The sequence below is a fragment of the Streptomyces sp. NBC_00631 genome (assembly GCF_045206895.1).
GTDB lineage: Bacteria > Actinomycetota > Actinomycetes > Streptomycetales > Streptomycetaceae > Streptomyces.
Genome location: NZ_CP107734.1, coordinates 3,593,911 through 3,651,581, shown reverse-complemented (window position 1 = coordinate 3,651,581; position 57,671 = coordinate 3,593,911). Strand labels below are relative to the sequence as shown.

The 57,671-nt window shown below is 73.6% G+C and carries 40 protein-coding genes (2 of these 40 only partly in view); 16 read left to right on the top strand and 24 right to left on the bottom strand.

The genetic code is table 11. The features are described from left to right. From OHB00_RS16755 to OHB00_RS16740, 4 genes are all read left to right on the top strand, one after another. Nucleotides 1-1,434 carry the 3' portion of a DUF3488 and transglutaminase-like domain-containing protein gene (locus tag OHB00_RS16755; RefSeq protein WP_406435703.1) on the top strand. 804 nt of this gene lie to the left of the window's left edge, so only the last 1,434 of its 2,238 coding nucleotides appear in the window; its start codon lies beyond the left edge, outside the window; the stop codon is at nt 1,432-1,434. After that, complete coding sequence (locus OHB00_RS16750) at nt 1,431-5,651, top strand: hypothetical protein (RefSeq protein ID WP_406435702.1); 4,221 nt, start codon at nt 1,431-1,433, stop codon at nt 5,649-5,651. Before OHB00_RS16755 ends, OHB00_RS16750 begins: the two co-directional genes overlap by 4 nt. A 32-nt stretch (nt 5,652-5,683) precedes the next feature. Next, the gene (locus tag OHB00_RS16745; RefSeq protein ID WP_406435701.1) at nt 5,684-6,097 is read left to right on the top strand and encodes a hypothetical protein; all 414 of its coding nucleotides are present in this window, start codon (nt 5,684-5,686) and stop codon (nt 6,095-6,097) included. 63 nt (nt 6,098-6,160) lie between these two features. Beyond that, entirely contained in the window at nt 6,161-6,772 is a 612-nt protein-coding gene (locus OHB00_RS16740) for a DJ-1/PfpI family protein (protein WP_406435700.1), read from the top strand. 19 nt (nt 6,773-6,791) lie between these two features. Here the strand turns inward: OHB00_RS16740 and OHB00_RS16735 are convergent, their stop codons facing one another. Then, the gene (locus tag OHB00_RS16735; protein ID WP_406435699.1) at nt 6,792-8,531 is read right to left on the bottom strand and encodes a dolichyl-phosphate-mannose--protein mannosyltransferase; all 1,740 of its coding nucleotides are present in this window, start codon (nt 8,529-8,531) and stop codon (nt 6,792-6,794) included. A gap of 447 nt (nt 8,532-8,978) precedes the next feature. Here OHB00_RS16735 and OHB00_RS16730 point away from each other — a divergent pair, with 447 nt between their 5' ends. From OHB00_RS16730 to fxsT (OHB00_RS16720), 3 genes are read left to right on the top strand one after another with little or no spacing between them, the layout of a single operon-like run. After that, on the top strand, nt 8,979-10,442 hold the full coding sequence (locus OHB00_RS16730) for an effector-associated domain 2-containing protein (protein ID WP_406445820.1): 1,464 nt from the start codon (nt 8,979-8,981) through the stop codon (nt 10,440-10,442). Beyond that, a complete protein-coding gene (locus tag OHB00_RS16725; protein ID WP_406435698.1) occupies nt 10,439-11,539 on the top strand; it encodes a MoxR family ATPase in 1,101 nt (366 codons plus the stop codon). The genes OHB00_RS16730 and OHB00_RS16725 overlap by 4 nt, the downstream gene beginning before the upstream one ends. Beyond that, nucleotides 11,539-16,119, top strand: coding sequence for an FxSxx-COOH system tetratricopeptide repeat protein (gene fxsT / locus OHB00_RS16720; protein WP_406435697.1), 4,581 nt, complete (start codon nt 11,539-11,541; stop codon nt 16,117-16,119). Before OHB00_RS16725 ends, fxsT (OHB00_RS16720) begins: the two co-directional genes overlap by 1 nt. 85 nt (nt 16,120-16,204) lie before the next feature. On the opposite strand, the gene OHB00_RS16715 is transcribed toward fxsT (OHB00_RS16720), so the two are convergent. Further along, nucleotides 16,205-17,539: a cation:proton antiporter gene (locus OHB00_RS16715; RefSeq protein ID WP_406435696.1), complete on the bottom strand. Its 1,335-nt coding sequence runs from the start codon at nt 17,537-17,539 to the stop codon at nt 16,205-16,207. 329 nt (nt 17,540-17,868) lie between these two features. Here OHB00_RS16715 and OHB00_RS16710 point away from each other — a divergent pair, with 329 nt between their 5' ends. The 4 genes from OHB00_RS16710 to OHB00_RS16695 all read left to right on the top strand — a co-directional run bounded on the left by OHB00_RS16710 (nt 17,869) and on the right by OHB00_RS16695 (nt 22,066). Next, nucleotides 17,869-18,891, top strand: a complete 1,023-nt coding sequence (locus tag OHB00_RS16710; RefSeq protein WP_406435695.1) for a hypothetical protein — start codon at nt 17,869-17,871, stop codon at nt 18,889-18,891. Then, on the top strand, nt 18,888-19,988 hold the full coding sequence (locus tag OHB00_RS16705) for an effector-associated domain 2-containing protein (protein WP_406435693.1): 1,101 nt from the start codon (nt 18,888-18,890) through the stop codon (nt 19,986-19,988). Before OHB00_RS16710 ends, OHB00_RS16705 begins: the two co-directional genes overlap by 4 nt. A gap of 82 nt (nt 19,989-20,070) precedes the next feature. Beyond that, nucleotides 20,071-20,247, top strand: a complete 177-nt coding sequence (locus OHB00_RS16700; RefSeq protein ID WP_406435691.1) for a hypothetical protein — start codon at nt 20,071-20,073, stop codon at nt 20,245-20,247. Between the two features lie 22 nt (nt 20,248-20,269). Further along, a complete protein-coding gene (locus OHB00_RS16695; RefSeq protein WP_406435689.1) occupies nt 20,270-22,066 on the top strand; it encodes an HEXXH motif domain-containing protein in 1,797 nt (598 codons plus the stop codon). A 36-nt stretch (nt 22,067-22,102) separates the two neighbouring features. Here OHB00_RS16695 and OHB00_RS16690 read toward each other — a convergent pair whose 3' ends face one another. Beyond that, nucleotides 22,103-22,237, bottom strand: coding sequence for a hypothetical protein (locus OHB00_RS16690; protein ID WP_406435687.1), 135 nt, complete (start codon nt 22,235-22,237; stop codon nt 22,103-22,105). A gap of 679 nt (nt 22,238-22,916) precedes the next feature. On the opposite strand from OHB00_RS16690, the gene OHB00_RS16685 reads away from it, so the two are divergent. Continuing rightward, a complete protein-coding gene (locus OHB00_RS16685) occupies nt 22,917-23,795 on the top strand; it encodes an alpha/beta fold hydrolase (RefSeq protein WP_406435685.1) in 879 nt (292 codons plus the stop codon). Nucleotides 23,796-23,834: 39 nt separating this feature from the next. Here OHB00_RS16685 and fxsT (OHB00_RS16680) read toward each other — a convergent pair whose 3' ends face one another. From fxsT (OHB00_RS16680) to OHB00_RS16655, 6 genes are all read right to left on the bottom strand, one after another. Then, nucleotides 23,835-27,764: an FxSxx-COOH system tetratricopeptide repeat protein gene (fxsT, locus tag OHB00_RS16680; RefSeq protein WP_406435683.1), complete on the bottom strand. Its 3,930-nt coding sequence runs from the start codon at nt 27,762-27,764 to the stop codon at nt 23,835-23,837. Continuing rightward, nucleotides 27,761-28,657, bottom strand: a complete 897-nt coding sequence (fsxC, locus tag OHB00_RS16675; RefSeq protein WP_406435681.1) for an FxsC protein — start codon at nt 28,655-28,657, stop codon at nt 27,761-27,763. The genes fxsT (OHB00_RS16680) and fsxC overlap by 4 nt, the downstream gene beginning before the upstream one ends. Beyond that, nucleotides 28,567-29,049: a TIR-like protein FxsC gene (locus OHB00_RS16670; protein WP_406435679.1), complete on the bottom strand. Its 483-nt coding sequence runs from the start codon at nt 29,047-29,049 to the stop codon at nt 28,567-28,569. The genes fsxC and OHB00_RS16670 overlap by 91 nt, the downstream gene beginning before the upstream one ends. Nucleotides 29,050-29,174: 125 nt before the next feature. Next, nucleotides 29,175-29,963, bottom strand: coding sequence for an aminoglycoside N(3)-acetyltransferase (locus OHB00_RS16665; RefSeq protein WP_406435677.1), 789 nt, complete (start codon nt 29,961-29,963; stop codon nt 29,175-29,177). Then, nucleotides 29,960-32,326, bottom strand: coding sequence for an FxsB family cyclophane-forming radical SAM/SPASM peptide maturase (locus tag OHB00_RS16660; RefSeq protein ID WP_406435675.1), 2,367 nt, complete (start codon nt 32,324-32,326; stop codon nt 29,960-29,962). Before OHB00_RS16660 ends, OHB00_RS16665 begins: the two co-directional genes overlap by 4 nt. 143 nt (nt 32,327-32,469) lie before the next feature. Further along, on the bottom strand, nt 32,470-32,649 hold the full coding sequence (locus OHB00_RS16655) for a hypothetical protein (protein ID WP_406435673.1): 180 nt from the start codon (nt 32,647-32,649) through the stop codon (nt 32,470-32,472). Between the two features lie 257 nt (nt 32,650-32,906). On the opposite strand from OHB00_RS16655, the gene OHB00_RS16650 reads away from it, so the two are divergent. After that, complete coding sequence (locus OHB00_RS16650; protein WP_406435671.1) at nt 32,907-33,824, top strand: DUF4231 domain-containing protein; 918 nt, start codon at nt 32,907-32,909, stop codon at nt 33,822-33,824. Nucleotides 33,825-33,933: 109 nt separating this feature from the next. Here OHB00_RS16650 and OHB00_RS16645 read toward each other — a convergent pair whose 3' ends face one another. From OHB00_RS16645 to OHB00_RS16595, 11 genes are all read right to left on the bottom strand, one after another. Continuing rightward, complete coding sequence (locus tag OHB00_RS16645; protein ID WP_406445818.1) at nt 33,934-34,461, bottom strand: hypothetical protein; 528 nt, start codon at nt 34,459-34,461, stop codon at nt 33,934-33,936. Nucleotides 34,462-34,589: 128 nt separating this feature from the next. Further along, nucleotides 34,590-35,627 carry a rod shape-determining protein gene (locus tag OHB00_RS16640; protein WP_406435669.1) on the bottom strand — a complete coding sequence of 346 codons (1,038 nt, stop codon included), beginning with the start codon at nt 35,625-35,627 and terminating at the stop codon, nt 34,590-34,592. A gap of 138 nt (nt 35,628-35,765) precedes the next feature. Next, nucleotides 35,766-40,586, bottom strand: a complete 4,821-nt coding sequence (locus tag OHB00_RS16635) for an SAV_2336 N-terminal domain-related protein (RefSeq protein WP_406435667.1) — start codon at nt 40,584-40,586, stop codon at nt 35,766-35,768. Continuing rightward, nucleotides 40,576-41,601, bottom strand: a complete 1,026-nt coding sequence (locus OHB00_RS16630) for an AAA family ATPase (RefSeq protein WP_406435665.1) — start codon at nt 41,599-41,601, stop codon at nt 40,576-40,578. The genes OHB00_RS16635 and OHB00_RS16630 overlap by 11 nt, the downstream gene beginning before the upstream one ends. Before the next feature lie 29 nt (nt 41,602-41,630). Further along, complete coding sequence (locus tag OHB00_RS16625) at nt 41,631-43,295, bottom strand: trypsin-like peptidase domain-containing protein (protein WP_406435663.1); 1,665 nt, start codon at nt 43,293-43,295, stop codon at nt 41,631-41,633. Beyond that, a complete protein-coding gene (locus OHB00_RS16620) occupies nt 43,292-43,630 on the bottom strand; it encodes a CU044_2847 family protein (RefSeq protein ID WP_406435661.1) in 339 nt (112 codons plus the stop codon). Before OHB00_RS16620 ends, OHB00_RS16625 begins: the two co-directional genes overlap by 4 nt. A 266-nt stretch (nt 43,631-43,896) precedes the next feature. Next, nucleotides 43,897-45,306, bottom strand: a complete 1,410-nt coding sequence (locus OHB00_RS16615; RefSeq protein ID WP_406435659.1) for a carboxyl transferase domain-containing protein — start codon at nt 45,304-45,306, stop codon at nt 43,897-43,899. Then, nucleotides 45,299-46,741 carry an acyl-CoA synthetase gene (locus OHB00_RS16610; protein ID WP_406435657.1) on the bottom strand — a complete coding sequence of 481 codons (1,443 nt, stop codon included), beginning with the start codon at nt 46,739-46,741 and terminating at the stop codon, nt 45,299-45,301. Before OHB00_RS16610 ends, OHB00_RS16615 begins: the two co-directional genes overlap by 8 nt. Nucleotides 46,742-46,855: 114 nt before the next feature. After that, complete coding sequence (locus OHB00_RS16605; protein ID WP_406435655.1) at nt 46,856-47,065, bottom strand: hypothetical protein; 210 nt, start codon at nt 47,063-47,065, stop codon at nt 46,856-46,858. A 171-nt stretch (nt 47,066-47,236) separates the two neighbouring features. Beyond that, nucleotides 47,237-49,960 carry an ATP-binding protein gene (locus tag OHB00_RS16600; RefSeq protein WP_406435653.1) on the bottom strand — a complete coding sequence of 908 codons (2,724 nt, stop codon included), beginning with the start codon at nt 49,958-49,960 and terminating at the stop codon, nt 47,237-47,239. Between the two features lie 154 nt (nt 49,961-50,114). Beyond that, on the bottom strand, nt 50,115-51,215 hold the full coding sequence (locus OHB00_RS16595) for a MerR family transcriptional regulator (RefSeq protein ID WP_406435651.1): 1,101 nt from the start codon (nt 51,213-51,215) through the stop codon (nt 50,115-50,117). Nucleotides 51,216-51,359: 144 nt separating this feature from the next. Between OHB00_RS16595 and OHB00_RS16590 the strand changes: the two genes are divergently transcribed. Then, nucleotides 51,360-52,232: a RimK family alpha-L-glutamate ligase gene (locus tag OHB00_RS16590; protein WP_406435649.1), complete on the top strand. Its 873-nt coding sequence runs from the start codon at nt 51,360-51,362 to the stop codon at nt 52,230-52,232. Here the strand turns inward: OHB00_RS16590 and OHB00_RS16585 are convergent. Further along, nucleotides 52,213-52,776, bottom strand: coding sequence for a hypothetical protein (locus OHB00_RS16585; RefSeq protein ID WP_406445816.1), 564 nt, complete (start codon nt 52,774-52,776; stop codon nt 52,213-52,215). The genes OHB00_RS16590 and OHB00_RS16585 overlap by 20 nt on opposite strands. A gap of 166 nt (nt 52,777-52,942) precedes the next feature. Between OHB00_RS16585 and OHB00_RS16580 the strand changes: the two genes are divergently transcribed. Together OHB00_RS16580 and OHB00_RS16575 are read left to right on the top strand one after the other, a co-directional pair. Further along, entirely contained in the window at nt 52,943-53,716 is a 774-nt protein-coding gene (locus OHB00_RS16580; RefSeq protein ID WP_406435647.1) for an IclR family transcriptional regulator, read from the top strand. After that, entirely contained in the window at nt 53,713-54,561 is an 849-nt protein-coding gene (locus OHB00_RS16575; protein WP_406435645.1) for an SMP-30/gluconolactonase/LRE family protein, read from the top strand. The genes OHB00_RS16580 and OHB00_RS16575 overlap by 4 nt, the downstream gene beginning before the upstream one ends. A 328-nt stretch (nt 54,562-54,889) precedes the next feature. Here the strand turns inward: OHB00_RS16575 and OHB00_RS16570 are convergent, their stop codons facing one another. The 3 genes in view from OHB00_RS16570 to OHB00_RS16560 are tightly spaced (each overlapping or abutting the next) and all read right to left on the bottom strand, a layout consistent with a single transcriptional unit that may run on beyond the window. After that, the gene (locus tag OHB00_RS16570; protein ID WP_406435643.1) at nt 54,890-56,293 is read right to left on the bottom strand and encodes an FAD-dependent monooxygenase; all 1,404 of its coding nucleotides are present in this window, start codon (nt 56,291-56,293) and stop codon (nt 54,890-54,892) included. Beyond that, nucleotides 56,286-57,524: an MAB_1171c family putative transporter gene (locus OHB00_RS16565; protein ID WP_406435641.1), complete on the bottom strand. Its 1,239-nt coding sequence runs from the start codon at nt 57,522-57,524 to the stop codon at nt 56,286-56,288. Before OHB00_RS16565 ends, OHB00_RS16570 begins: the two co-directional genes overlap by 8 nt. Beyond that, nucleotides 57,521-57,671, bottom strand: partial view of a toxin-antitoxin system, toxin component family protein gene (locus OHB00_RS16560; protein WP_406435639.1) — the 3' end only. It continues 446 nt past the right edge of the window; 151 of the gene's 597 nt are visible here — the last part of the coding sequence; its start codon lies beyond the right edge, outside the window; it ends in the stop codon at nt 57,521-57,523. The genes OHB00_RS16565 and OHB00_RS16560 overlap by 4 nt, the downstream gene beginning before the upstream one ends.

The following is a 57,671-nucleotide window of genomic DNA, read 5'->3' as shown; positions in this document are numbered from 1 at the left end:
AGGTGGGTCCTCGCCGATCTCGATCGCTACGACGGAGTCGAGTGGCAGCCGTCGGGCGGCTTCGTCTCCTCGGCGTCCCTCGCCTACCTGTCGGGAACCGGGCGCGTCACGTCCGGCGTCGGCAGCACGGACGTACGCATCGAGGCGTTGACCGGGCCGTATCTGCCGCTGCCGCGAAACGCGGTGGCCGTCGAGGGAGTGCCGGTGACCGTGAGCAGGCATGACGGAACCGTCCTGGCCCAGCGCAGGCTCCGGCGGGGCAGCGGCTACCGGGCCACCGTGCCGCGCCGGCCGAACGTCACGAGGTACCTGAACGACACCCTGGTCCCTGACCGGTCCGATCCGACCACCCTGGCCCTCCCCGCGAACGCCCCCGCCGATCTGGCCGAACTCGTCAGCCGGAGCATCTCGGCGCTGCCCGCCTCCGCGACGCCCTACCAGCGGGCCGGGGCACTCGCCAGGCGCCTTGCCTCGCACTACGCCTACCGTCCGGCCGAAGCGCAGGACCAGACGCTCGGCGGGGCCGCTCGGCTGCTCGCGACCGGGCAGGGGCCGGCAGCGGCTTTCGCCACCGTCTTCGCGCTGGGAGCCAGGGAGATGGGCCTGCCCGCCCGGGTCGCCGTCGGATTCACCGCGGGTACCCGTGCGCCGGACGCCTCCCGCACCGTCACCGGAGCAGACGTCGACGTGTGGGGTGAGGTGCGGTTCACAGGCGTCGGCTGGCTGCCGTTCGACATCCTGCCCCGGCCGACGGCGGGGCCCGCGGCCGCCCTTCCTCTGCCCACGCTGCGACCGCCCAGCCCCACACCCACCCCGACGCCCACCTCCAGTCCGAGCCGGCTGCCGTCCGCCTCCGCCGTGCCCAGCCCGCCGCCGCCCACCCCGGCGGGCGCCACCGGAGGCGTCGGGCGCAGGACCGTCCCTTGGGGGATCCTGCTGACGGTCGCCGGCGTCATCGCTGCGGCCGCCGCGGCCTGGACCTGGGCGGCCGCCCCGCGCCTGCGTCGGCTCCGGGCCAAACGGCGCTCCACTCCGGTCGGCCGGGTCGAGGGTGCCTGGGAGGTGGCCACCGCACGGCTGGCCAGACAGCGGCTGATCTCCCGGCAGGCGCCCCGCAGACCTGAGGGCATCGCGGACGCGCTGCGCGCGGACGCGCGGGAGTCGCTGGCGCCGCAGCTCACGGCGCTGGGTGTACTGGCGACCCAGGCCCGCTACGGCGAACCCGACGCCGGCGAGGCACGGCACCACCCGCACTGGCCCCGGATGACCGACGCCGACGCCGACGGAGCCTGGCAACTGGAGGCAGAGATCGCCGATCGGGGTCGCACCCTGGTCCGGCGTGCCCGTGCCAGCGCGCTGCGACGCTCCCTGCACGCGGTACCGGCAGCGCGCACCCGCCCGTCCGACCGGCCACGGACAGGGGGGCACACGTGACAGACCCGATCGGCGTGCTCGCCGCGGGGCGGGCCCACGCCCTGCTGATCGGCTGCGGCACCTACGAAGCGGAAGGCTGGCCGGCGGTCAGGGCTGCCGGTCCGACCCTGGAGGGCCTGCGTTCGGTGCTGCTCCGCCGCTGCGGAATGGCCCCGGACGCCGTCACCGTGCTGCTGGACCCCGATGAGCCCAGGACCCTGCTCACGGCTGTGGACGACGCCGTCACGGACGCGAAAGGGGGCGTACTGCTGCTGTACTTCGTCGGTCATGCCGCGCCGGGCGACAACGGGCGGCTCCGGCTGATGACAAGGCGGTCGGCGCCTCCGCACACGTTCGGCCCGCTGGCGGGCTACTCGCAGGTCAGCTTCAGGGACGTCGTGGAGACGGTACGGCGGGGCGACCCGCGGCCGAGTTCGCTGATCGTGGTCCTCGACTGCTGCGAGGCCAACAGGGGTCATCAAGAGCTCGCCGGACTCGACTCGTACTACTTCCTCGCGGCCGCGGCCAGGGACCAGCGCGCGCTGGCACCACCGGACCAGGACCGCACCGTGTTCGGCGGCCGGGTCATCGACCTGCTGGAGCGTGGGGCCCCCGAGTTCGGCCCCACCGTCAGGCTCGACACCTTCAGCGAGGTGCTGCGCAGGACCACCCCCCTCGGGACTCCGACGCCCAGAGCCAACGGGACCGCGGGGGAGTTGTGCCTGGCCGCGAACCCCCACCCGGACGCGCTGGAACGGGAGAAGCTGCCGGCGGGCAGCAGTGCGGCGCCGAGTGGGGTGTGTCCCTATCCCGGTCTGGCGGCCTTCACGGAGCGGCAACGGGACTGGTTCCACGGCCGTGAGGACTGCGTCGACCAACTGGCCTTCAGACTCACCCCCCTCGGCACCCCCCGGCTGCCGCTGATCCTCAACGGCCCCTCGGGATCGGGGAAGTCGTCACTCGTCCGCGCCGGGCTGCTGCCCCGGCTGGCGGGTCTGCCCCCGGAGGGAGCGGCGACCTCGCGGGTGACCGCGGTACTGGAGCCCTCGGCGCCCCGCCCGCTGCACGCCCTCGCACGTCACCTGGCGGACCTGGGACAGGCCATGGACGTGGCCGACGTGGAGACGCGGCTGCGCTCGGGCGAGCGGGGCGTGCGATCGGTCGTCAGGGACGTGCTGACGGGCCGTGCCGATGCCGACGGAAGGCCGCCCGAACTGCTGGTGGTCGTCGACCAGTTCGAGAGGGCATTCGATCCGGATGTCGATCCCGGTGAGCGCGCGGCCTTCGTCACCGCGCTGTGTGCCCTGGCCCGAACGGAGATTCCGTCGCTGCGGCGTTCCGTCCATGGAGATCCCGCGGGGGAGCGGGTACGCGTACGGGTTCTGCTCGCCGTCCAGGCGGAGTTCGCGGCGGTTCTCTCGGAGTCCGACGACCGGCTGCGGCAGGCCCTGACGGTGAACCAGTACATCCTGCCGCTGTTCGGCGACTCCGACGTGAGGCAGGCGGTGGTCGGACCAGCCGGCATGGAGGGCATCGTCCCGGACACCGACTTCGTCGCCCGTATCTGCGCCGACTTCGCCGCCGCGGCACAGTCGCCGTACGGCGGCGGCACCGCCGGATTCACTCCGTCCCGACTGCTGCCCCACCTGGCGCAGTCGCTGAGGGCCACCTGGCACAGGTCGCCGGGCCGTCTGACGCTGGAGGCCTACCAGAGCTGCGGCGGGCTGACGGGCGTCATCGGCCAGACCGCCGAAGAGTGCTTCCACCGGATCGAGGAGCCCGCTCACGCGATCGCCCGGGTGCTGCTGCTCGACCTGGTGGACATCAGCGGGCAGCGGCCGTTCGGTCTGAGGACCGTTCCCAGGGAGGTTCTGCTCGACCGCGCCGCGAACTCAGTCGACCCGCCGGATCACGACCTGGCGGCCCGCACCCTGGAGACACTCGCGACACACCAGCTGGTGGTCGACGGCGCGTCCGGTGTGTCCCTGGCCCATCTGATCCTGCTGGCCGCCTGGCCCCGCATGACCCGATGGGTGCAGGAGGACCGGGAATGGCACATCGTCCGGGAACGCATCCAGAAACAGGCCCGGGACTGGCGCGGCGAGGGCTCGGACCACGGGAACCTCACACCGGACATCTTCTTGCCCGACGACTTCGCGGAAGCGGTCCGCAGACGGGACAGAAGCGGTCTGTCGCCGGGTGACTGGGAGTACCTCAACGCCACCATGGCCTGGTGGACGAGACAGGCGCGCCGCCGTCGCCGGTCCGAGGCCCTGCACCGGTTCAGCGCGACCGTCGCCGCCGTCGCGCTGCTGGCGTGCGGGGCGGGGCTGGCGTACGGACGTCATCAGAACGACTCGGCGCAGGGGGTCCGGTCCGCGCAGGCCGCAGGCCGACTGGCGTCGGCCGCGGACTCGGTGCAGAAGGACCATCCGGAGCTCGCCGCGAGGCTCGCCGTCGCCGCCTACCGTGCCTCACCCGGTCCGCAGGCCTGGGGTGCGCTGCTGCGCTCCGCGGCCGAGGCCCGCCCCACCGGTGTCTCCGACGGGCTCACCAGCCGGCTGTCCGGCAGCCAGGTCGTCATCAGCGACCGGCGGGTCGCGACCGCGGAGCCGGACGGGGGCGTCGCTGTCGGTGCCGTGGGTGACGGCCACCTGACCACGGTCCTGCCCGACAGCCGTGGATTCACCGCGGGCCTGGCCTTCAGCCACAGCGGTGACGTGCTCGCCGGCACGGACGGACAGGGGGTCGTCAGACTCTGGAACCTGAGGACTCCACAGGCTGCGCCACGCTCCTTCACCACCACCTCCCTGGGCACCGCGGATGCGGACACGTACGTGCTGACCTTCAGTGCGGACGACACCCTCCTCGCGGTCGCCGCCGATCACGGCGCGGACGCGGGCACCGCGACCACGGACGGCAGCGAAGTGTGGCGTACGGCCGGTGGTCCCCGGCCGGTCAGGCTGGCGCCGCTTCCCGGATCGTTCGCCCGCTTCACCGGAGAGGGTGCGACCCTGGCCGTCCGTGATCTGCGGGGTTCGTGGGCCCTGCACTCCGTCGACCCCTCTGGAGAAGCCGGAGCGGTTCACGGACCGGCCTCGAAGCTGCCGTTGGACCGGGCGTCCGCCCCGGTGAGTGTCTGCTTCAGCCCGCGAGGCGGCCTGTTCGCCCAGGTCGCCGACCGGACCCGGATCTGGGTCACCTCCGGCCGGACCACGACACAGACCGCCGGCTTCATCACCCGGGGAGTGTCCTGCGCCTTCTCGGCGGACGGCAGCATGCTGGCGGTCTTCGGCGCCACCACCGAACTCTGGGGACTCGACGCGCGGCACGGTGCGTCGCGCATCACCGTCATCGACACCCCGTCCGGCGAAGTGCACGGTTCCAGGACCGGCCAGTTCAGTGCCGACGGCCGTCTTCTCGCCGTCCGCGGCACCCCGCCCCACGTCTGGGACCTCACCGACCTGAGACAGCCGGGCCTGGTCGCGGAGCTCACGACGACACAGATGCCGGGTCCCGTCTCCGTCGACCCCTCTGGCGCCGTCGCCGCCGTCGGTACCGGCGACGGCAGTGTGGCCGTGTGGGACCTTCACGACCCCCGGCATCCAGGACGCCGGCCGGCCCTGCCCGCTCCGCCGGGAGCCCGGTCCGTCTCGACCCTGCGATTCGCCCCGGGCAGTGAGCGTCTCACCGTCACCTACACCCAAGGCGTACGCAGAACCTGGGATCTGACCGGAGGCGCCGCCAGCCCCGCACCCACTCCCACCACACCTCTCGACCCGGACGCCGTCTCCGCCTCCGGCACGCACCACCACCTGACCGTCACCAGCGACGGCCCGACCGTCACGCTCACCAGCGGTACGGACGACGACGCGGTCACCATCTCGGTGACTCCCGACTCCGGAGCGACGGTCACCGCCGTGGCCCTCGATCCCGGCGACACCGTCCTGGCCGTCGGCACCGAGCGCGGAGGTGTGACGCTCATCCTTCTCGACGGTCACACCACGCCCACGTCGGCGGTCGACCTGCCCGCACGAGCGGCCCCCATCACCGGGATCGGCTTCGGGCCGGGGGGCGTTCTCCTGACAGCGGCCGAGGACCACACGGTCCGGGTCTCCGATCTGGCGCCTGCCTCGCTCATCGACCGGATCTGCGCGGCCCCGCTGACTCCGCAGGTCGCGGCTCTGTGGCCGCGCTACGCCCCCGGAAACGCGGACTCGGCCTGCCCGGGCACCTGATCTCCCGCATCACCAGCCACTGGAGGACACACATGACATTTCTCGTCGAGCAACTCAACGACGACTCGGACGACTTGCGCGATCTGCGCCACGTGCTCGACCAGGAGTCCGTGGTCGGCAGGGTGGAGGAGGTCCGTGAGCCCGTCCCGGAGGGCGCGCTGGGCGGTGAACTCACGGGTCTGCTCGTCCATGTCGCCCCCGACCTCTGCACCATGCTGACCAGCGTCCTGGTCACCTGGCTCCACACCCGGCGGGGACGGCTGCGCCTCACGTTCAGGAAGCAGACCGACGGCTCGGCCGTGGTGACTCTCGACAGCAGGAGCCTGCCGGCGGACACCACCGCCGCGCTGCAGGCGTTCCTGACCACGGTGCAGACGGCCGCCGAGCCGTCCCGGCCCGCAGCCCTGACCGGGGAACCGGACCAGCAGCGCGGACTTCACTCCTGACCGCGCGTCACAAGTCCCCGGCGTCGTAGGGTGGGCAGCCGGTGCCGGAGCAGGGGAGGCGCGATGCAGGTAGCCGTGGTCACCTTCGACGGGTTCAACGAGCTCGACTCCTTCATCGCCGCCGCGCTGGTCAACCGGTGCCGCAAGGACGGGCTGGAGGCGTTCATCACGACGCCCGCCCCGGTCGTCACGTCCATGAACGGCGTCGAGGTGACCGGGCAGCGGCCGCTGGAGTTCGTGGCCGAGGCCGATGGCGTGCTGATCGGCAGCGGGGTGCGGACCCGGGACGTCGTCGCCGACGACCGGCTGGTCTCCCGGCTGCCCCTGGACCCCGGGCGTCAGCTGATCGGCTCGCAGTGCTCCGGCGCCCTCGTGCTGGCCAGGCTCGGCCTGCTGGACGGCCGGCCCGCGTGCACGGACCCGGTCAGCCGGCCCTTCGTCGAGGCCCGCGGCGTCACCGTGCTGGACGCGCCGTTCCACAGCGAGGGGAACATCGCCACGGCCGGCGGCTGCATGGCCTCCCAGTATCTCGGCGCCTGGGTGATCTCCCGGATCCTCGGCGAGGAGGCCGTGCGCGCTGTCGTCGGCTACACGGCCCCCGTCGGCGAGCAGCGGGAGACCGTCGACCGTGTCCTGCGTGCCGTCCGCACGGGTGAGGCCGCCGCACTGGGCTGAGCCCGGCCGCGGGTGGGACTCAGATCCAGGTGTCGAGCCACATCCTGGCGTGCCAGCCGCTGTAGGGGATCGTCTGCCCGGTGTAGATCGGGAAGAAGTAGACGAAGTTCCAGGCGATGAGGAGCACCAGCACCCCGGCGGCCACCGCGCCCCGCAGCCGGCGCCGCTGGGTCGCGCCCGGCGGACCGAGCACGGCCGCGATCATCATGGCCACGGCCAGGCACAGGTACGGCACGAAGACCACGGCGTAGAAGGAGAACACCGTGCGGTCCTGGTACAGGAACCAGGGGAGGTAGCCGGCCGCCACCCCGCAGAGGATCGCGCCGGCCCGCCAGTCCCGGCGCAGCGCCCACCGGTACAGCAGGTAGGCGAGGGCGAAGCAGGCCGACCACCACAGCATGGGGGTGCCCAGGGCGAGGACGGTGCGGGAGCAGGAGCCCGCTGTGGAGCAGCCGTCCTGGCCGGGCTGCGGGGAGTCGTAGGCGAACAGCACGGGACGGCCGAGGACCAGCCAGCTCCAGGGGTTCGACTGGTACTTGTGCGGCGTGTGCAGGCCGACGTTGAACTGGTACACCAGGTACTCGTAGTGCCAGAAGCTGCGCAGCGGGGCCGGTATCCACGACCAGGTGCCGCCGCGGCCGTCCGCCCAGTGCCGGCCCCAGCCGTCGTCGGACAGGAACCAGCCGGTCCAGGCCACCAGATACGTCAGGACCGCGGTCGGGACGAGGGCGAGGACCGACCGGCCGAGGTCCCGGCGCAGGACCGCCCGGTACGGGTGGCGGGCCCCGGCGACGCGGCGGGCGCCGACGTCCCACAGCAGTGTCAGGACCACGAAGAAGACCAGGACGTACAGGCCGTTCCACTTGGTCGAGGCCGCGAGGCCCAGGAGCACGCCGGCCGCGAGGCGCCAGGGCCGCCGGCCCGTGGTGGCCCGGTCGCCGGTGCCGGCGTCCGGGCGGACCCTGCCGTCCGCGTCGGCCGGCAGGGCCGCCGCGAGCCGGGCCCGGGCTTGGTCCCGGTCGATCAGCAGGCAGCCGAACGCGGCGAGCACGAAGAACATGACGACGAGGTCGAGCAGGGCGGTGCGGCTCATCACCAGGTGCAGGCCGTCGACCGCCATCAGCGCCCCGGCCAGACAGCCCAGGAACGTCGAACGGAACAGGCGGCGGCCGATGCGGCACAGCATGAACACCGACAGGGTGCCGAGGGCCGCCGTCATGAAACGCCAGCCGACCGGGTCGAGGCCGAACAGCCACTCCCCGACGGCGATGACCCACTTGCCCGTGGGCGGGTGCGCGACGAAGGAGCCGGTGTCCGAGAGCGAGATCACCTGGGGGTGCGCCAGGATCTGCGGATCGGCGATCTTGCGGTCCGGCCAGGTGCCCTCGTACCCGAGATGCAGCAGTGCCCAGGCGTCCTTGGCGTAGTACGTCTCGTCGAAGACGAGGTCCCGCGGCCGGCCGAGACGCCAGAAACGTAGGGCGCCGGCCAGGGCGGTGACGAGCAGCGGGCCCAGCCACTCCATCGCTTTCGCGAGGCCCTGTGCCCGGGCCGGGCCGAGGCCCAGCAGCCGCCAGACGCGGGTGGCGGGCTCGGGGAAGGGCGGGACCAGGCGCTCCTGGACACCGGTGTGCGTACCGGCGCGCGGGGCCCCGGCGTAACCGAACCGGCGCAGCCGGTCCTGCCACCCGGGGGACGCCGGCGCCGCCGGACGTATGCCGTCGAGGTCGTGGGACCGCGTCGCGCTGCTGTTCGTCACCGGACGACCTTAAGGGCTGTCCGGCGGATCATGCCGCAGACGGGGGGCGGGCACGCCCTCCCCCAGAGGGGGTCCCCCACCGGCGTTGCAGTCGGACGCTCCCCCACGCTCGAACAAGCTCGCGCGGGAGGGACTCCCATGCCCCCGCTCACCACGGCTGACAGTCACCGCTGCTCTCCTGCGACTTGATCCGCCGGACAGCCCCGGGCCGTGCCCGGAGCGGGCCGCGAAGCGGCGTCCGGACGGCGGATGCCGTGCCGGTGATTGGCCGTTCCGGGGTGGCCACGTGTAAGGCCTGGGCCATACCCTGGAGCCAGGGCTACAGCACCCGGACTGCCCTGCGACGGGAGGGAGTTGGGGGACACTGGAGCCGTGACGGGGGGACGCTTGTTCAGTGTGAGAAACGGCGGTCATGCGGCGGGATTCGAGCATGAGCTGGTAGAGCAGATGTGCGCGGTGTCGGGACTCGATGCACCGGGAGGGCGCGATCTCTTGATCGACATGCTGGCGGGCCGGTTACCCGAGTTGGCCAACCTCCGGCGACACGACCGGAAGCGGCACGACATAATGGAGATAGCCCGGGCCTGTTGGCAACGGCCCACCGGGCTTTCCGTGTTGGTGGACACCCTCCAGGTGTACGACCCCGGCTCCATTCCCGTACTGAGGATCGCGGAGCTCGTCTCGGCCTCCCCGGTTCTGGCGGTACTGCCCGAAGCCGAGTTCCGCCGAGCCCGCTCGCTGCTCGGCCGCTTCCCGCATCCCGATCCGCAGGGCCTGCTGCACGCGGCGGCCGGTGACCTTCCGCTCCCGGCCCACCCGGTCGCCACCCTCCAGGAGGCCTTCGACTTCCTCGCCGGGGCCAACGCCCGCCCCGACGGCCTGCTTCCCGTGCTGGCCCTGGTCGAGCACGCGATCGCGGCGGGCGCGGCGTCCGGCGTCGACCGGCATGTCATCGACGACCTGCGCGGCTGGAACGACGACCAGAGCAAGCGACTTGACCTGGCGAAACCCCTCGAAGCGCTCCGCTCACAGATCGCCCGCGGAGCGGCGGAACCGGCTCCCGCCTGTCTCGTTGTCCAGTTGAGTAAGCACGGGATGAGCTCGGACGAGTACCTGCTCTCCCACTGGCGTCAGCGGCGTCCGGGCTCATGGCGGCCGGAGCGAGGAGAGGACCAGATCGTGGCCCTGGGCGAAGTCGAGGCCGCGGTGGAGCAGTTGGTCGGCGACGTCGAGGAGGACTGGGGCGAGCGCCCCGGCAGACCGGTCCTCGAATTCGTGTTGCCGCTCCAGCTGCTGAACCAGCCCATGGAATGGCTGCCGATGGCCTCCCACTCCTCGTCCGCCACCGCGCTGTGCCTGGACTACCCGGTGGCGCTGCGGAGCCTGGAACGGATGCGGGCCCGGCGTTACCACCGGCGCTGGCGCAACCGCTGGCAGCAGATGACGGCCGGTTCCCGGATCGTCTGCCACTGGGACACCACGGGCGAGCGCGGCCACGACCCCGTGCGGTGGAACAGCATGCTCGCCGCCGACGAGCGACTGGTCTCGGTCGCGCTCAACGCGCCGCCGCTGCCCGGACCCGGCGGCCGCCAGGCCATGCTCGAAGCCGCGCTGCGGGCCGGCGTACCGCTGGCCGTCTGGGACCGCCGGCCCACGCCCCCGGGCGACTTGAAGAAACGGGTCGACAAGCTGCTGAAAGGAACGGCCGCCGAACTGCCGCAGCGCGTACGGCAGTTGAGGAACGAAGCGGCCACCGCCGCGGCGGGGCACCGGGACGCGCACACCGGACGTCACCTCGCGGTGCTCCTCGACGACCCGAACCGGATGGTGGACTGGTCCGCGGACCCGGGGGACCCGGCGTCGGAGCCCGGCAGCGTGCGCGGCGGTCACGACGACGAGGGGACCTCATGAACCGCGTCCAGCATCCGGTCGAGAACAGCCGCAACGGCGGTCCTGTCAACCGTAGTTGGTGGATCTACCGGGGCACCGGGCAGCCGCTGCCCGACATCCGCCTCGCCGACGTGCTGCCTCCGCCGCCCGGCTGGCGGGCCTTCGACGGCGGCCCGGTGCTGCCGCCCGTACCGGCAGAGAGCGCCGAGACCGACCGCCGGCTCGGCAGCGCGGGCCGCACCACCTCCCGGCAGAACCCGCACGACATCGACATGATCAACACGGCTCTGCTGCTGCGCAGGCCGCTGCTGGTGACCGGCCGGCCCGGCATCGGGAAGTCCACGCTGGCCTACCTGGTCGCCCGCGAACTGGGCCTGGGCCGCGTCCTGCACTGGGGGATCACCTCGCGCAGCACCCTGCGCTCCGGGCTGTACGAGTACGACGCCATCGGCCGCGCCCAGGCGTCCCTCGGGAGAGGCCCGGCAGACCTTCCCGACGGCGGATCCACCACCGAGGCGGCACCGGAGGGCGGCACCGGGGCCCGGATCGGGGACTTCGTACGGCTGGGCCCGCTGGGCACCGCCCTGCTCCCGTACGAGCTGCCCCGCGTCCTGCTCATCGACGAGCTGGACAAGAGCGACATCGACCTGCCCAGCGACCTCCTCCACGTGCTGGAGAACGGCTCGTACGACATCCCGGAACTGGTCCGCGCCCGCCATCACGAGAGCCGGGCGCGGGTGTTCACCGACGACCCGGACACCACGGTCACCGTGGCGGACGGCCGGGTCCGGTGCCGGGCCTTCCCGTTCGTCGTCATCACCAGCAACGGCGAACGGCAGTTCCCGCCGGCCTTCCTGCGCCGCTGCGTCCGGCTGGACGTCTCCCCGCCCCGCGAGGACCAGCTGGCCGCCATGATCGCCGCGCACTTCCGGGACCAGGAGGGCCGGTACGACGACATGATCCGGGCGTTCGTGGAGCGCAGCCGGCAGAACGGCGGGCTGGCGACCGACCAGTTGCTCAACGCGGTGTTCCTGCGGACGGCCGGGGTCCGGGAGGACGACGAGTCCTGGGCCGAGCTGCTGGAGGCCCTCTGGCGTGAACTGTCGGGGGCGCCCTGATGGGTGACGACTCGCGTGCCCGTCCGGAGGCCTTCGAAGTGGCGGAGGGCCTCTGGCTGCACGCGTACCAGACGCTGGCGGCGCGCCTGCCGGCGTCGGACCGCCCGCCGCAGCCCCGGCCGACCGGGCTGTCGGGGCTCTCCGGGCTGCCCGAACCCCCCGGCGGGCCGCCGGCGTCCGGCGGGACGGGCGGGGGCGCGCGGGGCGGGGCCGGTGGTGGCCGGTCAGCCGGGACCGGCAGCGGAACGACACGCGAGGACGCCGCCGACGGTGCGGTGCCGGAGCTGCCCGGCGACGCCCATGACATCCATGACACCGACGACGCCCGCCACACCGGTGACACGGGCGAGGTGGTGTTCCTGCCGTTCCTGCCCGCCGAACCGGGACAGGAGCGGGCGGCCCGGCACGTCCGGGCCGAAGCGGCCGGGCCGGTGGCGGCGCTGCCGGATCTGCGGGACGCGGCGGGGATCACCCGCGCGCTGCGCGCGCTGAAGCAGCTCACGCCCTCCGCGTTCGAGGTCGAGCTGGATGAGGAGACCACGGCCGAACGGGCCGCCGAGGACGGCCTGTGGATGCCCTATACCCGGCCGGCGGACGAGCGCCGCTTCGACCTGGTGCTGGTCGTGGACGACCACGCGACCATGGTGATCTGGGAGCAGACGGTCGCCGAGTTCGCCGCCGTGGCGGAGCGGCTCGGCGCCTTCCGTGACGTACGGGTGCGCCGGCTCGGCCTGCGCGAGACCCCGCGGGGGCCGGAGGCGGTGCTGCGCGGGCCGTACCCGGAGCACGACGTCCTCGGCGTCCCCGGCGAACTGGTGGACCGCACCGGCCGCCGGATCATCCTGGTGCTGACCGACGGCCTGGGACCGCTGTGGCGGACCGCGGCCGGCCGGCAGGCGCTGGAGCTGTGGGCGGCGGCCGGGCCGGTGGCCGTGGTGCACCTGCTGTCCCAGCGGGACTGGCACCGCACCGCGCTGGCGCCCCGGCAGGCACGGCTGCGCAGCCCCCGCGCGGGGGCCCGCACCACCGAACTGGCCGTGGACTTACCGGCCGAGTGGCGCGACCCCTTCGACCCGCCGCCCGGTGACTGGACGGCGGCGGTGCCGGTCCTTGAGCTGGACGCGCGCTGGCTGGGCCGCTGGGCCGCTCTGGTGGCCGGTGCGGAGTCCGACTGGGTGGAGGCCCCGGTGCTGCTGCTCGGGGCGCCCGACGCGCCCGAGGAGTCCGACGCACCCGACGGGTCCGAGGCGTCCGAGGCGTCCGAGGGGGACGCCGCCGAGTCGCCGCTCGCCACTCCGGTGCCCTCGGCGCCCTCGGCGCCCTCGGTGCAGGAGCGCATCCGGCGCTTCCGCAGCCATGCCACCCCCACCGCCTTCCGGCTGGCCACCCATCTGGCCGCCGCCATCCTGGAGCCCCGCCTGGTCCGGGACGTGCAGCGCAGACTGGTGCCCGAGGCGCAGCCCGCCCATCTCGCCGAGCTCTTCCTGAGCGGCCTGCTGGAGCAGCCCGCGTCCACCGCGCCGCACGGCGGCACCGCCCCCGCGCCGCTGGAGTTCGTCGACGGGGCGCGCGAGGCGCTGCTGGCGGGCGCGATGCGCGCGGACACCGCCCGGGTGGTGAGTTCGGTCTCCGAGCTCTACGGCGACCGGTTCGAGGCCGCCCGCGGGCTGCACGGTGCGCTGCTCGCCCCCGAGGCCGAGCCGGTTCCGCAAGTGACCGCGGACAACCTGCCGTTCGTGCGTGTCGAGCTGGCCGTGCTGCGCGCCCTCTCGGGGCCCTATCTGCTGCGAGCCCGCCGGCTCAGCGCGGCTCTGGAGAGGGCTCCGGCGGGTGCGTCTATCATCGAGAATTCGCGGCAAATAGGTCACGATGTCAGCAATAAACATGAAAATTCCGATTTGGACGGCCTGAATATGACCGACACCACTGCCAGTGAGCACCAGCGCGGAGACGGGGGTTCCGTCAGCGGGACTCCGGTGCAGCAGATTCCGGCCCCGAGTCCCGACGGTCAGCCGGGCGCCGGACTCTCATCACCTGGCAGGGTGGTCCCGGGTCCGGCCGAGCCGCAGTCGCGCCAGGTGCAGCAGCGTGCCGCCGTACCGGTGGTCTGGGGCAGCGTGCCACCGAACAACCCCAATTTCACCGGGCGCGAGGAACTCCTCGCTCAGGTGCACGACCAGTTGCTGACGGGGGACACCTCGGCGGTGCTGCCCCACACCCTGCACGGCATGGGCGGTGTCGGGAAATCCCAGATCGCCATCGAATACGTCTACCGGCATTCGTCCGAGTACGACGTGATCTGGTGGATCCCGTCCGAACAGCCGACGATGATCCTGACCGCGCTCACCGAACTCGCCCACCGGCTCGGCCTGAACGTGGGCACGGAAGCCAACCGGGCGGTCCCGGCGGTCCGCGAGGCCCTGCGCCGGGGCGAGCCGTTCGACCGCTGGCTGCTGGTGTTCGACAACGCCGAGAACGTCGAGGCCGTACGCCCCTACTTCCCGACCGGCGGCACCGGGAAGATCCTCATCACCTCCCGGAACCAGGAGTGGGACCGGGTGGCGAGGACCCTCTCCGTGGACGTCTTCACCCGGGAGGAGAGCAAGGCCCTGCTGCGCCGCCGGGCCCGCGACCTGTCCGACGCCGACGCCGACCTGCTCGCCGAGGAGCTGGGCGACCTGCCGCTCGCCATCGAGCAGGCCGCGGCCTGGCAGGCCGTCACCGGCATGGCGGTGGACGAGTACCTGGGGCTGATCCGGGAGAAGATCGCCGAGCTGATGCTGGAACTCGTCCCGTCGCCGGACTACCCCATGTCGGTGGCCGCCGCCTGGGACGTCTCGCTGCGCCAGCTCGAACAGCGCAACCCCGCGGCGCTCCAGCTCCTCCAGGTCTGCTCGTTCTTCGCCCCCGAGCCGATCTCGCGCTCCCTCTTCAACAACTCGCGGAGCACCATCGCCCCCGAGCTCGACGAGGCCCTGCGCCACCCGATCAGGCTGGGCCGGGCCATCCGGGAGATCAACGTCTACGCCCTGGCCCGCATCGAGCACCGGCACGACACCATCCAGTTGCACCGTCTGGTCCAGGCGGTCCTGGTCAACCGCATGTCCCCGCAGCAGCAGGCGGACATGCGGCACGGCGCACACCTGCTCCTCGCCGACGCCAACCCCAACAGCCCCGGTTCCCGGGAACTGTGGCCGCGCTACCAGCAGCTGCTGCCGCACATCGCGGTGTCGCGGGCCGTGGAGTGCGACTCGCCCTGGGTGCGCGGCCTGATCCGCGGCGTCGTGGAGTTCCTCTACTACTGGGGCGACCACGAAGGCGCGGTCTCCATGGCACGCGAGGCGCTGGACGTGTGGACCGCGAAGTTCGGCGGGGAGGACCAGCAGACGCTGGAAATGGCGAAGTGGCTGGCCTATCTCCTGCGCATGGTCGGAGAGTACGAGGAAGCCGCCGCCATGATGCAGCGCACCGCGGACACCTACATCCGGGTCGCGGGCGAGGACGACGAGGGCACCCTGGACGCCCTCATCCAGCTGACCAGCGGGCTGCGGCTGAGGGCCGAGATGGCACAGGGGCTGGAGATCAACCGTTCGGTCTACGACCGCTGCCTGCGGGCCTTCGGCGACGACGACCCCGCCACCCTTCGCGCGGCCCACAGCCTGGGCGTCGGGCTGCGGTTGATGGGCCTGTACAAGGAGGCCCGCGAGTACGACACGGAGACCGCCCGGCTGCGTGCCCTCGCGCTGGGCGAGAACCACCTCGACACCCTGAACACCCTCAGCAACCTCTCCATCGACATCCGCGAGACCGGTGACTACCCGGGCGCCGTCGTCCACCAGGAGGACGTCTACGCCCGCTACATCGCGACCTACGGCGAGGACAACCCCTCGACGGTGAGCTGCGCCCGTGTTCTCGCGGTGTGCCGTCGGCGCGCCGGGGACCACGAGGGGGCGGTGCAGCTCGGCGAGCTGGCGCTGTCGAAGTTCGAGAACCGCTACGGCGCCGACCATCCGGACGCCATCGCTTCCGCGGCCAACCTGGTCGTCGACCTCCGGCAGGACGGCCAGTTGACGCGGTCCAGGGAACTGGGCGAGGCGACGCTCCGGCGTTACATGGCCAAACTGGGCAGCGGCCACCCCTACACCCTGTCGGCCCGCACGAACCTGGCCATCACCCTGCGCCACCTCGGCGATCTCGACGCGGCCGGTGAACAGGTCGGCGTCGCGCTGCGGGGCATGCGCGAGTCGCTCGGTGACGAGCACGTCCTCACGGTCACGACGGCCCTCGGTATGGCCAATCACCACAGCGCCGGATCGCGCCACGAGGAGGCTCTGGAACTGGACCAGAAGTCCCTGGAGATCCTGACCCGCATCTTCGGCAAGGACCATCCGACCACCCTGGCCTGCGCCAACAACGTCGCGCTGGACCTGCGCGCGCTGGACCGCGTGGACGAGGCGACGGTGCTGCACACCGACACCCTGACCCGGTTCCGGCGGACGCTCGGCGAGAGCCACCCGGCGACCGTCGCCGCCGCCAGCAGCCGGCGGGCCGAGGCGGACATCGCCCCGGTGCCGTTCTAGGCGGCTCCAGGGCGCTCCGGGCCGTTCCGCCAGAGGCCGCCGACCGGGCTCAGGTCCCGGTCGGCGGCTTGAGGCAGCGGTGGTGCTACGACTGCGGTGTCGGCTCGGCGTCCACGGCCGGGGCCTGCCCGGTGTCCGGGGTCTGCCCGTCGCCGGTGGCCGTGCCGGTCCCGGCGCGTTCGGCGGGCGCGGCGCCGGCCGGGCGGTGCAGCGGGCCGATCAGCGGTCCGGCGGCGGCCGTGGTGAGCAGCGCCATCACGACCAGCAGCGCGTACAACCGGGGGCCGATCACTCCGGCCTGCAACCCCACGTTGAGCACGATGAGTTCGGTGAGCCCCCGGGTGTTGAGCAGCACGCCGATCAGCAGCGAGTCACGCCAGGGCATCCGGGCGGCACCCCGGGCCGACAGGGAGCCGGCGGCCACCTTGCCCACCACCGCGGCGGCGCATATCACCAGCAGGAGCAGCAGGTCCGAGCCGTGCAACCCGCCGAGCCGGACCGACATCCCGGAGATCGTGAAGAACACCGGCAGCAGCAGGCCGCCGGTCTCCTGGAGCGGGCGCACCACCTGGCTGTCGGGAGCGCCGTCGGACTGGCGGGGCATGATGATCCCGGCCAGCAGCGCGCCGAAGATCACGTGCAGTCCGAGCGCGCTGGTGGCCCAGGACGAGGCCAGCGCCAGAGCGGCGGCGACGGGGACGTGATTGGTCATCAGGGCACGGGGGCGGTGCATCCACCACTTCAGCGCCGGCCGCACGACGAGGAACATCGCCAGCACGTACGCCGCCAGCAGCGCCACCTTCTCGGCCCAGGCGCCCACCGAGCCGTTCTCGCCGCCGATCAGGGCGATCGCCAGCACCGGCCAGCTCAGCGCGTCGATGACACCGGCGGCCGCCATCGCGATCGTGGCGGGCCCGGTGCCGGCCAGCCCCTGGTCCCTGATGATGCTGGCCAGTACGGGGACCGCCGTGATGGACAGGGCGACGGCCATATAGAGGATGAATGTCGCGTCGACCGGATGCCCGCCGTTCGCGGAACGGAAACCTCCGGGATACAGCAGAACGATGCCGGCCCCGATCAGCATGGGAATCACGAACCCGCTCAGCGAGATGACGGTCACCGCGCCGCGATTGCGCAGCTGGCCGAGGTCGAGTTCATAGCCGACCGCGAAGAGGAAGAGCACCAGCGCGACCTGGGCCACGGAAGTCAGAATTGGCTTGATCTGGTCCGGGAAGAGGGTTTCGTACACCCCGCCTGGGGCCATGCCCAGCAGGCTGGGACCGAGGGCGATGCCGGCGACCAACTGCCCGATGACGGGAGGCTGGCGGAGTTTTCGGGCCGCCGCTCCCAGGGCCGAGGAGGCGGCGATCACCATCGCGAGAGCTGCGACGACGTGAGTAACAGCGGAGTCGATGCTCACCGGCATCCCCCTTCGGCAAGTGCCGCACCCTGTAGCGTAGTTCACACGCAGTGTAGCCGGTGTCGGGGCAACTGACCTATTCTTGGCGCGTTCGGAATATGCCGTTCGAGGGCGGGGGGTCGGCGGTGACGACGGTCTTATTCGTACACGGCACCGGCGTGCGTGAGCCGGGTTTCAGCGGAACCGTGGATGCCGTACGGCAAGGATTACGGCCGTTACGGCCCGAAGTCCGGATATCTTCCTGCTATTGGGGAGGAAGTGCCGGATCGGTACTGCATTCGAACGGTATTTCCGTGCCGGGGTACGGGACAGGGCGTGAATTACCACGGGTGGGCGCCCCCGGTGCGCCGGAGGAGTATCCCGACGAGGACGTCGAATTCTGGGGACTGCTTTATCTGGACCCGCTCCTCGAACTGCGCCTGCTCACCGCGGAAACCACCGGGAGAACCGAATCGGCACCGGGTACCCGACCGCCGGGCGAGGCCCTCTCCGCGGCGGCCCTGGCGCTCGCCCAGGACGACCGGCTGCGCGGGCCGCTGGGCGCGGCGGGCCTTCCGGCGGACTTCGCCGCCGCCGTGGCCGCCGTACTCACCGCCGACGACTGCCGCCGCTTCCTGCGCGCCCCGGCCGAGGGCGCGGGCCCGGCCGAACTGGCCCGGGCCTTCGTGGCCGAGGCGGTGCGCCGCCGGACCGAACGGCAGGAACCGGCGCCGGCCCTCGACGGCACCGCCCGGGACGCGGCGGTCGCCCGGATCGCCGCCCTGCTCCCCGGCCCCGCCGCGACCGGGGACGAGCCCGGCACCCACCGCGGCCCGGTGACCCGGCGGATCAAGCGGCTGACGGGACGGCTGGCCCTCGGCCTGGCCTCCGCCCAGGCGGTGAAGCGGCGGTCGGCGCTCACCGACGCGGCCCATCCGGCCGCCGGGGACGTGCTGCTCTACCTGGCGCGCGGCGGCCCGATCCGCGAGGCCGTCGCGGCGGCCGTGGCGGCGGCGGAGCCGCCGGTCGTGCTCCTCGCCCACAGCCTCGGCGGGATAGCCGCGCTGGACCTGCTGGTGCTGCGGCCGCTGCCGCAGGTCGCACTGCTGGTGACCGTCGGCTCACAGGCCCCGTTCCTGTACGAACTGGGCGCCCTGCCCAGCCTGGAGCACGGCAGCCCGCTGCCCGCGCACGTACCTCGCTGGCTCAACGTCTACGACCGGCGGGACCTGCTCAGCTACCTCGGCGCCGGGGTCTTCCCCGGCCGGGTCGTGGACATCGCCCTGGACAGCCGCCAGCCCTTCCCGCTCTCCCACAGCGCCTACTGGAGCAACCCCGAGCTGTACCGCGTCCTGGCCGAGGAGCTGCCGTGACCGCCGTGCGCCCGGACCGGACCCACGCCGTCGTCGTCGGCGTGGAACGCTATGCCGCCGGCCCGTCCTGGGACCTGCCGGGCCCGGCCGCCGACGCCCGCCGCTTCACCGCCTGGCTGCGCCGCCGAGGAGTCCCCGCGGCCCACATCTCCCTGCTGCTGGACGCCCTGCCCGGAACCGGCGGGCCCGAGGTGGACGCGACCGCCGGTCCCGCCGGACGTGAGGCGGTGCAGGAGGTGCTGACCCGCCGGCTGCCCGCGCTGGAGGGCGACCTGCTGTTCGTCGTATGGGGCGGCCACGGGGTCACCGACCCGCAGGGGCACCGCAGGCTCTTCTACGCCGACGCCACGGCCGACGACAAACGCAACCTCGACCTGGACGCCTGGCTGACCACCCTCACCACCGACGCCCTGCCCGGCTTCCGGCGCCAGATCTGGCTGGTGGACTCCTGCCAGACCTTCGTCGAGGACCTGGGCTTCGCGCGCTCCCTCCCCGGCGAACTCCCGTCCCGCGGCGACCGGTTGCCGGGCCGGGAGCAGTTCGTGCTGCTGGCCTCCGGGCCGGGACAGCGAGCGGTCAACGACCCGGTGCGGCGGACCGGGGCGTTCTCCCGGGCCGTGCTGGCCACGCTGGAGGCCTCGGACGACGAGAACTGGCCACCCGACATGAACGCGGTGGCCCGGACCGTCATCGGGCGCTTCACCGAGGGGGGACAGCGGCCCACCTCGCTCTGGTACCGGTCCGAGGCCGGCGACGTACGCCATTACGACTTCCCCGCCGCCCGGCGCCGGGAGGAACCGGTGCCGGACGCGGCCCTGTCCGAACTCGTCACGCTGCTGGCCGGGTGGCCCGCCCTGGCCGACCGCGACCAGCGGCAACTCGTCATCGGCATGCTGCCCGTCGACCTGGCCGGTGCCATCCCCCGGCTGGGCGCGGCCCGGGCCGACATCATCAGCATCGTGCGCACCTGCCGTCTGCACCCGGGAGGCCTGGCCGCCCTGGTCGAGGCGCTCGGGGCGCTCGACCCGGGCTCGCTGGCGCAGGGCGAGCTGAAGGACTGGGCGGCCCGCCGGCTGCCGCCCGGGTCAGCGGGGTGACCGGCCTGATCACGGTCTTCCCGGCACCTGGTCGATGCGTCATCATGAAACCAACGGGAGGACGTTCTCAGGGGGATGGAGCATGAACACGTCCGCGGACTCCGTGCGATCCGAACTGCCCGATGTGAGCGACACCGCGCTCCTCGACCTTCGGTCGCGACATCCGGACGTCTACGCGCGTGCACTGGACCGGCTGCTGCGCCAGGTCGAACGGCTCCGGATCAACTTCGGAGACGGAGCGCCCGGACGGGCTGACTGACGGTCCCTACGGAAGGAGACACGTGCAGGCCGACGGAGGCTCCGCATCCGCCCATGCCGATCACCACGTGATTCCCTCGGCGTATTTCGACGATCTGGCGGCGGGCCGGGGCGGTCCGGAAGCGGTTCGTTTCCTGTGGACCACCGAGTACAGCAGGCGGCTCCTGCTGTTGAGGGCCCTGCTCGACACCATCGCCGAGACCTCCGGCGCGCTGGGCCCGCTGCCACCCGTCGACACCGCGTGGGACACCCTGACGGCGGCTCAGCAGCGGTCCCCGGAGGACTTCGGGGAGTTGCTGCTGCACCCGCAGGTCGGCATCTGGCTGGGACACAGCCTGCGCCGGCTCAGGCACCGGGCCTGGGGCGACGGGCCGCTCTGGACCGACCTCGGCCATCTGCACGCGGTGTGCGCGGTCGCCGCGCTGCGCGCCGGGCTGCCGCTGCGCACCACCGTGCCGCTGCGGGACGGCACCGCGATGTTCCCGGCCCTCGGGCTGGCCCGCCTGCCGGACCGCCCGCGGTGGGGGACGGCGGAGGTGGTCGTGGCGGCGGGGCGGCTGCAGGTCGACCCGTACGGCATCGGCGTGGGCCCGCCCGAGCCGCCCGGGACCCCCGACGGTGACGCCCCCGGGTGGCAGGGGCTGCGCAGCCTGCGGGCGGACGCGGCGGGCCGGCCGGTGAGCGTCTGGCTGGACGACATCGACCCCTACCGGGACCTGAGTGAACCGCTGCCCCCGCACCGTCTCGACAAGGACGGACTCGCCCACTGGCGGGAGCGGTTCGGCCGCGCGCTGGACCTGCTCGCGGGCAGCGACCCGGGCACGGCCGCCGCCATGGCCGAGGGGCTGCGCACCATCACGGAGGTACGGGGTGCTCCGCCCTGGACGGTCCTCAGCGCCTCCTCCGGCGACGCCTTCGGTGGCCTGCTCTCCTCGCTGCCCCCGGATCCGGTCAGCTTCGCGGTCACCCTGGTCCACGAGTTCCAGCACACCAAACTGGGCGCCCTGCTCCACCTGCTGACACTGGAGCGGGACGACGGGACCGAGCGGCACTACGCCCCCTGGCGCAACGACCCGCGCCCGCTGAGCGGCCTGCTGCAGGGCGCCTACGCCTTCCTGGGCATCACCGACTTCTGGTGCAGGTACCTGGACCACGTGCCGCCGGACGGGCGTCCGCTGGCGCAGTTCGAGTTCGCGCTGCGCAGGCGGCAGACCCAGGACGCGATCCGCACCCTGCTCGCCGATCCCGCCCTGACCGCGCACGGCCGCCGTTTCCTGCGGGGCATGGCCGCGCGGCTGCCGGCCTGGTGGTCGGACGGCCGGATCCGGCCGGACATCGCCGCCCTGGCCGAGTTCGTGGCCACCGACCACCGCACCGGCTGGCGGGTCCGCCATCTGAGCCCCGCCCCGGACGACGTCCGGGCCCTGGCCCGGGCCTTCACCGCCGGTGCCGCGGCCGACGGGCGCATCGCCGAGTCCACCGTCGTCCCCGATCTCGCCGCGCCCTGGTCCCAGGCCCGTACCGGACTCGTCCGGCAGGGCCTCGCCGTACCGTCCGACGGTGACTGGCCCGCACCGTCCGCCGCCGACCGCGCGCTGGTCGCCGGGGACCCCGCCGCCTCCGAGGCCTACGCCCGCCTGCTGGCAGGTGACCCCGAGGACGCCGAGGCGTGGACCGGCCTGGTCCTCGCCCTCGGCGATCGCCCGCTGCTGCGCCGCCCCGAACTGCCCCGCGCGGTGCACCGCGAGCTCCGCATGACCGGCACGGGCGCCGACCCGCGCGACGTCGCCCGCTGGCTGGCCGCCGGCACCGGCACCTGAGAAGCGGCCGGCGGGCGGGCTGCGGCGGGCGGGTGATCAGCAGGTGGCGGCCGTCGTCGAGGCCGGCCGGCTCGCCGACGCCACGGCGGTGACGCCCGCGGCGACCGCCGGCGCACCGGCGGCTCCGAAGGCCACGACCCGCGCGGCCCGGCGGTTCCTGTGCTCGCTCATATCCGGACGGATGTCCTTCCGTGAGAGGCGGAGAAGTCGTCTGTCATGGGCACCGGAACCTGGGGGCGCCGCCTGTGATGCACGTGTCACAAGGCCGTGGTTTCGCGGGGCGCCGAGGCCCGTGTCCGGCCCCCGTCCACCCCGGCCCCGTCAACTTTGCTGCCCCGCACCAGGCTTGGACCCGCCATGTGCGGGGCAGAGCCCTCCTACCGGACAGCAGGTACCGGTCAGGGCTCGGCAAGAGGAGGGCGTCATGGACGGTCGGATCCGCGTGCGCGTTGTTCGTCGGCCCGCTCCCCGCGGGCAGGAGATCGACCGCAGGACGCCTTCCGGGCGCATCCTGCCGTACTAGCCGCACCAGGTGACCGGATCGCGGTACGGAGCAGGGTGCGCGGACGGTACACACCGGCCGCGGCTGTCCCGCGATCCGCTGCGAGGCGCGCGGGCGCCCTCCCGTCGGTCCGGCACCTCGCCGCCGAGGTAGCCCGGCTCGTCCTGCCCGCCCCGCGCCCGGGAGATCCGACGCCGGTCGGGACCGGGTGCACATGCACCTGGTGGGTGGCCTCAAGTCGGGCTGGAATCAAGCCGGTTGACCTGCCCGTTCGTTTCGCCGCCGGGATCTGCGGGCAATTGCCGGGCAACGCGGGCCCGGCCAAGGCCGCGGGAGGGGGACACGGCGGTGCCTGATCTGGTGCGGACGACGGGCGGGCGGCGGCTGCGGGTGGAGGTGTCCGGGGATCCCAGGGGGCGGCCGGTGTTCCTGCTGCACGGTATGCCCGGCAGCCGGGTGGGGCCGCGGCCCCGGCCGATGTTCCTGTACCAGCACGGCGCCCGGCTCATCAGCTTCGACCGGCCGGGGTACGGCGGCTCGGACCGCCGGCCGGGGCGGCGGGTCGTGGATGCCGTGGAGGATGTGGCGGCTGTGGCCGACGCCCTCGGACTGGGCCGGTTCGCGGTGGCCGGCCGCTCCGGCGGCGGACCGCACGCCCTCGCCTGCGCCGCGCTGCTGCCGGGCCGGGTGACCCGGGCGGCCGCCCTGGTGGGGCTCGCGCCGCGGGACGCCGAGGGGCTCGACTGGTTCGCCGGGATGGCCCCGTTCAACGTCCTGGAGTTCCACACCGCCTTCACCGACCCGGAGCGGTACGCGGCCCGGATCATCCCGCGCTCGGCCGTCATCCGCAGCAACCCGGCGCGGCTGCTGGAGGACCTGCGCGCGGACCTGACCGAGGAGGACCGGCTGATCGTCTCCGACGCCAGCATCCGGTCGATGCTGCTGCGCACCTATCACGAGGCGCTGCGCACCTCGCCGTACGGCTGGATCGACGACGCGTTCGCGCTGACCAGCCCGTGGGGCTTCGATCCGGCGCACATCGGGGTGCCGGTGCTGCTGTGGCACGGCGCCAAGGACGTCTTCTCGCCCGCCTCCCACTTCTCCTGGCTGGCCGCGCGCATTCCGCGCGCCAAGGCCGTCCTGGAGCCGAAGGCGGCGCACTTCGCGTCGCTGCGCGCCCTGCCCGACGTACTGGACTGGCTGCTGGCGGGGACCCCCAGAGGATGACACGGCGTGGGCCGGCGCCGTGCCGTCCGCCAGGGGTGTTCACACGGCCAGCGGCTCCAGGTCCCGGTACACCCGCCGTTCCTCCAGGGCGAAGCGGGTGATGCCGTTGCTCTCGCCGAGTTTCTCGCGCAGCTCCTGCAGCCTTCCGACGGCTTCCTCGCGCAGCGTCCGGGCCTCGTCCACGCGGCCGAGGGCGCTCAGGGTGAGGGCGCCGTTGCTGACGACGGCCAGGGCCTCTGGATGGTCGTTGCCGAGGTCGGCGCGGAGTGCGTCGATGCTGAGCCGCTCCCGCTCCCAGGCCTCCTCCAGCCGGCCGCTCTGGGCGAGCACGATGGCGTAGTTGGCGGAGCAGAACTGGGTGTGCGGGTGGTGGGCGCCCAGGACCTCGGTCATGCGCTCCAGCACCTTCTGGAACACCTGCTCGGCCTGCTCCACGTCACCGCAGCCCCAGTGGAAGACGGCGAGGTTGTTCATCGCGGTCTGCGTGTACGGGTGGGCCTCGCCCGGCTTCTTCACGTACTCGGTGAGCACCTTCTGGGCGACGTCGCGCGCGGCCTCCGGATCCTCGGCCGCGAACAGGTCGGCGGCGAGGTTGAGTTCGCAGGCGAGCGAGTCCGGGGTGGGCGCGGTGTACTGCGACCGGTACTGCTCCAGCGTCGCGGACGTCAGTAGCCGCGCGTCCTCCAGCTCGCCCGCCCGGCGCAGCGACACCGCGAGCGACTTCGCGCACCGCAACGTGCCCGGGAACTCCTTGCCCAGCACGCGCTTGTGCTGGTCGTACGCCCGTGACAGCACGGTCACCGACGCCCGGTACTCGCCGACCTCGCGCAGGTCGCGGCCGAGGTTCTCCGCGGACGACAGCGTGTAGATGTGATCGACGCCGTGCACCTGCGTGCGGCGGGCGAGGGTGACCTCGTCGATCTGCAGGGCGTCCTTGTACCTGCCGACCATGCGCAGTGCCAGGGCGAGGTTGTTGGCCGCGTTCAGGGTGCGCGGGTGGGCCTCGTAGAAGAGGTCGCTGAAGCCGTCGTGCGCCTCCTTCGCCAGCTCCACCGCCTTGGTGTACTCGCCGAGTGCCGCGAGGTCGCTGGAGAGGCCCGAGGTGGTGATGAACGTGTGCGGGTGCCGGTCGCCGAGCCGCCGGCGCTGCCGCCGCAGCACGTCGTCGTCCATCTCCCGTGCCTCGACGTACAGCCCCTGGGAGCGCAGCACGTTGGCGAGCTGGCAGCGCAGGTACAGGTACTGCTCGTCGTCCTCGCCGAGGGGTTCCTTCCAGTGGGCGAGGAGTTCCTCGGCGAGGCGCTGCGCCCGCGGGAACTCGCCGCGCTTCCACAGGTAGCGGACGCGGTCGATGAGCAGCCGGCGCGGCTCCGCCTCGGTGCAGTTGCGGATGTCGGAGGCGGTCAGATGCGGCCAGATGATGTCGAACTGCGCCCAGTTCTCCCGGTTGTCGGTGGGTTCGTCGCCCTTGGGGCGGGCGCCTCTGAGGATCTCGTGCACGGTGTGACGGGCCTTGCGCCGTTCCTCCTCCGGCATCTGGGAGCGGATCACCGCCTGCACGAGGCGGTGCACCTGGATCGAGCGGTTGATCTGGTCGACCTTGGCGAGTGCGAGCTTGCCGATCTCCCGCACCAGCTGGCCGATCAGCATGCTCTCCGTCAGGCGGAGGGCGGCGAGCATCTCGTCGCTGTCGTAGAGCAGCTCCGAGGAGATCGGCTCGGCGGCGAGGAACGCGCACAGCTGCAGCAGCCGGACCGAGGCGGGCGAACGTTCCCGCAGCCGCTCGATGGAGATGTTCCAGGTGGCGGCCACCGTCTCGGGGTAGTCGGAGGGCTGGTTGAGCCCCATCACCGCCGCGGTCTCCTCGGTGAGGCGGCGCAGGTACTCGGCCGTGGGCATGGCGGTCTCGGCCAGCCAGGCGCCGGCCTGCTCCACCGCGAGCGGCAGGTCGCCCACGGCCTCCGCGACCTGGTCGGCCTCCGCGGGGGTGAGGCCCGGGGCGCGCCGGGACAGGTGCTCGACACTCTCCTGCCGCTGGAAGACGTCGACCGGGAGGGTCTGCCCCTTGTCCGACCACGCCTGGTTGCGCGAGGTGACCAGGATGTGGCCGCCGCCGGTGGTGGGCATGTAACCGGCGAGATCCTCCGGGCCGTCGGCGTTGTCGAAGACGAGGATCCACCGCTTGGTGGGGTTGCCCCGGGAGAGCATGCGCACGGTTTCCTTGCTGGCCAGCGCCATGTCCTCGCCGCCGGGCGCGCCGATGCGGGAGCCGAGTTCGGCGAGCGAGGCCACCACGTTGTCGACGTTCTCGGACGGCACCCACCACACCAGGTCGTAGTCGGCGCTGAACCGGTGCACGTACTCCAGGGCGATCTGCGTCTTGCCGACCCCGCCCATCCCGAACAGCGCCTGGTGCTGGGGCAGTACGGCGGTCATGCCGCTGCGCAGCTGCTCGCGCACCTTTTCGAGGATGTAACCCCGGCCGGTGAAGGTGCTGTTGCGCTGCGGCACGTTCCAGTGGTCCGGCACATGGCCGGGGAACCGGGGCGCCGCCGGTCCGCCCTTCGGCAGTTGCGCGGGCAGTTCGAGCGCGCCCAGCAGTGCGGCTTCGCATCCGGGTTCGTCGAGGCCGTGCAGGTCGACCAGGTCGGTCTGGTGCTGGTACGACTCCGGTGGCTGGACGTCGTCGACCCGCACCGGTATCAGTGATCCCGGGAGCGCGTCGCCGCCGGCCGCCGGGCCCGGCAGGTCCTCGGTGTACCGCGAGTCGTACAGCGCCTTGGACCACAGCGCCACGGCGCGGGCGCCGGGGGCGGGGCTGCCCAGCGGCCCGGTGGCCAGGTCGTGCAGGGTGACGGTGCACCCGGCCCGCTTCAGCAGCGACTCGGCCCAGTCGGCCCACATCCGGTTCTCCGCCGCGTAGGCGATCTCCACCCGCAGCGCGGAGGCCTGCGGCCGCCGCCGGACGAACGCTTCCCGGCAGCGCAGCCGCACCGGATCCGGGATCGGCGGCAGCGCGGTGACCTCGTTGTCGGTCACGAACGCGGTGAGCCGCTCGAACGCGGCCAGCAGCGACTTCGGGTCGCCCTTCTTGTCGCCGACGACGGCGAGTGTCTCCTCGTACGCGTAATAGGGCTTGTACGGTATTTCGACGCTGCCCCAGTAGGCGGTGACCTCGTCGGCGCTCAGCCGCTCCCCGTCGGGGCCCTTCGGCAGTCCGGCGAACTTCGTCCGGGCCACCGCGCGGCCCGCCTCGACCTTGTCCTTCTCGCCGTCGTCGACGCGCATCGGCACGGGCAGTACCCGGATCCGCCGCTTGCGGTGTTCGTCGCTGACGCTGTAGGCCACCTCGGCGGCGCCGTCCAGGGCCTGGTCGCTGAAGGTGAAGCAGTCGACGAGGAGGTCGGGCATCTGGAGGGTGCAGATGTCCGCGGTGTCCGACCGCCCGGTGCGCGAGTCGATCAGCACGTAGTCGTACGACCGCTTCATGCTGTCGCGCAGCGCCTCCAGGAACATGCCGCCGCCGAGGCGGTCGTAGAAGTTGTCCCACTCCAGGGAGGACGCCGTGCCCGAGTAGGCGCGGAACTGCTTTCCCGCGGAGAGGAAGTCGAGCGAGCCGCCGTCCTCGAAGGCGAGCCCCTGCCGTTCGGGGGAGAGCGAGACGGCGTGCTGCTCGACGTCCGCGAACTCCAGGTGCCAGGGGCCCGTGCGGGTGATGCCGTCCGTCGCCGCCCAGGCGTAGTCCTGGAGGATGTTGAGGACGCCCCCGGTGGCGGCGAGCACGTTGGGATCCAGGAACGGGTGGAAGAAACGATCCAGCCCCGGGGCTTCCAGGTCCCAGTCCACGGCGAGGACACGTTTGCCGTTGGCGGCGAGGATCCACGCCGTGTTGGCGAGCGCCATCGTCCGTCCGGTGCCGCCCTTGTACGAGTAGAAGGTGATGATGCGTCCGTCACCTGCGGCCGTCATGCCTCTCCTCCGGGGTCGTCTCCCGCGTCCGGGTCGGACGGTGGGTAGGGGTCCGCCAGACGGGGTCTGGGGACGTGCGGGCCCGGCGGCAGTCGGACCTCCGCGTTCTTCAGGAACTGCCGGGTCGTGTAGGCCACGACCTCGGGCAGCACCCTGGTGAAGGACTTGAGGGTGGGTACGCCGTTGACGGCGATCCGGGTGTCGCTGCGCCGGGCGCGCTCCAGGATCGTCGGCATCACCCGCTCCAGCTCCTCGGCCAGCCGGCGTCCCTGTTCCCCGTGGTTCTGCAGGTCCGCCCGGCAGCGCGGCACGATCGCGCTCACCCAGGGGCGGGCGTACGCGTCGAACGTCTTCAGCCTGCTCCGGCGCTCCTCGTCGCTCAGCGCCCACTGGTCCACCAGCAGGATGCCGGGCTGCCGCTCCCCGGATCCGTGCGGCTCCTCGGCGGGGCTCTCGTCGTCGAAGGCGGCGACGGTCACCCGGTAGTCCAGCGACCGGATCAGCTCCTCGGCGTGCGCGGACAGCGCCCGGGTCGACTCCGTCTGGTACGGGTTCCAGTCCAGCGCGTCGTCCCCGTACGGCCGGGAGTCGCGGTGTTCCGGTACGGAGTCCTCGGTGGGGGCGGCCACGGTCAGCCGGATGTGCCGGGGTCCGGTGCCGCGCGGTTTGAAGGCGCTCGGCGTGCTCTCGTAGTCCCGGGGGCGGCCGGGCGGCAGCCCGGACTCGCGGGCCGCCTGCACGATGCGCTCGGCGAGCCCGAACACGGTCTCGTCGTACTCGTCGCGCAGCCGGCTGAGCTTGATCAGCCCGTAGATCCCGTTGCTGAGGTACCGCCCGCTCGACGACACGTTCTCGACGTGGATGTGCCGTACCGAGTCCGGCAGTTCACGCATGTCGACGCGTTCCACAGGGCGGGCACGATGGCCGAGGCGGTGGCCGTGCCGGTGGTCCTGGCGTTCAGCATCCGTTCGTGGAACGCGTACCACTCGCGGCCGCACATCTCGCTGGAGAAGTAGCGCGGCGAGAACAGCGGCACGAACACCCGGCAGGCGGCGAGGTTCTCGCTCAGCTTCTCGGGCCAGCCCTCCCCGGAGCGCATCTCCCGGTCCATGAACCCGGCCGGGCAGCCCGCGGGCAGGTCGGTGAGGGCCATGATGTGGCTGCACAGGTCGTTGAACAGGACCCGCACCCAGTGGTCCGGGTCGCCGCTGTCCGGGCTCCACTGCGGGGTGTGGGCGTACGACAGGAAGAAATAGGGCCGGTTGTCCGGAACCCGATCCTGCACCCGTTCCCCCATGTCCGCACGTCCCCCTGCCCGTCGGCAGGCCGCTGGATGGCCCCCGTCGCCGGTGCGTGCCTCCGCCGGACTCAACAATGTGCCCGACGGACCCCGTATCCGGTTCACTCCTTTCAGGCCAAAGCCCGGCGATATCCAGACATCTGCCCCTTGGCGTGGCCCACCACGTCCCGCATGCCGCAGAGCACGACCGCCCGCGAGGCCCACTCGCCCTCGGCGAGCATGCGGCGCGGCAGCCCGGCGCCGATGGCCCCGAAGTCGCTGTCGTCCAGGGAGAGATCGCGGTACTCGACCCAGTGCCCCTTGTCGCCGACCACGCACCGGTACGTACGCCGGGCCGGTCTGGGGCGCGTGAGGTACTCGGCGTAGTGGAACGCGCTGCACACCTCGAACCCGACCCGCAGCAGCAGGATCTGGGCGTCGGCGGCGTACAGCCGCCGCATCGGGGAGAGCCTGCCGAGATGGCTGCGGCGCGCGTGCCACCGGAGCAACTGCCGTGCCCGTGGCCCGAGTCCGGCCAGGGAGGTCTGCGGGTGCGTACTGCGTACGGCCCCGTGCGTCGACCACACGCACTCGGCGAGCGCCCCCATCGTCGGGCACCCGGTGGCGTCCGGGTCGAACGGTGGCATCGTCCTGCGGTACTCGTCGGCCTCCGCCTCGCTCAGGTCCGCGACGGCCTCCCGATAGGCCCGGGAGGTGTCGGAGTTCTCGGGCGTGAACGTGGGCACGACCAGGGTGCCCTCGGGGCCCAGCGCGTCCCGCAGCGCGTCCCGGACCAGCTCCGGGGCGACCCCGGTGCCGCTCAGCGAGGCGTGCACCATCAGCACCCCGCCCCGCCGGACGCCCAACGAGCGCAGTAAGCCGCCCAGTTCCGCTTCCGCCGACTGCGCCACCTCGGTCATGATCCCTCGCAGGCACTCGACCACTGCGACCACATGCGGGCCACCAGCACGGCCCCGGTCGAGGTCAGTTCGGACTCCGGCAGCAGGGTGAGCGCGGCGAGCGCGGGTGCCGCCTCCTCGTGGCTCCGCCGGCCCAGCGCCTCGTCCGCCCGGTCCAGCAGGGCTCCGGCGGGGCTGCCCGGCCGGTGCAGGTCGGCCGTCTCGCGCAGGGCGGTGAGGCGGGCCCGGCGGCCGATGCGCGGCAGTTCCCGGGCGAACTCCTCGGGGCTCACGTCGACCGCCACACCCAGCGCCCCGAACCCGTGGGCACCGAGCGCGAGGCCGCTGCCCGCCGCCAGCGGGGTGAGGACGGTGGGGTGGAACGCGTCCGGGTCGGAGTGCCGGGCCGGTGCGTCCTTCGCGAGCAGTTCGTGGGCCCGGGCCATCCGCTCCGCGAACTCGCCGCACTCCAGGGGCGGGGCGACGGGGAAGGGATAGCAGTCGCGGTACGGGTCGGCGTCGTCGACCAGCGGGCCGTCCTGAACCGGCAGCCGGTCGACCGGGCGCCAGCGCGCGGAGACGGGGACCTCGTCCAGACGCACCCAGCCCGGCCCGACCCCGCGGCCCTCGCCCGCCGGAGATGCACCGGGTGCTGCCTGGCCCTCGCGCCCCGGGGAGGCGTCCGGTGCTGCCTGGCCCTCGCGCCCTGGGGAGGCGTCCGGTGCTGCCTGACCCTCGCGCCCCGGGGAGGCGTTCGGTGCCGCCTGGCCCTCGCGCACGGGGGAGGCGTCCCGTGCTGCCTCGCCCTCGCGTGCCGGGGAGGCGTTCGGGGCCATGGTGACCTCGCGCACCCGGAAGGCGTTCGGGGCCACGGTGACCTCGATGCGGCCGGGGGCGTCCAGGCGGTAGGTGCCCCAGGTGGGCAGGTGCAGCCGGGTGCCGGGCTGGTCCCACGACAGCGTGGCCGATACCCCCGCCCGCAGGGCCGCGGCGGCGGCCAGTGCCATGAACCGGCCCGTGTCGGCGGGGCCGCGCAGGGAGCGCTGGAGGCCGGTGCGCACGTAGGGATGCGCGAGCACCGCGTCCAGTTGCGGGGCGGTCCCGGGGTCGGCGTCCAGGGCCAGCAGCAGCCGCCAGGCGTCCGCCCAGTCCGGTGCGGACGCCAGGTGCTCCTGGGCCCGGCGTACCAGCACCCGGTCCAACTCCAGTTGCGCCCAGGTGAGCTGGGGCATGCCCAGCACCGCGGGCGAGAAGGAGCGGTCGGTCACCCGGTCGGTGATGCCCTCGACGAGAGAGCGCAGGTCGTCGCAGAAGACGCTGGGGTTGCCGAAGCCGTTCTCCGAGCTGTACCGGTGCCCGTACAGGCCCCCGCCGCAGGACCGCACCACCTCGCAGCTGCGGCAGGTGTCGCTGAGCCCCTCGACACCCGTCTGCCGGGCCTGGACCCCGGGGTGCGTGGCGAACTCCGCGAAACCGTGCCGGAAGACGTCGTACCCCGTCTCGGGAGCACCCGCGTAGGCGGTCTTGAGCCAGTCGGCCTGCTCGAAGGTGCCGTCCGTCTCGATCACGGCGAGTTCGCTGGGCGCCAGCCCGAGCGCCTCGGTCAGGGGCGGCCCGCCGCGCAGCGTGCTGAGCACCGAGTCGAAGGTCCGCACCGGCATCGGGCGGCCCTGCCGCTCCCAGCGGTCGAAGACCGCGAGCAGCCAGTCGGCGTACGGGGTGGTGGCCCGGGCCGGGTTGGGCGGTGGACTGTCCCAGGTGGAGTGCGGAAGCAGGTAGTCGATCCGCGGCGGGGCCAGCTCGGCGAGCGCGTCGTGCACGGCTACGGGATCGTTCGCCACGTCCACGGTGCACAGCACTCCGCTGAACAGGTGACGGTACTCGGGTTCCTGGAGCAGCCGGATGCCGCGGACCACCCGGTCGTAGCTGCTGCGGCCCCTGCGGTCCAGCCGGTGCCGGTCGTTGGCCGCACGGTCGCCGTCGAGCGACACGCTGACCCGGACCCCGAACTCCCGGCAGACGTCCAGGTGCCGCCGGTTCAGGGTGACGGCGTTGGTGTGCATGCGCAGGTCGAGCGCGGTGAGCGGGGAGAGGGCGCGGGTGAGCTCCGCGCAGATGTCCCGCAGCCGGGCCGGGCCGACCAGCAGCGGCTCACCGCCGTGCAGGATGACCGAGACGGACTCCAGGGCCCGTGCGGCGGCGTACTCGGCCAGCCGGGCGGCGACGGCGCGCACGGTCTCCGGGCGGATGAAGGTCGGGCGGGACCGCCAGCTCTGGTCGGCGTGCTGGTACACGTAACAGTGGTCACAAAGCAGATCGCACCTACTGTGGATCTTGAGGACCAGCTGTCTCAGGGGTGGGTCGTCGGGCGACTGGCTCGTCACTGAGGCAGTCAATCAGAGTTCCCGTGCCCGAGGCGCCCCAAACCACGCAACCGGTGGGCGCATTGACGCCCGTCGGGTCACTGACGTGGGCACGGGCGGCAGGCTGGCCGCGGGGCGCACCCACGTCCGTGTGACGTCCTCGGTCAGACCGCCGAGTTGAAGTCGACCGACTGCCCCGCGGGACGGTCGGCGGCATCGGTCACGCGACCCGCGGTGCGCGCCGTGGCGGCCTTGCACGGGTCGATGTCCGTCAGGCGGGTGTGGGGGGCGGACGGCCTGACCGCGCGGTGGGCGTGCCCGTTGGGCATCGTGCTGGGCATCATGATCGTTTCGTCGCTCCGGTTCGCGTGAGGGGAACGGTCCTGGACACGGGTGTCCCGTCGTCGTGGTCGACCCTGGTGGCCCAAGGGATGACGAACCGTCGAGCGAGTCTGGTCCCGATGGTGCGGACCCTATACCAGGAATGCCCTGCGCACGTCTTGTGCCAGGACCGGCTTTCCGTCCTCATAGATTTCTCAAGCCAGTTTTTCGGGGGCGCGCGAAAGCCTTCGGGGGCGCGCAGGGCATTCGGGGGGCGTTCATGGGGGCCGCTACCACTCCGGTACCGGGCATCACGCTGGGCGGACAGGATCTGCCGCCGTTGTTCCAGGTGAGTGACGAGTGGGCGTTACGCCATCAGAGTGACTCGTTCCGGGCGGTGCGTACGCATCTGCTCCTGCTGCTTCTGGCCACCGCGGCCGCCGTGCTGACCGAGCAGGCGTCAGGTCATGTGATGACGGTGCTGGCCGCCGTGCTGTACGGGCTGACGATAGCCCTCGGCCTGAGCACCTCGCGCCGTCGTTCCCGCGCCCACTGGCAGGCCCACCGGGCCGCCGCCGAGCTGCTGAAGTCGCTGGCCTGGCAGTACATGGTGCACGGCGGCCCCTTCCACTCCCGGGTCGCCGACCCTGACGCGGTGTTCGCCGAGCGCCTCGAAGAACGCCTGCGCGAGCTGCGCACCTGCGGCTGGGAGGACTCGCGCAGCGACCCCGGCGAACGGGGCAAGGGCCAGATCACCCCGCGGATGCGCGCCGAGCGGGCCAAGTCCTACGCGGCCCGCCGGGACCTCTACCTGCGCGACCGGCTCCTGGAACAGGCGGTCTGGTACAAGAACCGGGCCGCCCGCGCGCACCGCGCCGCCGCCCGCTGGTCCTCCGTCACCGCGGCACTGACCCTGCTCGCCCTCGCCGCCGCCCTGCTGCGGACCGTGGGCCTGCTCGGCGGCGCCGACCTCGCGGGCCTGCTCAGCGCGGCCGCCGCGGCGGGCGTCGCCTGGCAGGAGGTACGCCGGCACGGCCCGCTGACGTACGCGCACTCCCTCATCGAACAGGATCTGGAGACCACCCGGATCGCCATGACCACGACGGTGACGGAGGCGGGCTGGGCCGAGGCGGTGGGGGAGGCGGAGCGCCTGATGTCCCCGGCGCACACGGAGTGGCTGGTGCGTTTCGGCTCCTGATGGCCCGTCATGGCCCGCAATGGCTCGTCATCACTCGTCCTGGCCCGTCACGGCCCCTCGTGGCCCCGCCACGACCGGTGGCCGGGTGCCGCTCCCGCCCGGCCGGGTGTCACTCCCGCCGTACCCCCGCCTGCCACAGCACCGTCACCGGCACCCCGCTGCGCCGGGCGTAGGCCACCACGTCACCGGTGCCGCCCATGCCGCGCGCCGGACGACCGTCCCACACGGCGATCAGGTGGTCGCAGTGATCCACGATCCAGCAGCCCGCCGCGAAGTAGGCCTGCTCGTGCGTCGGCTGGCGGGGCAGGTCGACGCGGGTCGTACAGGACCCCAGGATCCTGCGGTACGTGCTCCGGGCCTCCTCGTCGCCCAGGTGGGCCTCGTAGTCCATACCGGGGATCACGGCCGTCACCGGGACGCCGTGGGCCAGCGCGATGTCCGCGAACAGCTGGTCGGCGCCGGCCGCGAGGCAGCTGAGGGCCTCCAGCTCCACGTCGGTGCGGCTGAACCGGTCCCGCAGGGCGGAGCGGACGTACGGCAGGACGGCCGGGGGGATCGCACGGTGCCCGGTCACACCGACCCGGGTGACGGCGACGCGGGGGACCGCTGCCGCCTCGGCGAGGTGGTCGGTGAACACGGTGATGTCGGCTGTCACGGAACGTCCCCTCCCGTCACCTTCGGTGAGTCCACCCTAATCCAGGGGCGCCAAGGAGCGCAGGGGGCGCATCGACTCACACCGCTGCCCGGCCGGCGGGGGAGAGGGGTTCAGGCGGCCAGCGGATCCAGGACCAGCGGCTCGATCCGGCCCTCCAGCATCGCCCCGATGCCCTGCACGGCGCACACGTCAGGCCGCTCCGCGATGTGCACCGGCATACCGGTGGCCTCCCGCAGCAGCTGGTCGAAGCCGGGGAGCAGCGCCGACCCGCCGACCATCATGATCCCGCGGTCGGCGAGATCGGCGACCAGGTCGGGCGGGCAGTCCCGCAGCACCTTGCCGATCCCGTCGAGGACCGACATGAGGGGCGTCTGGATGGCGTCCCGTACGGCGGCGGTGTCGACGCGCACGCTGCGGGCGAGCCCGGTGGCCACGTCCCGCCCGTGGATCTCGGTGGAGGCGGGGCCGTGCGGGGTGAGGCCGTTGCCGTCCAGGGCCAGCTGGAGGGGCCGTACCGCCTGGTTCGGCAGCATCAGTTCGTGCTCGTGCCGCAGGTGCTGCACGATCGCGTGGTCCACGGCCTCCCCGCCGACGGGCAGCCGCTCGGCGCACACGATCGACCCCAGCGACAACACGGCGACCTGGGTGGCGGCGGCGCCGCAGACGAGGATCATGCTCGCTTCCGGCCGTTCCACCGGCAGCCCGCACCCCACCGCCGCGGCGATCAGCGTGTCGACCAGCTCCACCCGCCGCGCCCCCAGCCCCACCAGCGTCTCGATGGTCGCCCGCTGGGCCAGCGGGTCGGCGTCGTGCGGGGTGCAGGCCGCCGCCCGCAGCCGGGGCTTGCGGCGCAGCGAACGGCGGATCTTGTCGCCGAGCAGATGGCGCAGCATGCGCTGGGCCACCTCGATGTCGACGATGGTCCCACCGGAGATGGGCCGCACGACACGGATGTAGTCGGGCGTACGGCCCGTCATCTTCTCCGCGAACTCGCCGACCGCGATCAGGGCGCCGGTACGGGTGTTCACGGCGGCGACGGAAGGCTGGTCGACGACCAGGCCCATGCCCTTCACATACACCCGGGTGCGGGCGGCCCCCAGATCGACGGCGAAATGGCAGCGGCGCAACTGCTCCAGACTGACGGTCACGGCAGATCCTCCCGAGTGCGCGGGCCGTGCGGGGTGACACCGCCGGTCGGCGGCCTGCTTCGCATCCTCCGGGGGATCGCAGCGGCGCGCCTGCGGGGAGGGTCCGGGCGGGGCGCGGCTGAATGGGGGGTTTCCCGGCTACAGGGTTCGGGCGGCTTCCAGGAGGGGGCGCAGGCCGGGTTCGCCGCCGACGTGGAAGAAGGGGATGTCGGCCTGCCGGGCCGCCGCCCGCTCGGCCTCGGTGGCGCCGACCATCAGGCACTTCGAGGGGCGGACACCGAGGTGCCGCAGGGCCTGCGACACGACGTGCGGGTCGGGCATCAGCGGCGAGCGCAGCCCGTCGCGCCCGTGGACGCCTCCGTGCAGACAGTCCAGCAGTCCACGCCGGCGCAGATAAGCGGTGGCCGTGTACGGATCGCAGTCGGTGACGACCGCCAGCTCCAGGCCCATGTCGGCGAGGGTACGGATCACGAGGTCGGCGTCGGCGACGGGCACGGACCGCTCGGCCGCCTGCGACTCCAGGGCCGTCAGGTGCGCGCGCAACTCCGGGGAGACGCCCCGCGGGTCCAGCACCGGGGGACGGCCGAGCGGATCCGGACCGAGCAGCCGGGCCAGGAGCGGGATCTGCTGGTTCATGCTGTCCGGGTGGAGCCGGACCAGCGTGCCGTCGAAGCCGAACACGACCGCGTCCGCCCGGCGCAGGCGGGCGTTGAGGTCGACCCGCTCCGGACGGGCCGGCGGCACGGGGTGGGCGTCGTGGGTCGGCGTGAGGGTGAGGTCCCAGCGGACGCCGATGCCCGGCGGGGTCCGCCGGTCGCCTGGTCCGTCGGCGAGTTCGGCGCTCGCCTGGCGGAGGTAGGTCCGCGGGTAGTGGTCCGACAGATAGCGCAGGCGCGCCCGCAGCAGCTCCGCGATGACCCTGCGCGCGGACGGGGCGGTGTTGTGCGCCACCGCCCGGAGGGGGTCGGTGATGTGCCAGCGGGCTTCGCCGACGGCGCGGAAGGTCGCGTCGGACTCGTCGAGCTTCAGCCGTTGTTCGGTGAGGTCGACCTCGCGGTAGTGCGTGGCCGCGGGGAAGGCGACGAGGTCGAGTTCGCCGCCGTCGCGGCTCTGGTAGACGACGGTTCTGGTCTGCCGGACCGGCTTCGGAAACGGGCTTCCGTCCGGCAGCGGGTAGGGCCCGTGCACGGGTGTCGGCTTGCGTGTGCCGTCGTACAGCGGACGGCTCAGCACGCACAGCCGGTACCAGCCCTCCTCGGTCCCGCGGCGCAGCGGCAGCAGCAGCGGGGCGGCGCCGGAGCCGTCCTCCAGTTCGTCCCGGAGCAGCTGCGGTACGGCGATGATGCCCCGCCGCTCTTCGGCCGCGTCCAGTGTGCGGCGGACCGTGGACAGGGCCGGGGCCACGGTACGGCCGTCGTCCAGGACACAGGAGAAGATCACCAGGCATCGGGGACCGCCCAGCCGCAGCACCTCGTCCTCGAACCGCGCGAGGGTGACGAGGACCAGGGCCAGCCCGCTGACCTCCGGCTCCGTCAGCACCGAGCAGCCATGGCCCTGGGGGGTCAGCACGTACTCGTCGGCGCGCAGTGCGGCGTCCGCCACCAGCCGGGTGACCACGCGGCCGAGCGCCGCCACGTCGTCCGGGCTCTGCGGGGCGTCGGCGAACTCGAAGACGGCCAGGGTGCGGTAGGTGGGCGGCGGCGGACCCGCGGTGGGGGCGGCCTCCGAAAGATCGCCGGGATCGTGCCCGTCCTCGGGCTCCTCCCAGGGCGGCTCCTCCTCGCCCAGCGGATCCTCCACCGCGAACAGGCTCTCGGGCACGACGTTCTGCGGCAGCGGCGTCTCCCAGCCGGCGGTCGCCGCCTCCTCCTCGATCGCGAAGATCGACGGCAGCGACTCCTCGGTGGGGAAGGAGCCCACCGGTTCGTCCGGAGCCCGGGTCTCCGGGGCCGGCGCCTCGTACTCGCCGCCGTCGCCCGGCTCGTAGAACTCGGCGCGCAACTCGTGTCCTATGGCAGTGAGTTCGGGATCGGTGCCGCCGGCGAGCTCGTACTCCTCGTAGACGTCGAGCGCTTCGTCGGTACGGTCCTGCCGCTGGAGCGCGATGAGCAGCAGGCGGCGGAAGTCCTCGCGGGAGGGGTGCGCCCGGAGGAGTTCGCCGAGTTCGGCGCCGGCCCGTTCGTACTCGCCCAGGTCCAGGTCGAGTTCGGCGCGTTTGCGGTGCAGGGCGAGGCGGAGCTGGAGGAGGCGGGCGCGGGCGGTGCGGGCCGCGGGCCCGGGGATGCCGGGCAGGGCCTCCGGGCCCTGCCACAGCCGCAGCGCCTGGTCGATCATGCCCCGGGCGTCCGCGAGCCGGCCCTCGGCCGCCAGTTCCGTGGCCCGGTGTTCCAGCCCCTCGCACTGGAGCAGGTCGACGTAGTCGTCGCCGACGTGCAGCGCATAGCCGTCGGGGTGGCGCGCCAGCACCGCCCCCGGGCCGAGCGCCTCGCGCAGCCGGGAGACGGTCAGGGCGAGCTCGGCCGTCGCGCCGCGCGGCTCCTCGCCCGCGTTCCAGAGCCCTCTGGCGAGTTCGTCCCGGGGCACCACGCGGCCGTGCTTGAGCAGCAGCATGGCGAGCACCGCGCCCGCGAGCGGCTCGACGTCCCGGCGGTCGTGCGGAAGTCCCAGGATCGGCTCGGACAGCAGGTGGTAGAAGCGGGTCCGGTACGAGTCGCTCGCGGCATGCCGCAGCCGGGTGTCCGTGAGCAGTTCCAGCCCCTGCCGCTGGTGGCGCGGCGACTTCGACGCCAGCATGCCCAGGGCGTCCGCGTACACCCCCTGCACAGAGGGCGGAAGGTGCGCGAGCTCCGACGGCGCCACCGACGGCGTCGGCTGCCGGCCCGGTGAGGCCAGCCGCAGCAGCAGGGTCCGCAACGCCCGCAGGTCCTGCCCCTGCCCGACCGGCCCCGAGGCCCTGCCCGGCTCGAACCGGGTGAGCCTGACGGTCCCGTCGGGCAGCAGGATCACGCCCGGCAGGCCGATCGAGCCGTGGCACAGGCCGGCCGCGTGCAGGGCCTCGACGGCGTGGGCCAGTTGGGCGCCGACCGACACGAGAAGCGGCGCGGACAGGCTGTCTCCGTCGGTCGGCGCGAGCTTGCTCAGGGCGACTCCGTCCAGCCACTCCGTGACGACATAGGGCGACCCGTCGTCGAACCCGAAGTCGAGCACGGTGGCCACGTTGGGATGCGCCAGCGACCGCAGGCGTCCGGCGTCACCGAGGAACCTCTCCCGCCGCCCCCGCTCCCGGAACGGCTCGTGCAGCCTGACCGTCACCGTCCGGTCCGTCTCGACGTCCTCGGCCAGCCACGTCGAGCCGCCCGGCGCGAGCCGCCGCACCAGCCGGTACCGCCCGTCGACCCCACGCGCCCCATGGACCGCCCCGGCCGCGGCCCCACCCCCCGCCAGTCGCCGTACGCTCTCCGCCCGTACCGTCGCGAACGCCTCGCCCTCGCCCGCCGCGGAGGTTCCCCCCGCCATCGGGGCCACCGCCCGGAACTCCCCGGCCGCCGCCCCCGCCCGTTCCTCGATCAGTCCGCCGACCCGGGCCAGCAGTTCGCTCGTACCGCTGCGCGCCGCCCGCGGCAGGCTGCGCAGCAGCAGCTCCCGCGCGCCCGGCCGGAACGCGTACGACCCCGGCGGCCCCGGCACCGCCGTCAGCACCCCGCTCAGGATCACCTCCGCCAGATGCTGCGGCCGCGGATCCGGCTCCACCGCCCGCTGCACCAGCCGCATGACCGGCAGATCGGGCCGGCCCACCGCGAGATGCCCCGCGAGCCGGAACGCCTCGGGGGACGCGGTCGCCCGGAACCGCAGGACCAGTTCCTCGGCGGACAGGCGGGACACGTCGGTACGGGAGTCGCCCCCGGCCCCTTCGGCCAACCGCGCCGCCGCGCCAGGGAACCGGGCGCCGCCCGCCGACGCCACCAGCCCCGCCCAGTTCGCCAGCCACCGCGGGCCGGCCTCAAGGACCGGCAGCACCGGCGTTCCCTCCGGGACCTCCCCCTCGTACGGCGTGAAGGTGAGCGCCGAGGCCGGTGCCGCCGGGAACGGCGCCGACAGCAGTCCGGGCGTGGCCGGCAACGCCGTGTCGCGCCACAGGTGTTCGGGCAGCGGCTGGAGCACCGCCAGCGGCATCCGGCGTGCCCACCGCCGCAGCGTGCCGTACCACCGTGCCCCCGCCTCGCCCGGCCGCCACTGCGGGCCCATGCAGTCGCTGATCACCAGCGTGACCGTGCGCCCCTCGCCGGGCAGCCCGTCGCCGCCCACCGCCCCGTCCGCGCCCGCCCGGTACCCGGCCACCGTCCGGAACACCCCTGACTGGGCCAGCGCCGTGTGCAGTTCGCGGAGCAGCGGGTGCCACACCGGCATCGTCGGACCGTCGTCGTACACCAGGTTCAGCCGCAGCCAGCGCTCCCGCGCGGGGCGCAGGACCGGGAGCCACCACTCGGGTGCCGCGCCGAGGCGGGCGATGCGGTCGGCGGTGGCGCTTTCGTCGAGCAGGTGGCCGGACGGGGCGTCGGTACGGCGTTTGAGGGGGCGCAGGGAGCGTTGCAGTGCCAGCGGGTGGCGCAGCATGGGCGGCGCGGGCGCCAGGAGGGAGGCGTACGGGCCGGGGGCCGGATCCGGGGAGGGCAGGTGCAGCGGGGCGCGGGCGGGCTCCTCCGCGCTCCCCGCGGTCGGCGGCCCCGCCGGATCGGGGCTCGGCACAGGCGGCGGGGCGGGCGGGTCCGGGGACGGCGGTTCCACCGGTACGGGCGCCTCCGCCGGCGGAGCCGCCCGCTCCTCTTCCTCCTCCTGGCCCATCCGCCCTGCCAGCCAGAGCAGTTCGGCCAGTTCCCGGGGCGTCGGACGCACGCCGTCCCCCGCCTGCGCCAGCAGGTCGGCGAGGCGGGCGAGCGGAACCAGGTGATCAGAAGGCATCGGTCCGGGTGGCCTCGCCGAGGTACGGCATCAGCTGTTCCGCCAGTTCGTCCAGCGACTCGGCGCTCAGGTCGGAGGACCGGGCCAGGTAGATCGCGTTCAGGAGCTGGTCGGTGGCGAGGTCGCCGCCGCCGACCCGGGACAGGAACCGGGTGATCAGCGACTCGGCGTAGGCGTCCGGTTCGCCGAGGTGGGCGCGGACGATGCCGGCGAGCTGCCGGTCGTCGGGCTGGCGCAGCCGGAGCGCGACACAGCGGCGCAGGAAGGCCGGCGGGAACTCGCGTTCGCCGTTGCTGGTGAGGACGACGAACGGGAAGGCCCGGCAGCGCACCCGGCCGCGCTCCACCCGCACCCGCTCGTCGGTGCCGTCGACCATCACCTCGGCGGTGGGGGAGATCCGGGCGGCGCGGACCAGCTCCGGGATCTCGTACTGGCCCTCCTCCAGGACGTTGAGGAGGTCGTTGGGCAGGTCGAGGTCGCTCTTGTCGATCTCGTCGATGAGCAGGGCGCGAGGGCGGCCGTAGGGGAGGAGCGCGGTGCCGAGCGGGCCGAGGCGCAGATGGTCCTCGATGCCGGACTCGGGGACCGGGGCGCCCGGGTCGAGGACCGTGGCCGACTGGCGGGCCGCGTAGAGGCGGGAGAGCGGGTCGTACTGGTAGAGGCCGTCGTGCAGGGTGCTGCGGCTGGTGATGTTCCAGCGCAGGACGGGGCCCAGCCGCAGCTCGCGGGCGACCGCGTAGGCGAGCGAGGACTTGCCGGTGCCGGGCGGGCCGGTGACCAGCAGCGGGCGGCGCAGATAGAGGGCCGCGTTGACGAGCTGGACCGTGCGCGGTGTCGCCTGGTAGGTCGCGGCGCGGTGGGTGCGGTCGGGGGAGGTGGCCGAGGTGTCGTCGGCGTCGGCGGGCGTCGCCAGTTCAGGGCCGCCGTCGAAGGCCCGCCAGGGCGGTGGCGCGGGCAGCCTCGTGATGCCGTCGTGCGGCTCCTTGGTACCGGTGTAGACGGGCCACAGGGGCATGGGGTCCTTCTCCGTGGGTGGCGGCGGGGTCAGGCGACGGGGGTGTGCAGGCTGGCGGGCGGCTCGGGGTAGCAGCGGGGGTCGTCCCAGAGGAGCTGAACGTCCCTCGCCCAGTGACCCTCGGGGTCGGTGGCCGCCGCCTCCTCCCGCAACTGCCAGATCAGGCGCGGGAGCTCGGTCGGCGGGACGTCGGCGACGCGCGGGCCGAGGGCGTCGAGGAAGGCGCTGCCCGCGCACGGGCCCGCGTGGTCGGTGCTCGGGCAGCCGGTGCGCGGCCACAGCAGCACCGGAACCGGGAAGTTCACGCCGGCCTCGAAGTGGTGCGGAGCCGCGGCGGGCGGGACGCCGAAACCCGCCAGGCCGGCGTCCGCGTCCCGCAGCCGCTTGCGCAGGCTGAGGGGGCGCTCGGGGCTGCCGCAGTCGACGCGGTGCAGTACCGCCTTCCCCGGACTGCGCTCCAGCGCCCGCCACCTGCCGGCCAGCTGGTGGCGCAGCCGCGCGCTGCGGTGCCGGGAGCGGTCGGTCACCACCAGCGGGTGCGCGCAGCCGAGCGGGGTGGAGTCCTCGGGACCGCACTCCCAGTGCGCGACCGGCTCGTTCAGCCACTCGCGGGGCAGCACGAAGGTGAGCAGCGCCTCGGCGTCCTGGGCGAGATGGCCGAAGGCGTCGTCGACGCGCTGCTGCACGTACGCCCGTACGTCGCCGCGCGGCAGCCGCTCCACGCCGACCGGCCGGCGCTGTCCCTCCCGGTACGCCGACACCCGCACCGTGACCTGTTCCTCGCTCTCGCCGCTGCGCTCCAGCTCGACGACGACAGGCGCCCAGGCGGCCGCCCGCGCGGGGGCCGCCGGCCGCGGCTCCAGCAGCGCCCGCAGCCGGTCGGTGAGGTTCGGCACCGCCTCGGGGTCGTCCACCTGCCACTGCACGTACGCGGCCGTCTCCCGCAGCGAGGCGAACCCGCCGGGGGGCGGATCCGGGGCGAAGGGGCCCACCGCGTCCCGGTAGAGCTGGTCGGGCCGGCAGTCCAGGCCGGCCTCCTCGGCCCGCCGTACCAACGCGTGCAGCAGCCCTGTCGCGGCCGGGGTGTCGGCCTCGGCCGCCGGGACCAGCGCGCCCAGGTCGTACCAGTAGCGGGCCATGACCTCCGTCGGCAGCATCCGCCCGATGCGGACGTCCGCATCGCCGGAGGCCTGCACGACCATCCCGACCACCCGGTCGTCCGGCAGTGCCAGGGCCGCCCCGCTGAACCCGCCCGCCAGCGGCTGCCCGTGCGCCGAGGCGGCCTCCAACTGCAGCCACTCGTCGGCGATCAGCGTCCGGGACACGGCACGGTAGCGGGCCTGCACCCCCTCGCCGTAGCCCTCCGGGAAGCCGTACGCGACCAGGTGCGCCCCGCCCTGCTCGGCCCCCGGCGGCGCGAACCGGGCCGGTGGTAACGGAACTTCACGGTCCAGTTCCAGTACGGCGAGATCGCCAGGGTCGGTCCAGCCGCCCGCCCAGCCGCCGTGCACGGCCACGGTCGCGCTCAGCCCGCCCAGGTCCCGGCGGTTGGGGAAGCTCACGGTGAGCGGCGCCCACTCCCGGTCCTGGACGACGTGCGCACAGGTCAGCACCGTGCGCGGGGCGACGAGGAAACCCGCTCCGGACACCGCGCCCCCGCACTCGATCCGGGCGTGCCAGGCAGCGCGGCTCATGTCGCGTCGGCAGCCCCGGAGGCCCAGCTCAGCCGTACCACCAGCTGTCCCTCGGCCGCGCCCTTGGCGATCACGGCGCCCGCCTCCGCCGTCAGCTTCACCCCGAACTCCAGCTCCACCGAGTCGGGGCGCAGGGTGCCGTCCCGGAAGACCCGCAGCGCGGACTGGGCCGCCGCCCGCACCCCGTCCAGGGCGCCCTCGAAGGAGCGGGTGGCCTGCGTGACCGGTCCTGCCCCGCCGTCGCGGGACACCGGCCGGCTGCCGGGGACACTGTCGGCCGACTCCACGACGACGACGGCGCCGTCCTCGGTCCTGAACTCCATCATCCTCGCCATGGCGCCCCCGGTCCCCCCGTGTCCTCCGACCCCGTAACCGCTCCATTGTCACCGAAGGAAACGGCCCGTGTCTCCCCGCCACGAAGGAAACCGCCCGACCGTGCCGTTCCACGCTGTCGCCCAACGCGTGTGCGGCAGAGGCCCCGTGACACCGATGGGGAGCGGCCGACGAGGATCGGCAGGGGGAGGACAGGGGGGCGTGCCCTTCGACTTCCAGGTCACGCCCACCACCGCCGCGGCGGGCGGGCGCCCGGTCGCGCGGGAGGTCAGCCGGGCGGTGGGGGTGTGGCGAGGGTGCCCTCGGCGTGGCCCACGATGCCCCGGACCACGCCCAGCTCCACCAGATCCTGGGGCCGGATGCGCAACTGGCCGGCGGTGGGCTCGACTTCCTCCGGGGGGCGTTTCAGGATCGCCGCCGCCAGTTCCGGGGCGATGACGGAGAAGTAGCTGTCCGGGGTGGCCCAGGTGTTGCCGGGCGCGGCCAGCGCCAGTGCCCCGCCCGAGCCGCCCTCCCCGATGACGAGGGTGGTGATCGGCGTCCGGGCCGCGGCGACCTCGCCGAACAGCTCCGCGATCGCGGCGCCCGCGCCCTGCCGTTCCGCCTCGGCGTCGTTGGCGGCGCCCGGGGTGTCGACGAGGGTCAGCACCGGGATCCCCAGCCGGTCCGCGAGCCGTATCAGGCGGGCGGCGGTGCGGTACCCGGCGGGCAGGGTCGCCGTCCCCGTCTGCGCGGCGAACGCGACCGTACGGCCGTCCCGCTCGCCGAACCCGCACAGCATCCCGTCCGGATCCGCCCCGCCGCACCGGTCGCCGGCCAGGGCGACCCGGCGGGTGAAGTACGCGTCCAGGTAGGCGCCGGCGCGCGGGCGGTGCGGGGCGCGGGCGCGCCGGACGGCCTCCCAGCCGGTGGCGGGCAGCGCGCTGCCGCCGAGCGCGGCCGGCGGCTCGGCGGGTATCGGGGCCGGGGCGGACAGCAGCCGCAGCCACAGCCCGAGCGTCGCCCGCAGCTCCGCCAGGGGCACCACGGAGTCCGCCGACCCCGCCGCGAGCTGCGCCTCGGCCGTGTACGCGGCCGGGTCGGCGTCCGGCGGGCGGACCCGGGAGCCGGCGAAGCCGACCTGGGCACCGGGCAGCGCCAGGATCACATCGGCGCCGGCGCCCAGGGTGGCCCAGCCGCCGCCGGTCGTCGGGTCGCGCAGGACCGCGACCTGCGGCAGCCCCGCCGCCCGGGTGAGCGCCGACTGGCGGGCCACCCGCTGGAGCTGGGACAGGGCGAGCATGCCCTCCTGCATCCGGCTGCCGCCGGTGGCGACCAGCGGCACGACCGGGAGCCGGTGGGCGCGGGCATGGACGTGGGCCGCCTCCAGCCGGTCCCCGGTCCGCTCGCCCAGCGAGCCGCCGAGGAAGCCGAACTCGAACGCGATCAGCACGGCCGCCGTGCCCTCGACGCGGGCGGTACCGACGACGACGGACTCGTCCTCGCCGGTGCGCTCGGCGGCGCGGGCGCGCAAGGCGTCGTACCCGTGCCAGCCGAGCGGGCCGTCGGGCGGGAACCGCCGTTCTGGGGGCGGGAGTTCGGCGAAGCTGCCGGGGTCGGTGACGAGGCCGAGGACCTCCCGGGCGGAGAGCCGCTCGGGCGTCGGCGCGGGCGTCGGCTCATGCGTGGGCTCAGGCACCGAGGGCCCGCTTCATGATCTTCCCCATGTCGTTGCGGGGGAGGGCGTCCAGGTAGTGGACGACGCGGGGCCGCTTGTGCGGGGCCAGCCGCCCGGCGACATGGTCCGCCAACTCCTCGGCGGGCGGCGGCGACTGCGGGTCGGCCGGGACGATCCAGGCGACGATCCGCTCGCCCAGGTCCGCGTCCGGCTCCCCGGTGACGGCGGCCTCCCGCACCCCCGGATGTTCGAGGAGCGCGTTCTCGATCTCCCCGGCCCCGATCTTGTACCCCCCGCTCTTGATCAGGTCGGTGGCCTTGCGTCCGACGATCCGCACATAGCCGTCCCGCTCGCGCACCGCCATGTCACCGGTGCGGAACCAGCCGTCCGCGGTGAAGGCGGCGGCGGTGGCGTCGGGCCGGTTGAGGTACTCGGTGAACAGGTTGGGGCCGCGTACCTGGATCTCGCCGACGGTCTCCCCGTCGTACTCCGTGATCGCCGTCCCGTCCTCCTCCACCAGCCGCAGCTCCACCCCCGGCAGCGGCACGCCCACGGTCCCCGCCCGGGCCTCCCCGTCCGCGCGCACACTGGTGTTCATCAGGGTCTCCGTCATGCCGTACCGCTCGACGACCCGCCGTCCGGTCGCGGCCGCGATCCGCTCGTGGTCGTGGACGGGCAGCGCGGCCGAGCCGGAGACCAGCAGCCGGGCGTGCCCGAGCGCCTTCGCCAGCTCCGGGTCGGCGGGCAGCGCCTCGGCGATGCGGTGGTACATGGTGGGGACGCCGAAGAACATGGTCGCGCCGTCGTTCAGCTCGCGGGCGACCCCGGCGGTGTCGAACCGCCCGAGGTGGCGGACGGAGCCGCCGCGGCGCAGCGGACCGAGGATGCCCAGCACGAGCCCGTGCACATGGAAGAGCGGAAGGCCGTGGACGAGGACGTCCGCCCCGGTCCACTGCCAGGCGTCGGCGAGCGCGTCCAGCGTCGCGGCGAGCGCGCGGCGCGGGATGACGGCGCCCTTGGGCGGACCGGTGGTGCCGGAGGTGTAGACGACGAGGGCCGGGTCGGACTCGGCGGTACGGTCCTCGGGCACCGGCCCCACGGCCTGCGCGTCGACGTCGATCCGCGCCAACCCGCCCAGGGCCGCGGGTAGTTCGGCACCGGGCGCGGCCAGCACGGCGGCCGGTGCGCTGTCGGCGAGGATGTGCGCGAGTTCCTTGTCGCCCGACTTCGGGTTGAGCGGTACGGCCGCCCTCCCGGCGAGCAGGGTGCCGACGACGGCGACGGCCGTCTCCAGCTCCGGCGTGGCCCACACGGCGACCCGGCGGGCGTCCCCGATCCGCCCGGCCAGGGCGCCGGCCGCGGCGGCGAGCTGCCCGTACGTCGACGACCGCGCGCCGAACCGCAGCGCCACCAGCTCGCCGGGACCGTCCACCACGGCCGGAAACAGAAACGACACGCGACGACTCCTCACATCGGAAACACCGGTCGGAACCCCGACAGTCCCTTCCTACACCAGCTACCGCACTCCCAGACCGCCCCACACCACGACCTTGATCACAGTGCGGGGCCCTCACAGCCGCAGCGTCCCGGCGACCGCGCACAGATCGGGCGCGAGCCGCACCTCCACCGCCCGCAGGGCGGGATGCTCCAGCCAGTGCAGCCGCGCCCGGTCGACGTCCCCGCCGAACCGGGGCGGCCACTGGCCGGCCGGGGTGAAGCCGTCGACGACGACGGTCCCCCCCGGGCACCAGCAGCCGTTCGACGTCGGCGGGCGTGTCACCGGGCACCTTCCCCTGTCCGCCTCCGTCGAGCACGAGCGGCTCGAACGGCCCGTGGGCGGCGATCTCCTGCCAGTCCCCGCAGGTCACCGTGGTCTCGGGGCGGTCCCGGAACACCTCGGCAGTGGGCGCCGGTGCCGCGATCGCTCATGGTCCGGGCTCCTCCCCCCGGGTCACGGTTGCCCGGCGTGGCCCAGGGCTTCGGCGACCGCCCTGTTGACGGGTACGTCGTTCAGGAAACGACGGCGTGCCGGTCCGGTCAGGGAGGCGGACTTGTGCTGGATCTCCTGCCAGGCGCGCTCCAGGAACCGGGCCGCGCCGGCCTGGTCGTCCAGGGCGAGGAGCGTCCTGGCGTGGTGGTAGTGGATCTCCTCGGCGTTCACCGCCGCCAGCCTGCCCCCGCTGGCGTCGAGGATGTCCACGGCACGGGCTCCGGCCTCCCGGGCCTCCTGGGGCCGCCCCTGCGCCAGCCGGGCGCGCGCCACCAGCGACCAGGCGACCACCTCGCTGCGCGTCGTACCGGCTCGTCGGCAGTCGGCGGCGTTCTCCGCGGCCAGCCGCTCCGCCTCGGCCGCGCGCCGGTCGCCGGCGGGGCCGGTGGGGTCGGCCTCCAGCAGGGCCTCGGCCAGGTAGTTGTGGACGAGCGGGGCGATGCTGACGATGCCGGACCGATCGACCTCGTCGACCGCGGCGCGCAGCCGTCGCAGCGCTGTCTCCCCGTCGTTCCGGAGCAGCGCGACATGCCCCAGCAGCGCCGTCTGGTACGCGTGCCAGGCGCTGGCCGCGGAACCGTCCGTGCCGGAGCGGTCGGTCAGGCCGACGGCTTCTTCGAGCAGTTCCTGCGCCCCCGCGAAGTCACCGAGCGAGATCCGGGTCTGCGCCAGGTAGTTCAGCGGCGGCTGCAGCTGGTCCGTGGCGCCGCGAGCCCGCAACCGTGCGAGGACGGCGGTCAGCCGCACCTGCGCTCCTGGCGGGTCGCCCGCGTCGAGATGGTTGATGCCGAGATGCTGTTCGAGCTGGTCGGAGACCACGCGCACCACGGGATCCCGGCTGTCACGCAGTTGCGGCGCCCGGTGCAGCAGTTCCTCCGCCTCGTGCATCATCGCCATCCCGCGCCGCAGGTCGCGCTGGGTGAGCTGGGCGCCGTACTCGGCGGCGAGCAGGAACCAGTTGACCGGGTCCGTCTCCTTGCGGGTCGCGGCCAGCGCGTCGGTCAGGACGGGCAGCGACGCTTCCGCGCCGCTGGTGTGCAGGAGGATCTTGCCGTGCAGGAAGCCGGCGCGGGCCCGGAGCCGCGGGTCGCCCACCCGGTCGGCGGCGCGGGCCGCTTCCACGGCCGGCCGCAGGATGCCGTTCTCCGAGTCCGAGCCCTCCCAGGAGGTCTCCGACGTGACCAGGAGGAGTTCCAGGATGCTCACCCGCAGCCGGTCGTTGTCGCCGCCGTCGTCCGGCAGCCGCCACAGATCGCTCATGGCCTGGGTGCACAACGCGGCGACCTCGGCATACGAGGAACCGGAGTGGGCGAGGTCCAGGGCCATGCGGTAGTTGTGCCGGGCAGCCGACTGCACAGCGCCTCCGAGGTGGTAGTGCCGGCCGAGTTCGAGGAGCAGGTCACGCGGCGGGTCGGGGACCGGGCGGAGCAGGCGGTCGACGGCCTCGGCCACGGCCAGGTGCCGGTCACGGCGGAGCTGCCCGCTCTGCCGGGCGTACAGGGAACGCTGTACGAGGGCGTGCTGGAACCGGTAGAAGTCGGACCGGGTGTCCGCGGCCCATTCCGGTACCGGCACCGCCTCGATGAGGCCGCCCCGCGCCTCGACCTCGTACAGCCGCTCCAGGACCTCTTCCCGCGACATCCCGGACGCCTCCTCCACGACCGCGGAGAGGAAGACGCGTCCCTGGGTCGCGGCGATGACCAGGAGTCTGATCGTGGCCGGATCCAGCAGCGCCAGCCGCTCGGAGAGCACCGTCTCGACCGTGTCGAGCAGGGGGCGCTCCGCAGGACCGGGATCGGTGAGCAGGGCGATCTGGCCGCGGTCCCCGGTACGGCCGTCCGCCTGCTGGTCCCGCACCAGGGTCAGGTACTGGGCCATGAGCAGGGGATGGCCGCCGGTGAGGTCCTGCAGGCGGCGGACGGCCGTGTCGTCGTGCGGTACCTCCAGACGCTGCTGGAGGTACTCCCCGACGGCGGCGTCCGGCAGGCCCTCCAGACGGATGGCCCGGACCGCGCCGTGGGACTGCCAGGTGCGCAGCAGCCCGGCCAGCGGATGCTGTTCCGCGGCCCGGACCGAGTCGCGATGGACGAGGACGAGCCCGACCGGAGCCGTGGACAACGCCTGGGCCAGGTAGTCGAGGACGATGCAGCTGCTGTGGTCGATGCGCTCCGCGTCGTCGATGACCAGGAGCGTGGGCCCGCATGTCGCGGCCGCGCGCAGCAGGGCGCCGGCGAGGACCTGCGCGACCCGGCCCACCTGCCCGATCAGTCCGTTCGGATCGGCTTCGGAGTGATCTTCGATCACGTCCTTCAGCAGCTGGGCGCCCAGTTTGAGCGCGCTTCCCGCCACGGGGACCAGCTCCAGCAGGTCGGGGGCCAGATCGGCGGCGATGCGGCGGCGCCGTGCCCAGCGCCGGGCGGGTGCCGGCGCCGGCTGTAACGCGAGGAGATCGATGATGGGGCCGTACGAGTTCTCGGCGCCCACCTGACCGTGGCAGGCGACCTTCGAGATCCGCAGCCCGGGCATGGCCGCGGCCGTCTCCCGGAACGTGTCGAGCAGGGCCGTCTTGCCGATGCCCGCCGGCCCCTCGACGCAGTACACCCCGCCCGTACCACCGGTCACCGCCGTGGCCAGGTCCAGCAGCTGCCGCCGTTCCTGCTCGCGGTCCACGAAGATCTCGGTCACGGCACCTCCGGCGCGTACGGCACGTTGGTCTGACGGAGCGTCGCTCAACTATCCGTCGTCCGGCCGCCCCGGCACAACGCCCGCCCGGCACAACACCCGCCCGGCACAACTCGCGCCACAGGCAGCGGAGTTGCGAGGACCGTCGGCGTGGCCGCTACCCGGCCCCGCCCTGCGGGCGCGTGGGTGTCACGGCGTGCGCCACCACGCAGCTCACGTTGTCCGGACCGCCCAGCGCGTTCGCCTCGTCCACCAGCGCCCGTACCGTCACGTCGGGCGCCGTCCCGCTCCCGAGCAACTCGCGTATCCGCTCGTCGGGGACCGCCCTGGTCAGGCCGTCCGAGCACACCAGATACCGGTCGCCTGCCCGGGCCTCGTGCAGCTTCAGGTCCGGGGAGTCGGCGGTGCCGCCCAGGGCCTTCGCCAGCAGCATCCGCTGCGGATGGCTCTCGGCCTCCTCCGGCGTCAGCCGCCCCTCGTCGATCAGCGCCTGCACCACGCTGTGGTCGTGCGTGATCCGGAACAGCTCCCCGTCCCGCAGCAGATACGCCCGCGAGTCCCCGATGTGCACGAGGGCCAGCCGGGACCCGGTCCACAGCAGCGCGGTGAGCGTCGTACCGACCTCCGTCGGCCCTTCCGTACTGCCCGCGGCCACGCGCCGCACGGCCTCGGCCGCCGAACGCACCGCTTCGTCCAGGAGGTTCAGCACGTTCCCGGGCGAGAGTTCGGCGTCCTCCAGGGGCTTCAGCGCCGCCACCGCGGCGGCACTGGCCGAGGCCCCGGCCGGCCCGCACCCGTCGGCGACGGCCAGCAGCCGGCGCCCCGCGTACGCGGTGTCCTGGTTGGACGGCCGGACCTGACCCCGGTCCGAACGGGCGGCATAACGCAGTTCCAGCATCTTCCTCGGGTCCCTTCTCGACTCTCCGGACTCTCCGGACAGGTGGGCGACGAGGAACGCGGCCAGGTCCCGCCGTACGGCGGTGTCCGCCTCGACGCGGGCCCAGTACGCCCGCACCTCCCGGGCGGCCTGCCCCGCGGGCAGCCCGCACACCTCGCGGATCCGAGCCAGCGGCATGCCGAGCCGCCTCAGCCAGGCCACCAGCCGGGCGCGTTCCAGCTGCGCGTCGGCGTAGTACCGGTAGCCGGTGTCCGGGTCGACCCGGGCGGGCTTCAGCAGGTCCAGCTCGTCGTACAGCCGCAGCGCCTTCGGCGACAGCCGGCAGGCCTTGGCGAAGGCCCCGATGGTCAGCCACTCCATGCCGTCTCCGTCCCGGTCCCGCCTCACGTTCCCCGACGTCCGCCACCGATGCTGGGGCTTCACCGAAGGTGAAGGTCAACAGCGTTCCCGGGTTAGCCTGCCGAGGGAAGGACCGCAGCCGCCGTCAGCCAAGGGAGCCCCCTCGTGCCTCGCATAGCCCTCGCCACCTACGACTCCGGCGCGGAACCGCACAAGGACCAGGACCTGCCGGTGCTGCTGCGGGCGCTGGCCGACGCGGGGGCCGAGGCCGTCGCCCGCCCGTGGGACGACCCGGAGACGGAGTGGGGCGGCTACGACCTGGTCGTCATCCGCTCCACCTGGGACTACAGCTGGCGCGCCGACGAGTTCGTGCCGTGGGTGGAGCGGGTGGGGAAGGCGACCCGGATCGCGAACCCGGCGGAGGTGGTGCGGTGGAACACCGACAAGCGGTATCTCGGCGACCTCGCGGCGGCCGGTGTGCCGGTGGTGCCGACGCGGTATCTCGCCCCCGGCGACCCGGTGGAGCTGCCGTCCGATGGTGACTACGTGGTCAAGCCCACCTTCGGCGCCGGCGCCCGGTTCGCCGCCCGCTACACACCCGACGAGCACGGGACGGCCGTACGGCACCTGGCCCGGATGCACGAGGAGGGGCTGACCGCGATGGTCCAGCCGTACGTCTCCGGCATCGACGTCGGCGGCGAGCGCGCCCTGCAGTACTTCGGCGGGCGGCTGCTGCACGCCAGCCGCAAGCGGGCCGTGCTCACGCCGGGCACGGCGTACGACGCGGACAAGGTCGCCCACCCGGACCTGGAGACATGGACCCCGGCCCCGGCCGAACTCGCCGTGGCGGAGCGCGCGTTGGCCGCCGTACCGGAGGCGCCTGAGCTGCTCTGTGCCCGGGTGGACCTGGTCGACGGCGAGGACGGGCAGCCGCGGGTGATGGAGCTGGAACTGGTCGAACCCAACCTGTTCCTGTTCCTGCACCCGGGCTCGGTGGCCGCGGTGGCCGAGGCGATCCTCACCGCGGCCCGTCGATGACGGCGGTGCGCTGGAGCAGGCCCCAGGTGAACTCGGCGACCACCTGACGGCCGTCGGGCACCTTGAAGGTGAGGCCCCAGCGAGTGGGGGCCGTGCCCTCCAGGGGACGGGCGGGGGCGAAGGCGCGGGCGGCCTCGTCGACCGTGCAGGACCAGGGGGTGAGGTCGTCGTACGTCTCCAGTCTCGGTGCCGGGGCGTCGGGGGCGCGGACCAGCCATTCGTTCCACACCGCACCACCGGGGCCGACCATGACCTCGAAGCGGAGGGTGGGCCACAGGGGGAGCGGCCACTGCCAGGCCGCGCACTCCAGGTCGCCGACGGTGCGTTTGGTCTCCCACCGCGGCGGGCCGAGGACGGAGCGGTAGCGGGATGCGGCGGACCGGGACCGGGGCGAGCGGGCCATCGCCTGCCAACGCTTGTTCGCCTCCCGCATGTCCGCGATGGACGCGCCCAGCGTGCGCCGGGCGTCCTCGACCAGGTCCGGGTTGTGGTCGGCCATGCGACGCAGCAGCACCAGCTGGAAGTCCAGTTCCATGCCACCCATGGTGCACGCGCCGCTACCCGGCTTCTTCCAGGCCATTGCCCACGGAATCCCCGATGGTTAGCCTGTGTTCGTCATGCCGATCGCCTGTTGATATCTCGAACGGCTCCGCAGCTGAGACGCGCGCCGCACCGGTATCTGGCGCTACACCCAAGGGAGGGGGCCGGACGTGGGACGCCTCGTGCCTGCCGTGACCCGGGCTCTCGACATTCTTGAGCTCTTTCTGGACGGGGACGGGAGCCTCTCCGCCCCCGACATAGTGCGCAGACTCCAGCTGCCGCGGACCACCGTGCACGAGCTGGTGACCACGCTCTCCGCCCGGTCGTACATCGTGCCCGTACCCGGACAGCCCGGACGGTACCGGCTGGGCGTCCGTCCGTACCAGCTCGGCAGCAGATACGCCGAGCAGCTCGACCTCGCCGCCGAGGGCCAGCAGGTCGCCCGGTCCGTCGCCGAGACCTGCGACGAGACCGTCCACGTGGCGATCCTCGAAGGCACCGACGTCATCTACATCGCCAAGGTCGACTCCACGCACGCGGTCCGCATGGTCTCCGCGGCCGGCCGCCGGCTGCCCGCCCACTGCACCTCGGTCGGCAAGATGCTGCTGGCCTCGCTGCCGGAGCCGGAGCTGACCGCGCGCATCCCGGACGACGCCGACCTCGTCGCGATGACCCCGAACAGCATCACCGAGCCGGGCGCCCTGCGTGTGGCCCTCGCCGAGATCCGCGCGCGCGGCATCGCCGTGGAGAGCCGCGAGTCCAACCCGGACGTCTCCTGTGTCGCCGCGCCGGTCCGCGACCGCACCGGGCAGGTCGTCGCGGCCCTGTCCATCTCCGTGCCGATGATCCGCTGGAGCGACGAGCGCCGCCGCGAGCTGGAGCAGCTGGCGGCCAAGGGCGCGGCCGAACTCTCCGAGCACCTCGGCCACCGGAGCGTGGCATGACGACGGCGTACGAGGTGGCGGTCGCGGCGGAGGCGACCCTCGGCGAGGGCCCGACCTGGGACGTGGCGACGGGCCGCCTGATATGGATCGACATCCTGGGCGCGCGGGTCCACACCTACGACCCGGCCACCGGCCGGCGCACGGTCCGCACCACCGACCAGCACGTCGGCGCGGTCAAGCCGCGTGCGGGCGGCGGCCTGGTCCTCAACCTCCGGGACGGCGTCGGTCTCCTCGACCCGGACGGCACGTTCCGCTGGCTGCACCGCGAGCCGGTGCCCGGCCGCCGCGCCAACGACGCGGCGGTCGCCCCCGACGGCTCCCTGTGGGCCGGGACGATGCGCTACGACGAGACGGCCGGGGGCGGCACGCTCTCCCGGGTGGCACCCGACGGCACGGCGACGACGCTGCTGCCGGACGTCACGGTCAGCAACGGCACGGGCTGGAGCCCGGACGGCCGCCTCGTCTACTACATAGACACGCCGACCCGGCGGGTGGACGTCTTCGACTACGCCGACGGACTCCCCGTCAACCGCCGCCCGCTGGTGACGATCGAGGAGGGCGCCGGCTTCCCCGACGGCCTGACGGTCGACGCGGACGGCTGTGTGTGGGTGGCGCTGTGGGGCGGGGCGGCGGTACGCCGCTATACGCCGACGGGTGAGCTGGACCGCGTCATCGACCTCCCCGCCTCGCTGACGACGGCCTGTGCGTTCGGCGGCGCCGACCTGACGGACCTGTACGTCACGACGGCGCGAGTGGGCCTGGACCGCCCGCACCCGACGGCGGGCTCCCTGCTGGTGATCCCGGACGCGGGCAAGGGCGTTGCCCAACCGGCGTTCCAAGGCTGACCTTGCGGCAGCGCCCCGTAAGGGGCGCGGGGCTGCATTTGATGTGCGGCTGCCGCCGGGTGGGCGCGACCAGCCCCCCGCGGGCTGACGACGCCGTTCGGCAGCGCCCCGTAGGGGCGCGGGGAACTGCGCGCTCAGCCCCCACGCGCCCGCAGGCGAAAGGCGGCCCTGCCACGCGAGGCGGTCGACCGTCTGCGGCGCCGTCGCGGCTGGTTGCGCCCGTGCGGCGGCAGCCGCAGATGCGGCACAGCCCCGCGCCCCTGCGGGGCGCTGCCGAACGGCCGCCGTCAGCCGCACATTCAACACGGCCCCGCGCCCCAAGGGGGCGCTACTGCAGACCCGCTCTCTTCAGCTCCTCGGCGGTCAGCGGCGGTCCCGTCAGCGTCGGCTTCAACGGCCCCGCCAGCGCGGCCAGCAGGACGGACGGTGTGAGGAGCACCTCCGCCCGGCGCTCCAGGGAGGTCACGTCCGTCACGCGGCGGGCGATGCGGCCGTTCCCGGTGGCCGTGTGCATGAGGCGGGACACGTACGCGGCCACGATCCGGTCCCGGGTCGTGGGCCCGTTCTCCGTCGCGCCCGGGTAGAACACGTCCTGCCCGATGGCGAGGTCCCAGGCCGCCCCGACCGGCCGGGCGACCGCCTTCTGGACGCGGCGGGACAGGCCGGGCGTGCCGAGGCCGTGGCGCCGCGTCAGCTCCCGCAGGAGCAGGGCGCTCTGCGCACCCACGGCCAGTCCGTGGCCGTAGACGGGGTTGTACGCGGCCAGGGCGTCGCCGAGGACCGTGAAGTTGCCGGGCCAGGCAGGCATCCGCTCGTAGAAGTACCGGCGGTTGACGGTGGCGCGGGTGACGGCGACGTCGGACAGCGGTTCGGCCCGTGCGAGCAGGTCGCCGATGAGCGGGTGCCGCAGCCGTTCGCGGGCGAACGGGACGAAGTCGTCGGCAGAAGAGGTCGGTTCGCCCCCGCGGGTGCCGTTGAGGGTGACGATCCAGCGGCCGTTCTCGATGGGCAGCAGGAAGCCCGCCCGGCCGGGGCCGCTCTCCCGTGGGTCCGGCTGCACGTTGATCACCGGGAAGCCGGCGCGGGCCTGCTCGGGTGCCAGGTAGAGCCGGCTGGCGTAGGCGAGACCGGTGTCGACCTCCCGTTGCTCCGGCGCGGGCAGCCCGAGAGCCGTGAGCCAGCGGGAGGCTCCGGAACCCCGGCCGGTGGCGTCGACGACCAGGTCCGCCTCGACGGTCCGCTCCCGGCCGTCGCGGTCCCGTACCCGGACCCCGGTGACCGCCTCGGCGCTGCCCGCGAGCCCGAGGACCTCCGTACCCCCGAGCACCTCTGTGCGCCCGTCCGCGAGGACCCGGGCCCGGACCGTCGCGTCCAGCAGGTCCCGTCCGGCCAGCAGCACATGGTGGGACTCGGGCCAGCGCCGGAACCAGCCGTGCGCCGACAGGGCGACCATGTCCGTGGTGACCGGGGCCCGGCGCGCGCCGGCGTCCACGAGTGCCGCGGTGATGCCCGGCAGCAGCTCCTCCATCGCCCGCACCCCGCCCGACCAGAGCATGTGGGCGTGCCGGGCCTGCGGAAGTCCCTTGCGGGGCCCGGCCGTCTCGGGCAGCTCGTCGCGTTCCACGACGACGACCCGGTCGGCGAGGCCGGCCAGGGCCCGGGCCGCGAGCATGCCGGTGTGGGATCCCCCCAGGACGACAGCGGCTCTGGCGGGGGAGGGACGTTCACTCATGCGAGGACATGCTCTCTGCCGGGACGGCCGCGCGGGAGCGGACCGCCGTGATCTCTTCGGGGTGGCGCAGGACCTCGGAGAGGGCCTGGATCTCCTGGAGCAGATAGGAGGTGTCGGTCTCGCCCGTGTCGTCGGCGTCGTCGTCCGGGGTGTGCCGTCCGCTCTCGACGGCCTCCAGGACCGTCACGGCGGCGGCGAGTGCCTGGGCCCGGCCGGGTTCGTGGCCGAGGACGAGAGCGGCGTCGTAGGCCCGGCCGCGCAGGTTCTCGTCGAGGAACCGGGACAGTTGCAGGAGCGCGTCGCGGATGTACGTCTCGCGGCGGATCAGGCGTATCTCGGCGGTGGCACGCAGGGCGAGCGGTTCACGGCCGCCCGCGACGGTCCGCAGCAGCCGGGCGAGCGGCTTCAGGGAGCGGTGCCGGCGGCGCACCAGCCAGCGGTCCTGGAAGTACTGGCCGGCGTGCGGGACGATGAAGCCGATCGCGACGAAGGTGGCGGCGATGCAGGCGGCCGACGGTGCGATGTTGGTGTTCAGCCAGTCCAGGTCGTGACCGGTCCAGCGGGCCGCCACGGCCGTGAACTTGGCCGCGCTGAACAGCAGGTTCGTCGCATAGCCGATGCCCAGGAACCGCAGTCCCCAGCGCAGCCAGGCGTCGAGGCCGTCGGTGCGGATCCAGTTCCACACGAGCCGGGTCGTGATGGCGCAGGCCACGGTGTGCGCGAGGAGGTAGAGCAGGATCTCCTCGCGCATGAACGGCGTGCTCGCGTAGTAGGTGTCCAGGTTCCGGACCTGTTCCACGGGCACGTCGGCGAGCGCGAACAGCACCCACAGGGCGACGACGACGGCCGCGTAGACGCAGACCACCCAGCGGGTAGCGCGCCGCGTCTGCTCCCGGCGGTCGGTGTGGCCGTTGCGCCAGTGCACGACCAGCAGCAGCCAGGACGCGGAGAGCGCGGTGATCAGCGAGTACACCAGGGGGGCCGCGATGTTCGGCACGCCGGTGACCCGGTTCGTCCAGGCGATGGTGGGCGGAGCGGCGAAGGCGAACACCGCGCAGGCGAACAGCAGCAGGCCGCCGACGGCGCGCAGCAGCGGGTCCCGCCACAGTTTGAGGATGCTGGGCAGCTTGATCACCAGGGCCGCGGTGAGCACGAGGCCCGGGAGCCAGAAGGAGATGTACAGCCCGGTGAGGAAGGCGGCCGGGCCCTCGGCCAGGGGGGAGGAGGTCACCGCGCTCCGCCTTCGCGCCCGCGGTAGCCGAGGGACCGCTGGACCGGATCGGGCGGAGCCTCGCCGCCCCGTCCGGGCAGGAAGGAGCGGAGCGCGGCCGCGAGCCGGTGCCCGAAGTCGTCGGCCTCGGCCTCGTCGGCCTCCCGG

What these genes read in the sequence shown, in the direction of transcription:
- OHB00_RS16745 (WP_406435701.1), top strand. Translation starts at nt 5,684, where the DNA reads ATGACATTTCTCGTCGAGCAACTCAACGACGACTCGGACGACTTGCGC.
- OHB00_RS16740 (WP_406435700.1), top strand. Translation starts at nt 6,161, where the DNA reads ATGCAGGTAGCCGTGGTCACCTTCGACGGGTTCAACGAGCTCGACTCC.
- OHB00_RS16730 (WP_406445820.1), top strand. Translation starts at nt 8,979, where the DNA reads ATGTGCGCGGTGTCGGGACTCGATGCACCGGGAGGGCGCGATCTCTTG.
- OHB00_RS16725 (WP_406435698.1), top strand. Translation starts at nt 10,439, where the DNA reads ATGAACCGCGTCCAGCATCCGGTCGAGAACAGCCGCAACGGCGGTCCT.
- fxsT (WP_406435697.1), top strand. Translation starts at nt 11,539, where the DNA reads ATGGGTGACGACTCGCGTGCCCGTCCGGAGGCCTTCGAAGTGGCGGAG.
- OHB00_RS16700 (WP_406435691.1), top strand. Translation starts at nt 20,071, where the DNA reads ATGAACACGTCCGCGGACTCCGTGCGATCCGAACTGCCCGATGTGAGC.
- OHB00_RS16690 (WP_406435687.1), bottom strand. Translation starts at nt 22,237, where the DNA reads ATGAGCGAGCACAGGAACCGCCGGGCCGCGCGGGTCGTGGCCTTCGGA.
- fxsT (WP_406435683.1), bottom strand. Translation starts at nt 27,764, where the DNA reads ATGACGGCCGCAGGTGACGGACGCATCATCACCTTCTACTCGTACAAG.
- fsxC (WP_406435681.1), bottom strand. Translation starts at nt 28,657, where the DNA reads ATGCGTGAACTGCCGGACTCGGTACGGCACATCCACGTCGAGAACGTG.
- OHB00_RS16665 (WP_406435677.1), bottom strand. Translation starts at nt 29,963, where the DNA reads ATGACCGAGGTGGCGCAGTCGGCGGAAGCGGAACTGGGCGGCTTACTG.
- OHB00_RS16655 (WP_406435673.1), bottom strand. Translation starts at nt 32,649, where the DNA reads ATGATGCCCAGCACGATGCCCAACGGGCACGCCCACCGCGCGGTCAGG.
- OHB00_RS16650 (WP_406435671.1), top strand. Translation starts at nt 32,907, where the DNA reads ATGGGGGCCGCTACCACTCCGGTACCGGGCATCACGCTGGGCGGACAG.
- OHB00_RS16635 (WP_406435667.1), bottom strand. Translation starts at nt 40,586, where the DNA reads ATGCCTTCTGATCACCTGGTTCCGCTCGCCCGCCTCGCCGACCTGCTG.
- OHB00_RS16630 (WP_406435665.1), bottom strand. Translation starts at nt 41,601, where the DNA reads ATGCCCCTGTGGCCCGTCTACACCGGTACCAAGGAGCCGCACGACGGC.
- OHB00_RS16625 (WP_406435663.1), bottom strand. Translation starts at nt 43,295, where the DNA reads ATGAGCCGCGCTGCCTGGCACGCCCGGATCGAGTGCGGGGGCGCGGTG.
- OHB00_RS16620 (WP_406435661.1), bottom strand. Translation starts at nt 43,630, where the DNA reads ATGGCGAGGATGATGGAGTTCAGGACCGAGGACGGCGCCGTCGTCGTC.
- OHB00_RS16595 (WP_406435651.1), bottom strand. Translation starts at nt 51,215, where the DNA reads ATGGAGTGGCTGACCATCGGGGCCTTCGCCAAGGCCTGCCGGCTGTCG.
- OHB00_RS16585 (WP_406445816.1), bottom strand. Translation starts at nt 52,776, where the DNA reads ATGGGTGGCATGGAACTGGACTTCCAGCTGGTGCTGCTGCGTCGCATG.
- OHB00_RS16575 (WP_406435645.1), top strand. Translation starts at nt 53,713, where the DNA reads ATGACGACGGCGTACGAGGTGGCGGTCGCGGCGGAGGCGACCCTCGGC.
- OHB00_RS16570 (WP_406435643.1), bottom strand. Translation starts at nt 56,293, where the DNA reads ATGAGTGAACGTCCCTCCCCCGCCAGAGCCGCTGTCGTCCTGGGGGGA.